Below are 57,671 nucleotides of genomic sequence, written 5' to 3'. Positions count from 1 at the left end.
GCCGGGCTGCTCCTGCTCGCCCTCAAGCCCGCCCTGCCCAAGGGCATGTGGTGGTGGCGCAGTCTCGTGGTGGGCGCCCTGAACATCGGGTTCTTCTTCGGGCTCCTGTTCGTCTCGGCGCAGCGGCTGTCCAGTGGCGTCTCCGCCACCATCGGCGCCCTGTCCACGCTCTTCGCCATCGGCTTCGCCGTTCCGGTGCTCAGGGAACGGATCCGGCCCGTGCAGTACGTGGCCGCGGTCATCGGCGTCTGCGGTGTCGCCCTGCTGGTGTTCCGCGGGGACAGCAGTCTCGACGCCCTCGGTGTCGTGGCCGGTCTCGGCTCGGCCCTCAGCCTCGGGCTCGGCAGTGTCCTCTCCCGTCGCTGGGGACGGCCCGAAGGGATCGGCGGTATCACCTTCGCCTCCTGGACCCTGCTCGGCGGCAGCGCCGTCCTGCTGCCCATCGCGCTCCTCGCCGAGGGCGCGCCGCCCTCCATCACCCTGTCGCAGCTCGGCGGTCTCGCCTGGGTCGCGTTCGGCTGCTCGGCGCTCGCCTACTACCTGCTGCTCTCCGGCCTTCAGGCGCTTCCCATCTCCCTGTCGGCTCCCCTGCCTCTGCTGGGCCCCGTCAGCGCGGGCTTCTTCGGCTGGCTCATCGCCGGCGAGACACTCGCCCCGCTCCAGCTGCTCGGCGGTGCGATCGTCCTCGGTTCGGTCCTCGGAGCCACCTGGCCCCGGAAACCCAAGGCCACCGTGGAAGCCGTGCCGGACGCCCCCTTGCCCACCACCGAAGCGGAGCCGCCGGCCCCGCTGGCCGGCCGGCGCTGAGGCCGACCCGTTCCGAGAGAAGTAGCGATTTCATGCCCCCTCAGGAAACCGACGTCCTCGTGGTCGGCGCGGGCCCGACCGGCCTCGCCCTGGCCCTGGTACTGCGCCAGGCAGGGCTGCGGGTACTCGTCGTGGAGCGGAGCACCAGCCGCGACCGGCGGACGCGGGCCATCACCCTGCATGCGCCCACCCTGGAGTTCCTCGACGCGCTCGGCCTGCTGACCGAGGTGCGGGAGAAGGGCCTGGCGCTGGAGCGCATCTCCTTCCACACCCACCAGGGGTCCTACCACGGCCCGTTGACCGGCCTGGACAGCACCGTCGACGGCTATCTCAATCTGCCGCAGCCTGCCTACGAGGAGCTTCTGGAGGAAGCGGCCCGCGACAGCGGCGTCCTCTTCCACCATGGCACCACGTACCTGGGGCACTCCGGCGGAGGCCAGTCGCCGGACGAGTCACCGGACGAGCCGCTGACAGTGCGGCTCGACGGGGCCGGCGGGCCGTCCCTGGTGCGGTGCCGGTATCTGATCGGGTGTGACGGCGCGGGCAGCCAGGTACGCGCGCGGCTCGGCTCATCCCTGGAAGGCCGCCACGCGCCCGCCAGTTACCTCCTCGTCGAAGGCACCCCTCTCCTGCCGGCGACCGAGCCGGAGACGGGCATCTACGTGGGCCACGCCGGGATGGTCACCCTCGCTCCCCTGCCCTCGGGGCAGGTACGCGTCGCGGGTCCGGCCGACATGATGCTCGCCCTGGACAAGGACGCCCAGGTCACCGCGGACCAGGTCGCCACCCTTGTGGACGCCCTCGGCTTCGGTGACAGGCTGCGGCTTAAGCAGGTGGCGCGGGTGGCCCAGTACACCGTGCAGGAACGCATCGCCTCACGCATGGCCGAAGGCCGTGTCGCCCTGGCCGGGGACGCCGCCCACCTCAACGCCCCGGCCGGAGGCCAGGGCCTCAACCTGGGCATCGGTGACGTGCTCGACCTGGCCTGGCGCATCGTGTACGCGATACGCCACGACACCGCCGCCGACATGGCGGGCTACGAGTCCGAACGGCGGGAAGCCGCGGCCGAGGCGATCGCGGCCGCCGACGTCCTGCCCCTGGTCCAGCGGATGCGCACCGCCGCCGGCACGGCGGACGAGGAGACGCTGCGGCAGGCGCTGACCAGGCATGCTCCCCGCTGGAGCCAGCTCTACCCGCACCATCCCGCCCCCGACGCCCCGGACCTGCCCGACGCCTACCGGCTGGGGAAGGGCACCCGCGTGCCCACCGCCGTACGGGAGACCACCGGGCCGGTCGATCTGCTGCCCGCCGGCACGGACGCCACGCTCAGCACACTGCTCGTCGCTCACCCGTCCTTCCTCGCACGGGCGCGCGACCTCGCCGGCGGCCACACGGAGCTGCTCGGATGCCCGCCCGTCGGCATGCTCGACACCGTGCCCCTGGATGAACACCATCCGCGGGTCCGGGCGATGTGGCCGCAGGGCGCGGCCGCCTTGCTGGTCCGCCCCGACCGGCGCGTCGCCGCGGTCCTCACCGCTGACGCCCTGGCCGGCGGTGCGCGCCGGCTCGCCCTGTCCACCACCTGAGACCTGCCGACCTCGTCGTCGGCATGCGGCGACCGCCGCCTCTTCCCCATTGATCCAGGACCGATTCAGGAGTGCACCACCCATGACGTTCCCCGCCATGCCCAAGGCCGTCCACCAGTTCTACGCCGGCTCCCAGGCCGCGGACGCCGACCTGTGGGCCGAGGCCTTCGCCGAGGACGGGATCTTCCACGACCCGGTCGGCAGCGAGCCGATCCGGGGCCGCGAGGCCATCCGGACCAAGCTCCGCAACGTGATCCCGCGCTTCGACCCCTTCCTCGGCATCACGCCGATCGACGCCTACACCACCGGCGGCCAGACCGCCGTCTCGTGGCGCGGCGCGGTCGTCAGCACCGAAGGAAAGCCCGTCAACTGGGCGGGCATCCATGTATACCGTCTCAACGAGCAGGGCTTGATCGCCGAGCTGTGGGCCTACTTCCACCACGGCGTCTTCGCGGCCCAGCTCGCCGACGACCACTGAGTCCTTCCCGTCCCGCGGCGAAGCCGCCGCGGGACGGGGCGGCCGACGAAACACCTTCTCGCCGGGGGCGAGGAGCCACACAGGGGGAAAATTTCATGCAGAGTACAGCTACATCGGACATTCTCCGCATCAGCTCCGCGGACGATGAGCTGGGAAACCGTGAGGGACGCTTCTTCGGGGAGGGCTTCAAGCGCGTCACTCAGGCACTCACCGACATCACCATCCGGGACGCCACGCACGAAGCACCCGGACGCATCGACGCCACGGCCGCGATCGGCATACCCGGCACGTGGTCCCGCAAAGGCGACACCCACCAGCGGCCACACCTGTCGACCATCGACGCCATGGTCCTCGCCGCCCAGCTCACCGGCCTCTACGCCGCCCACGTCTTCGAACTGCCGCCCACCGGACCGTTCCTGATCCGGTCCCTGGCCATCAAGGCGGGCGGCACACCGGACGAGGAGAACCTCGGTTCCTTCGCCGTCCGCGCGGTCCACCACTCCACGAACGACATCGCCGCCCTGCGCCGCCGCCTGACCGCCATGGACTGCACCATCGGCTCGATGACCGTGCGCGTGGTGGTCGAACACGCCGTGACCGCGCCCACCTCGCGGACCGAGGGCTTCTACGCCCGTCCGGAAGATCTCCCCGGCCCCTGGAACGACGCCCCCTACGGTGCGTCCCACCTCGGCCGCCACCAGTTCCTCACCGGCATCGAGGCCGACGTCGAGGCGCACACGGCGAGCGCGGAGCTCAGCATCACCACCGACCCCGGCGGCACGCGCCGTGCCGCCCTCCCGGCGACGATGATCGACCTGTTCACCTCCGCGCTCCAGCTCGGCCAGATCCTTCTGTACCGGCTGGACGGCCTGGACCGTGCCACGTCCAACACCTTGTGGATGCGCAGCACCACCATCACCCCGGCGCCCGGGGCCGGGACCGACGACGGGCGCTTCCACGCAGAGCTGGCCAGAACGACCAAACTGCCCACTCCGCAGGGCGTCTGGCGCACAGGGCAGATCGCCGCGACGGCCGCAGGGATGCGTTTGACCTGCAACGTCGCTCACCTTCTCCCCTGACCACCGCTGCACCTCGGAGGTAACGAGCACATGGCGCACCACCAGCAACCGGCCGCCGCCGTCATCGGCCTGGGCAGCCACCTGCCGCCCCGCCGCATCACCAACGACGAACTGGCCGCCCGCCTGGACACCGACGACGAATGGATCACCACCCGGACGGGCATCCGGGCCCGTCACTGGGCCTCGCCCGGCACTTCCACCGGCGATCTGGCCGTCGAGGCCGGGCTCCGGGCACTGAAGTCCGCCGGGCTGCGGCCCGAGCCGGGCGCGGTGGACGCGGTGGTCCTCGCGACGACCACCCCGGACCACCCCTGCCCGGCCACCGCTCCCGCGGTCGCCGCCCGCCTCCAGCTGGGCACCGCCGCCGCCTACGACATCGCGGGCGTGTGCTCGGGATTCCTGTACGCGCTGGCCACGGCATCCGCACAGATCATCGCCGGCCAGGCCGAACGCGTCCTGGTCATCGGCGCCGAGACCTACTCGACGATCCTCAACCCCACCGACCGCACGACCTCCGTCATCTTCGGCGACGGGGCCGGCGCCGTCGTCCTGGCGGCGACCCGCGACGCGGAGCGGCCCGGTGTCCTGCTCGGCGTGGACCTCGGGGCCGATGGAAGCCAGGCGGACCTCATCCGCATCCCCGCGGGAGGCTCCCGGCAGCGGGCCAACCCCGACGACCCGGAGCTGGGCGACCCCTACTTCACGATGCAGGGCAAGAAGGTGTTCACGGCCGCCGTGACCCGGATGCAGCACTCGGCCACCTCGCTGCTCGACCGGATCGGCTGGAGCACCGACCAGGTCGACCACCTGGTCGGCCACCAGGCCAACGTACGCATCCTCAAAGCGCTCGCCCGCCAGCTCGACATCCCCGAGGACCGGGCCGTCATCAACATCGACCAGGTCGGGAACACCTCGGCCGCCTCCATCCCGCTCGCCCTGGCCGACGCGACGGCCGCCAGCCGGCTCACCCCGGGCTCACGCGTTCTGCTCACCGCCTTCGGCGGCGGACTGACCTGGGGTTCGGTGGCACTGACCTGGCCGGACGGTCTCACCGTCGGCTGAGGCGAGCCACACAGCGGCCCACTCCTCACGTACTCACAGATCCTCACGTACTCGCAGAGCCTTACGTACTCACAGATCGGCGACACGACATGACCACGCAGACGCAGCCCCTGTCCGACCAGCTCCTCGACCTCCTGGCGGCCGGATACGAAGCCCCCGAGGGCACCACCAGTGACACCCGGTTCGACCTTCTCGGCTTCGACTCCCTCGTCCTCGTGGAAGTCGCCGTCGACCTCACCCGGCGCTACGGCGTCCAGGTCACCGACGAGGAACTCCAGGAGGCCGGCACGGTCGCCGGGACCGTAGAGCTCCTCCGCTCCAAGGGCGTCGACGCCTGAGAGCAGGCGGAGGAGAGGGAGACGGCGGCCGGACACGACCCCCGGCGTCGGCCGCCGTCCCCCCACACCGCCGAAGTCCGTGTCCGAAGCCCCTGCTGCTGCCGAGAGCCTGATGAGACACACCCGGATCGCGTTCTTCGATGTCGACGGCACTCTGACGACCGACACGACACTGTTCCGTTTCCTGCGCCACTACCTGACGGCCCAAGGCCACGCACCACATGTGTACGAGCAGCGTCGTCGGCGCCTGAAAGCGATGACCGCCATCGGCGTGCCCCGGGAGGAGACCAACCGGGCGTACTTCGAGAACTTCCGGGGTGCGAGCGCCGCCACGGTGTCACGCCTGGCACGGGAGTGGTTCGCAGCCGAGCTGCGCCACGGCGGTTTCTTCAACGAGCACGCGCTCGCCGCACTGCGCCGCCACCAGTCGGACGGCGACGTAGTGGTGTTGGTCTCCGGTTCCTTTCCCGCCTGCCTCGAACCCATCGCCGCGTACCTCGGCACCGACGAAACGTGGTGCACCCCACCGGAGATCACCCGGGGCCGCTACACCGGCGGGCTCATCCGGCCCCCGATGATCGGCCGGGCCAAGGCGGAAGCCGTGCGGCTGGTCACGAGCGCGTACCGCACCTCCCCGGGCCACTGCGTCGCCTACGGCGATCACGTCTCCGACGTGCCCATGCTGAGCAGCACCGGCTCGGCCGCGGTCGTCGGCGGGGACGAGGAGCTGCGTGACCTGGCCCGCGCGCGTTCCTGGCTGCTGCTGCCGGGGGCGCCCGCGCCGCTCCGGAGTGCCGCCGGGGCCGCTTCCCCGGTCCGCGAGAGCGCCCCGTAAGGGTCGATCGCGGGGACCGCCGCACCCCCGGGTCTCCCCAGGGGGCGGGACGACGGCGGTCCCCGCGAGGGACGCGCACCGGGTCAGGGCCAGGCCGCGTCCAGGCGTCCGTGGAGGTCCGGGAGCCGCTCCGGAGTTCCTGACGCCGACAACCACCACTGTGCCGGGGCAGTGTTAAGCGGGTGCTGCGCCGACATGTCGCACGCGTACCACTTCCGCGAAGTCCGGCCGACGGCGGTCGCCCACCGCGGCCTGCTGCCCCTGCTGCTCCGCTACTGCCCCTGCTGCTCCGCGAGGAACGCCAGCAGGTCCTGGCGGCTGACGACGCCCGTCGGCTTGCCCTCGACCAGGACGATCGCCGCGTCCGCGCCGCCGAGCACCGACATCAGGTCGGCCACCGGCTCACCGGAGCCGACCTGCGGCAGCGGGTCCGACATGTGCTTCTCCAGCGGGTCGCCGAGCGAGGCGCGCTGCGTGAACAGGGCGTCGAGCAGCTCGCGTTCGACGACGGAGCCGATGACCTCGGCGGCCATCACGTCGGGGTGACCGGCGCCCGGCTTCACGATCGGCATCTGCGAGACGCCGTACTCACGCAGCACCTCGATGGCCTCGCCGACGGTCTCCTCGGGGTGCATGTGCACCAGCGAGGGCAGCGCGCCGCCTTCCTTGCGGCGCAGCACGTCGCCGACGCGCGGCGCGTCCCCGGCCTGCTCCAGGAAGCCGTAGTCGTTCATCCACTCGTCGCTGAAGATCTTGCTCATGTAGCCGCGCCCGGAGTCGGGCAGCAGCACGACGACGACGTCGTCCGGGCCGAGCCGCTCCGCGACCCGCAGCGCCGCCACCACGGCCATGCCGCACGAACCCCCGACGAGCAGCCCCTCCTCCTTGGCGAGCCGCCGGGTCATCTGGAAGGAGTCCTTGTCGGACACGGCGATGATCTCGTCGGTGACATTCCGGTCGTACGCCGTCGGCCAGAAGTCCTCACCGACGCCCTCGACGAGGTAGGGCCGCCCGGAGCCGCCGGAGTACACGGACCCCTCGGGGTCGGCGCCGACGACCTTCACCCGGCCGCCGGAGACCTCCTTGAGGTAGTTGCCCGTGCCGGAGATGGTGCCGCCGGTCCCGATGCCCGTGACGAAGTGGGTGATCTTCCCTTCCGTCTGCTCCCACAGCTCGGGGCCGGTGGAGTGGTAGTGGGAGAGGGGGTTGTTCGGGTTGCTGTACTGGTCGGGCTTCCAGGCGCCGGGCGTCTCGCGTACGAGGCGGTCGGAGACGTTGTAGTACGAATCCGGGTGCTCGGGGTCGACGGCGGTCGGGCAGACCACCACATCGGCGCCGTACGCGCGCAGCACGTTGATCTTGTCGAGGGACACCTTGTCCGGGCAGACGAAGATGCACTTGTAGCCCTTCTGCTGGGCCACGATGGCGAGTCCGACGCCGGTGTTGCCGGACGTCGGCTCGACGATGGTCCCGCCGGGCTTCAGCTCCCCGCTCTGCTCGGCCGCCTCGATCATGCGCAGGGCGATGCGGTCCTTCACGGACCCGCCGGGGTTGAAGTACTCGACCTTGGCCAGGACGGTCGCCTGGATCCCCGCGGTCACGTTGTTGAGCCTCACGAGCGGGGTGTTGCCGACGAGGCTGATCATCGAGTCGTGGAATTGCACCGTTGTCTCCGGGCTGCGATGTAGTGCGACGAATTGGTGCGGTCAGCCTAAGGCTCCGCCTCATCCGTTCACCTCCGCTCGCGATTGGCCGACCGTGCTTACGGGGCAATGACTGGATGTACGGCTGTACGGCGATTCGGCTGGAGGAGGTGGCTGCGGGGCATGTCGCGGGCGAGGGTGGCACGGCGGATCGCCGCGGGGGCGGCGTACGGCGGCGGAGGCATCGGGCTGATCGGGGCCGCGACGATCGGCGTGGTCCTTGCCGAGGTGCAGCTGGCGAAGCGGACCGTGGGCGGCGGGGCGCATACGGCCCCGCCCCGGGCCGACGGCCGCTACGGCAGGTCGTACGCGGAGAACTCCAGCCGTTCCGACTGGTCCGAACCGGTACGGTTCGCGATGCTCGGCGACTCCACGGCGGCGGGGCAGGGCGTGCACCGGGCCAGGCAGACACCCGGGGCGCTGCTCGCCGCCGGGCTCGCGGCGGTGGCGGAGCGGCCCGTCGACCTGCGGAACGTGGCGCTGCCCGGCGCCCAGTCGGACGACCTGGACCGGCAGGTGACGCTGGTCCTCTCCGACCCGTCGTGGCTGCCGGACGTCTGCGTCATCATGATCGGCGCGAATGACGTGACGCACCGGATGCCGCCGACGCGGTCGGTGCGGCATCTCTCCTCGGCGGTGCGGCGGCTGCGGACCGCGGGGGCGGAGGTGGTGGTCGGTACGTGCCCCGATCTCGGCACGGTGGAGAACGTCTACCAGCCCCTTCGGTGGCTGGCCCGCCGGGTCTCGCGGCAGCTGGCCGCGGCGCAGACGATCGGGGTGGTCGAGCAGGGCGGGCGGACGGTGTCACTGGGTGATCTGCTCGGCCCGGAGTTCGCGGCGAACCCCCGGGAGCTGTTCGGTCCCGACAACTACCACCCCTCGGCGGAGGGGTACGCGACAGCGGCCATGGCGGTGCTTCCCACGCTCTGCGCGGCGCTCGGCCTGTGGCCCGAGGAGGAGCGTCCCGACATCTCGCGGCGCGAGGGATTCCTGCCGGTGGCCCGGGCGGCGGCCCAGGCGGCGGCGGAGGGCGGCACGGAGGTCACGGCGGCGATGCCGGCGGGCCCCCGGGGGCCGTGGGCCCTCCTCAAGCGCCGCCGCCGTCGCCGCATCCATGCCCCGGAGCCGTCTCCGCTGCCTCACTAAGCGGCGTCCACTTCTGCGGGCCGTGGGGGCTGGCCGCGCAGTTCCCCGCGCCCCTTACGGGGCGCCACTGAGGGACGGCGCGAGGCGTGCCCCTTCAGGGGCGCGGGGAACTGCGCGAGGCGTGCCCCTTCAGGGGCGCGGGGAACCGCGCGAGCAACCACAACCCACCCGCACCAACAAACGCAGCTTCACGCCCCCTGCAAGGGGCGCGGGGAACTGCGCGCCCAGCCACAACCCACCCGCACCAAAAAAGCGCACCCCCCACCGCCCAAGCCCCGCAGGGCTGAGCGCTCGCTTAGAAATGCGGCCCGAGTCACATCCCCCACCCCCTGCCGCCCACCCCTACGTGCAGGTAACTTCCCAGAGAGTCCCGCCCGCCCGCCGCCAAGGCACCCGCCGCCAAGGCGCGCCCCCGCCCCAGGAGCCCGTGATGCCCGAAGCCGTGATCGTCTCCACCGCCCGCACCCCGATCGGCCGCGCCTTCAAGGGCTCACTGAAGGATCTGCGCCCGGACGACCTGACCGCCACGATCATCGAGGCCGCCCTCGCCAAGGTCCCCGAGCTGGACCCGAAGGACATCGACGACCTGATGCTCGGCTGCGGCCTCCCCGGCGGCGAGCAGGGCCACAACCTCGGCCGCATCGTCGCCGTGCAGATGGGCATGGACCACCTGCCCGGCTGCACCGTCACCCGTTACTGCTCGTCCTCCCTCCAGACGAGTCGCATGGCCCTGCACGCCATCAAGGCGGGCGAGGGCGACGTCTTCATCTCGGCGGGCGTGGAAATGGTGTCGCGCAGCGTCAAGGGCACCAGCGACGGCCTTCCCGACACCCACAACCCCCTCTTCGCCGACGCCGAGGCCCGCACCGCGGCCCGCGCCGAGCAGACCGGCACCGACTGGCACGACCCGCGCGAGGACGGCCTGATCCCGGACGCGTACATCGCGATGGGCCAGACCGCCGAGAACCTCGCCCGCGCCAAGGGCGTCACCCGCCAGGACATGGACGAGTTCGGCGTCCGCTCGCAGAACCTCGCCGAAGAGGCCATCAAGAACGGCTTCTGGGAGCGGGAGATCACCCCGGTCACCACCCCCGACGGCACGGTCGTCAGCAAGGACGACGGCCCGCGCGCCGGCGTCACGTACGAGGGCGTCCAGGGCCTCAAGCCCGCCTTCCGCCCCGACGGCATGGTCACCGCCGCCAACTGCTGCCCCCTGAACGACGGCGCCGCCGCCCTGGTGATCATGAGCGACACCAAGGCCCGCGAGCTGGGCCTGACCCCGCTCGCCCGCATCGTCTCCACCGGCGTCACCGGCCTCTCCCCCGAGATCATGGGCCTCGGCCCGGTCGAGGCGTCGAAGCAGGCCCTGCGCCGCGCCGGACTCACCATCGACGACATCGACCTCGTCGAGATCAACGAGGCCTTCGCCGCCCAGGTGATCCCGAGCTACCGCGACCTGAACATCCCGCTCGACAAGCTGAACGTCAACGGCGGCGCCATCGCGGTCGGCCACCCCTTCGGCATGACGGGCGCCCGCATCACCGGCACGCTCATCAACTCCCTCCAGTTCCACGACAAGCAGTTCGGCCTGGAGACGATGTGCGTCGGCGGCGGCCAGGGCATGGCGATGGTCATCGAGCGCCTCAGCTGACCCTGAGAGCGCCCGAATCACTGACGGAGAGTTCGCGCCCCTGACGCTCCGTTCCTGCATCATTCCGTGACCCAATCTCCCCCAGGATGTGACCTATCTCCTGGGGGAGACGCATATGCCCAGGTCACAGGAGATCCATCCACCCCACCAGGCCCAAAGACCTGTCCATTACGTGACGTTATGCACTGACAGGTGGATCGTGCAGGCTTCAAGCTGATGTAGGAAGTCGGGGGTCGACTTGAAACCGGGAGTACGTCAGTGAGCGCCATGCCTCTTGCCTTGCTGCTCTCCACGGCCGCTGCCACGGCCGTGGGCGCCGCCGCCCTGCACGCCGTGCGCGGCCTGCGCAAGCAGCTCGCCGAGCTCGCCGAGCTAATCGTCCTGCGCACCGAGCCGGCCGACAGCCGTGCCGCCGACCGCCCGCACCCCACGGTGCCGGGCGCCCGCACCGCCGTGGACACCGACGAGATACGCGCGGCGGTGGCCGAGGCGCTCGCCGAGGAGCGGGAGCGGGAACTCGCCGAGGCCCGTGCCTTCTGGGCCGCCCAGGAGGCACGTGAGGACTCGGACGCGCCGACCCTGCTGCACGGCCTGCCGGGCATTCCCGACGGCATCGCCGAGGAGCTGTTCCTGCCGCGCCAGGCCGACTTCACGGGCCTTGAGGCGGACAGCCTGGAGCCGGTGATCGAGCCCTTCGCCGACCCGTCCGCCGACGAATTCGCCGGGGACTCGCCGGAGTTGGCGGCGGCCCGCCGCCGGCACCCCTCGCACCCGGACTTCGTGCCGGTGCAGACGCCCGCCGCCGAGGGGTACGGCGACCACGAGCGCACCGTGGCCCGCCTCGAAGAGCTGGCCGGTGCCCGCACCGCCCTCGCCGACGTCCGCCCCGGCCCGCTGGGCACCCTGGACGTGTACGTCTTCGCGGACGGCACCACGCTCTGCATGACCCCGGGCCACCGCGAGACGGCGGAGCAGCTCGCGGGCGCCCTGCGCGAGGGCCACGCCCCCGTCCTGCTCGGCGGCTCCGGCATCTCGGGCGCCTACGCCCTGACCTTCGAATGCGGCACCGAGAACGTCTACATCCTCGCCGACCGCGTCATCGCCTCCGTCTGACGCGCTCCGCGCCGAGCCGGGGTTCTGCTAGGGCCTGTCTGACAATTCCCGCCTGCCTCGCGGCGACGACGCGAATTGTCAGACAGGCCCTAGACCCCGGCCCGCTTCTGCGCCTCCTCCACGAGTTCGAGCACCCGCGCCAGCTCGGCCGGATCCTCCAGTACGAGGGCCAGATCCCGCCCCGCGACGGTGATCTGGTCGGCGGCGGCGAACATCCCCGCGTCCGGCATCTCACGCGGCGGGGCGCCGGGCTCCTCGATGGCCTGCGCGCGCGCCGCCAGTTCCCTGGCCAGAGCCAGCGCTTCGGTCGCCGCGCCGCGCTGCAGCCGGCTCTGCGGCGCGGCCCGCAGGCGGTCGGCGAAATGGTCCACTGCGGCCGTCAAAGGCGTCGTATCGAGCACCCCGCGACCTTATGTGCCTTTCCGGGACTGTTGCCAACGCCGACGGCCTCAGGCACGGTGGCGTGAAGGACGGAACACATCGCGACGCGTCCGGAGGCGCCGATGTCACAAGTCTTCTCCGAGGAGACCCACCGCAATCTGATCGCCCGCATCCCCGAGTGCACCGGTCGTGAGATCTCCGACTGGCTGCGCGCCGTGGACGAGGGCCCTTCCCTCTTCCGCTTCGAGGAGAAGGTCAGCTGGCTGCGTGCCGAGCACAACCTCGCGTACGGCCATGCGAAAGCGATCATCCACGAGTACGACCTGAGGCGGGCCGCCCGCAAGCTCCGCTGACCCCCAGCACCTTCGAACCCCCGACCCGAGCCCCCGACCACGCGACATACGGCGAAGGGCCCGCGGACCGGTTCCGGTCCGCGGGCCCTTCGGGCGTTGTTCAGCTGTCCGACCGCTGAGCGGCCTGCGTCAGTCGTTGCCCTGAAGGATCGCGATCAGGCGCAGGAACTCGAGGTAGATCCAGACGAGCGTCATCGTCAGGCCGAACGCCGCGAGCCAGGCCTCTTCCTTCGGCGCGCCGTACGCGATGCCGTCCTCGACCTGCTTGAAGTCCAGGGCGAGGAAGCAGGCGCCGAGCAGGATGCCGACGATGCCGAAGACGATGCCGAGGCCGCCGCTGCGGAAGCCGAGGCCGTCACCGCCGCCGAAGACGGCGAACAGCAGGTTCACGGCGGTCAGCAGCAGGAAGCCCATCGCCGCGGCCATCACGAAGCCGTAGAAGCGACGGTTGACACGGATCCAGCCCGCCTTGTACGCCACCAGGACGCCGACGAAGACCGCCATCGTGCCGAGCACGGCCTGCATGGCCGCGCCGTCCGCGATGCGGTTGTCGACGACGCTGGAGATGACGCCGAGGAAGACGCCTTCCAGCGCGGCGTACGTCAGGATCAGCGCGGGCGATGCCTTGCGCTTGAAGGCCTGCACAAGGCCGAGCACCATCGCGACGAGGCCGGCGCCGATCGCGATGCCGTACGACTTGCCGATGTTGGCGTCGTCGACCGGCAGCAGCGCCCAGGCGAGCGCCGCCGTGACCAGCAGCGTGCCGAGCGTGGTGGCGGTGCGCATGACGACGTCGTCCATCGTCATGCGGCCCGTGGTGCTTACGGGCGCCTGGGGGGCGCCGTACTGCACGTCCTGCTGGGCGTACGGATTGGTGGCGTAGGGGTTGCCCTGCGCGTACGGGTTGCCCTGGGTCTGGGTCGCGGCTGCGGGTCCCCCGGCCTGCGGCTGCGCGCCGAAGCCGGCGTAGCCGTTGTCGCGGCTGAACCCCCGTCGCGAGAAGACCGGGTTGCTGCTCCTCATTTCACTCCTCCATGGCCACCGTGCGTGGCTTTGCCCTCAAGAGTAATGCGTAGGCAAAAGGATGGTCCTAGTGCTTGGGGAGGATCTTTCCCCCTCTGTGACCGAGAACGCGCGGAGTGGCCCGCACTGTTCCCGGATCGGAATCGTTCCGCCGCACGAGTGGCACCAGCGAGATGGCCGCCGCGCCGAGGACGGCGGCGACCGCGAAGGTGGTGAAGCCGAGCGAGGCGTTGCCGCCCGCGACCACCGCGCCGCCGAGCCACGGCCCGACGACCGCGCCGGTGCGTCCGACGCCGGTGACCCAGCCCAGCCCGGTGGCGCGCTGCGCGGGGCCGTAGACCGGGGGGGTCGCCGCGTAGACCATGACCTGCGCGGAGAAGAGCCAGATGCCGGTGACGAAGACGACGGCGTAGGCGACGCCCAGCGGCAGCTGGGCCTTGAGCAGGAAGGCGCCGCACGCGGTGAGCAGGAACCAGATCGCGGAGACCTTGAAGGCCCCGAAGCGGTCGGCGGTGCGCCCGGCGACGAGCATGCCGACGATGCCGCCCGCGTTGATCACCATCAGGAAGGCGACGGAGGAGGAGAGGGAGTAGCCGGAGGCCCGCATCAGCTCCGGGAGCCAGGTGGAGACGCCGTAGACGAGGAGGAGCCCGGCGAAGGAGGCGGTCCACAGCAGCGGGGTGGCCAGGCGCCGGCCGGGCGCGAAGAGCGCGGCGACGGCGGCGAAGCGGCCCCTCGCCCCGGCCTCGGGGGCTTCGGCGAGGGTCGGGGACGGCAGGCGGTAGCGGGCGGCGACCGCCTCGGCCTCGGCCGCGCGGCCCTTGGCGAGGAGCACCCCGGGTGACTCGGGCAGCCATTTGACGACGAGCGGGACGGCGACGAGCGCGGGGATCACGCCGGTCCAGAAGACGACGCGCCAGCCGTGGTCCGGCCCGAGCGCGAGCCCGAGGCCCGTCGCCGCCATGCCGCCCGCGTGATACGAGGTCATCATCAGGCCGGTGGCGAGCGCGGCCCTGCGCGGCGGCGCGAACTCGGCGACGATCGCGAGCCCGATCGGCATCAGCCCGCCGAGGCCGAGCCCGGAGACGAAGCGTCCGGCACCGAAGAAGGCGGCGCTCGGCGCGAGCGCGCACAGCGCGGAGCCCAGCGAGAAGAGGACGACGCTGCCGGTCACCATGGGCTTGCGTCCTGCCCAGTCGGTGAGGGTGCCGCAGCCGAGGGCGCCGATCAGCATGCCGAAGGTGGTCCAGGAGCCGATGGTCCCGGCGGTGGACGTGCTGAAGCCGAAGCCCTCGTCGTCGAGGAGGTGCGGCATGACGGCGCCGTAGATGTTGACGTCCATGCCGTCGAAGAAGACGACGAGCCAGCACAGGGCGAGGACGGGTGCGACGGATCTGAAGGTGCGTTCGGGGGCGGGAGGGGTCACGTTGCGCCTCTCTTCCTACTGTGGCTCGTCGAACTGCTGCGGCTCGTCGAACTGCTGCGGCTCGTCGAACGGGAATCCGGTGTAGGCCTCCGCCAGGTCGGTCTCGGCGGAGCGCGTCGTGGTGATCCGGTCGAGCGCGGCGAGCTGGACGCGGTCGTCGAAGGGGGTGGCGTCGGGAGCGCGGTGCAGCAGCGTCGTCATCGCGTACGAGAAGCGCTCGGCCTGCCAGACGCGGCGCAGGCAGGTCTCGGAGTACGCGTCGAGACGGCTCGGGTCGCCCTTCTCGCGGAGCAGGACCAGGGCGCGGGCGAACGTGACGACGTCCCCGACCGCGAGGTTGAGGCCCTTCGCGCCGGTCGGCGGGACGATGTGCGCGGCGTCCCCGGCGAGGAAGAGCCGGCCGTGGCGCATCGGCTCGTGGACGAAGCTGCGCATGGGCGTGACGGACTTGGCGGTGACGGGGCCACGGCGCAGGATCCAGGCGGGGTCGTCGGTCTCCAGGCGGCGGTCCAGCTCGTCCCAGATCTCCTCGTCGGCCCAGTCGGCGGCGTCCGTGCCGTCGGGGACCTGGAGGTACGCGCGCGTGACGGTCGGCGAGCGCATGGAGAGCAGAGCGAAGCCGCGGTCGTGGCGGGCGTACACCAGTTCGTCGTGCGAGGGCGGCACGTCGGCGAGGATGCCGAGCCAGCCGAAGGGGTACGTGCGCTCGAAGACACGGGAGAGCGTCTCGGGCACCGCCTCGCGGGCCACGCCCCAGAAGCCGTCGCAGCCCACCACGTAGTCGCACTCCAGGACGGACTCGCGGCCCTGGTGGCGGTAGCGGATCCGGGGGCTGTCCGTCTCCGCGCCCTCCACGGCCAGCGCCTCCGCCTCGAAGAGCAGGGGGCCGCCCTCGGCGAGCCGGAGCGCGATGAGGTCCTTGCAGACTTCGGTCTGGGCGTAGACGGTGACGGACTTGCCGCCGGTCAGCGCGGGGAAGTCGACGCGGTGCCTGCGGCGGTCGAAGCGCAGCTCGATGCCGTCGTGCGGGAGGCCCTCGCGGTCCATGCGGGCCCCGGCGCCCGCCTCGCGCAGCACGTCGACGGTGCCCTGCTCCAGGATCCCGGCGCGTTGGCGCCGCTCCACGTAGGCGCGGTCGCGGCTCTCCAGGACGACGGAGGCGATGCCCGCGTTGTGCAGGAGACGGGCGAGCAGCAGCCCGGCCGGTCCGGCCCCGATGATTCCGACGGTGGTGCGCATCCCTGGCCCCTCATCAGCTTGTTCGCCTGGTGAACTTTCGTTCATAATGTGCTGACGGGAGTCTCGGGCCGTGTCCGTGCGCTGTCAACGGTTGTGCGAGGAGCAGTGATGCCGGAAGAGTCCGTACGCCCCCTGGAGCGCGGTCTGGCCGTCCTGCGCGCGCTCGCGGCGGCGGAGCCGGGACAGCTGCGGGCCGGCGACCTGGCCCGCGCCACCGGCCTGGCCCGCGCCACGGTCGACCGGGTGGTGACGACCCTGGCCCGGCTCGGGTACGTACGCCCGCGCGGCCAGGAGCTCCACCTCACCCCGCGCCTCATGGAGCTCGGCAACGCCTACCTCGCGGCCAGCGGCCTGACCGGTGAGGTCGCCGCGCGCACCGCCCGGCTCGCGGACGAGCTCGACGAGTCGGTGTCGCTCGCGGTGCCCGACGGCGACGGGGTGCGCTTCGTGACGCAGGCCGCGCGGCGCCGCGCCATGTCGGTGGCCTTCCGCATCGGTGACCTGCTGCCGCCCGATCGCTGCGCCCCCGGCGCGCTCTTCGCGGACGCGTGGGACGAGGAGCGGTGGGCCGCCTGGCGGGCGCGCGCGGCCGCCGGCCCCGCCCACGAGGCTTATCCCGCGCTGCCGCCCGGCCCGGCGCCCGCCGGCGTCCCGGAACTCGCGGACCGCGTGGCGCACGCCCGCCGGAGCGGCTGGGCCCTGGACGACCAGCTGATCGAGCCGGGCCTGATCGCCGTGGCGGTCCCGGTGCGCGACGCCGCGGGGCGGGTGCGGTACGCCCTGTCGGCGGTGAGCCATACCAGCAGGCACACGGCACAGGGCCTGGCGGCGGCGGTGCTGCCGCGGCTGCGCGAGGAGGCCGAGCGGCTGGCGGGCCTGTCGGGCACGGACGCGCCACCGGACGCCGACGGCCGGGCGCCCGCCCGCGAAGCCGCCGACCCCGCCGCCACCGGCCCCGCCGCCGCCAAGGAGGAGCTCGGCCCCGGCTTCCTCCAGTCCCTGGCCCGCGGCCTCGCCGTCCTGCGCGCCCTCGGCGGAGCCCGCGGCGAAGGGCTGCCGCTCACCGCGCTCGCCGAGGCCACGGGTCTGCCGAGGGCCACCGCGCGGCGCTGTCTGCACACCCTGGAGCAGGCGGGGTACGCGGCTCACGACGGCCGCCTGTTCCGCCCGCTCCCCCGCATCCTGGAGCTCGGCCACGCGGCCCTGTCCGGACTCACCTTCGCCGAGCTGGCCGAGCCGCACCTGCGCGAGCTGGCCGACCGGGTGCGACAGTCGGCCTCGGCGACGGTCCTGGACGGCACGGACATCCGCTACGTCGCGCGGGCGGCCACCGTGCGCGTCATGAGCGTCCACATCACGGTCGGCACCCGCTTTCCCGCGTACGCCACCGCCATGGGCCGGGTACTGCTCGCCGGGCTCCCCGGGGACGAGCGCGAGCGCCTGCTGACGGCCGCGCCGCCCCGCGCCCTGACCCCGCGCACCGTGACCGACCCCGGCGAGCTGGCCCGCGTCCTCGACCGCGCCGCCGCCGAGGGCCACGCCACCGCAGACCAGGAGCTGGAGGACGGGCTGCGCTCGGTGGCCGTGCCGGTCAGGGACGCGGCGGGGCGGGTGGTCGCCGCCGTGAACATCGCGCAGCACGCGGGCACGGACCCGCTCTCCCGCACCCGCGACGCCCTGCTGCCCGCGCTGCGCGCGACGGCGGCGGCGATCGAGACGGATCTGCACATCGCCGCCCGCTTCAACACGGTGCGAATGTCTTGATCACGTAGGGAACTTGACGTTGCATCAGGCACTTGCCGCACGCCCGCCGGGCGCCCCGCCCTCGCGAGATGGCGGAGGTGCCCGGAGCCGGACTCGAACCGGCACGCCCCCGAGGGGCAGCGAGGTTTAAGCTCGCCGTGTCTGCATTCCACCATCCGGGCAGGCCGTGGGCCCCGCATCAAGGATTCGACCCTATCGGGAGGCATCCCCCGAACAGCGGAGGGACGGCTCGATGTTGTCTTATTTTATTGACGTCTGAGGGAGCATCAGCCGCCGGTACGGTCCATTGGTACTTGCCGGAGGCCTTTCCATGTCTCCGGCCGGTCTCATGGGCCTCTGCACGGAATGACGGAATTTAGCCTCCCGCCCGTTCCCGTCCCGGGTCGCGGATCTCAGGGACGCCCCTCATCCCCAGGTATGACAAGAGGCTCCCGGGTCCGACTGGAGAGGGCCCCTGGAACCGGAACAGCGGCTGACTCCAAGGCGCCGATCGGCCGCGACGATGGAGTACGTCCCCACTCGTCGTCCCGACAGGAGCACCGTCCCGTGACCACCACCCCCTTCGCCACCCGCGCCACCGCAGTGGCCGCGCGCGCCACGGACCTCTCCAAGGTGTACGGACAGGGTGAGACCCAGGTGGTCGCCCTGGACCACGTCTCCGTCGACTTCGGGCAGGGCGAGTTCACCGCGATCATGGGTCCCTCCGGCTCCGGCAAGTCGACGCTGATGCACTGCGTCGCGGGCCTGGACAGCTTCAGCTCCGGTTCGGTGCGCCTCGGTGAGACGGAGCTGTCCACGCTCAAGGACAAGCAGCTCACGAAGCTCCGCCGCGACAAGATCGGCTTCATCTTCCAGGCGTTCAACCTGCTGCCGACGCTGACCGCCCTGGAGAACATCACGCTCCCCATGGACATCGCGGGCCGCAAGCCCGACAAGGCGTGGCTGGAGCAGGTCATCGAGATGGTCGGCCTCTCCGGACGGCTCAGCCACCGGCCCACCGAGCTCTCCGGCGGCCAGCAGCAGCGCGTGGCCGTGGCCCGTGCGCTCGCCTCGCAGCCCGAGATCATCTTCGGTGACGAGCCGACCGGAAACCTCGACTCGCGCTCGGGCGCGGAGGTCCTCGGCTTCCTGCGCAACTCCGTGCGGGACCTCGGCCAGACCGTCGTGATGGTCACCCACGACCCGGTGGCCGCGTCGTACGCGGACCGCGTGATCTTCCTCGCGGACGGGCGGGTCGTGGACGAGATGCACCGGCCCACGGCGGACGGGGTGCTGGACCGGATGAAGCACTTCGACGCCAAGGGGCGCACCAGCTAGGCGTCCCTTCGCCTCGTCCTTCGTCTGCGGGCCGCATGTGGCTGGTCGCGCAGTTCCTCGCGCCCCTTCGGGCACTCCCCTCACCTGGACTCACACCCATGTTCCGTACCGCCCTGCGCAACGTGCTCGCGCACAAGGCCAGGCTGCTCATGACCGTGCTCGCCGTCATGCTCGGCGTCGCCTTCGTCTCCGGCACCCTGGTCTTCACCGACACCTTCGGCAACGCCTACAAGAACAAGTCGGCGAAGAGCTTCGACCACGTCTCCGTCGCCATCACCTCCAACAGCAGCTACTCCGGCGACAGTCAGGGGGGCCCGAAGCAGAAGCCCGAGCTGACCGAAGCCCTCCTGAAGAAGGCCGGGGAGCTGCCCGGCGCCGACTCCGCGATCGGCTCCGTCTCCGGCTTCACCGCCCTCGCCGACAAGGACGGCAAGCTGGTGGGCGGCGAGTGGGGCACCACCGGCGCCAACTACTTCCCGGGCAAGGGCGGCAAGGACCCGCGCTACGACTTCACCGAGGGCGCCGCCCCGAAGTCCGCCGGTCAGATCGCCCTCGACTCCCGCACCGCGGGACGCACCGGCTACACGGTGGGCGACACCGTCCGCCTCTCCACCGACGGCCCGGTGCGCACCGCGAAGGTCAGCGGCGTCTTCGACACCGACGAGGGCAGTGTCGTCGCGGGCGGCAGCCTGGTCCTGTTCGACAACAAGACCGCGTTCAAGGCGCTCAACAAGAACCAGTACGACGAGATCGACGTGAAGGCGGCCGCGGGCGCCTCCGAGGCGGCCCTGGAGAGCGCGGTCGAGAAGATCCTGCCCAAGGAGTCCTCGACGATGACGGGCGGTGAGCTCAAGGCGCAGCAGGACAGCATGATCGAGGAGCAGACCAGCTCGATGAGCCAGGTCCTGCTGATCTTCGCCGGTATCGCGCTCTTCGTCGGCATCTTCATCATCGCCAACACCTTCACCATGCTGGTCGCCCAGCGCACCAAGGAGCTCGCGCTGATGCGGGCCGTCGGCGCCTCGCGCCGCCAGGTGACGCGCTCCGTGCTGATCGAGGCCTTCCTGGTCGGCGTGATCGCCGCCGTCACCGGATTCGCGCTCGGCATCGGCGTGGCGGTCGGCCTGGAGTCGCTGATGAACTCCGCCGGTGCCTCGCTGCCCGACGGGCCGCTCGTCATCGCCCCGACCACGATCCTCGTGGCGCTGCTCATCGGTGTCGTCGTGACCATGCTGGCCGCCTGGCTGCCGGGCCGCCGCGCCGCGAAGATCCCGCCGGTCGCCGCGATGAACAGCGTCCACGCGACGCCGACCATGCGCGGCCTGGTGGTCCGCAACACCATCGGCTCGGTCATCGTCGCGCTCGGCGCGGTGATGCTCTTCATGAAGGACAACTACGTGAAGTCGGGCGGCGCGGGCGTCATGCTCGTCGGCGTCATCGTCCTCACGCCGCTGCTGTCCCGCCCGTTCATCGCCGCCTCGGCCCCGCTCCTGAAGCCGTTCGGTGTCACCGGCAAGCTCTCGCGCCTCAACTCGCTGCGCAACCCGCGCCGTACGGCGTCCACGGCCGCGGCCCTGATGATCGGTCTGACCCTCATCACGGCGATGACCGTGGTCGCCACCTCCATGAGCAGCGCCATCAACAAGATGGCCGCCGGTTCCATGAAGGCCGACTACAGCGTCTCCATGGCGAACTTCCAGCCGCTGACCCCCGAGGTCCGCGAGAAGCTCGACAAGCTCCCCGACGTCGAGGCGACCAGCCCGCTGCGCAGCACCTACGGCAAGACCGGCGGCACCTACTCCACCGTCTCCGGCGTCGACCCGAAGACCTTCGACCGGTTGGTGGGGCTTGACTTCACCGGCGGTTCGGCGGCCGGCCTGAAGACCGGCGGCGCGCTCATCGACACCGACATCGCCAAGGAGCAGGGCCTCAAGGCGGGTGACACCTTCCCGCTGGAGTTCGACGACGACGGCAAGAAGGTCCGGCTGAAGGTCTCCGGTGTCTACGAGGGCAACGAGATGCTCGGCGGCGTCTTCGCCCCCACCTCCGTCGTCGACCCGCACCTGACCAAGGTCGTCGACAAGCAGGTCCTCGTGAAGATGAAGGGCGGCGCCTCCGACAAGGCCGAGGACGCCATCGTCAAGGCCCTCGGCGAGAACCCCGCCATCACCGTCCAGGACAAGGACGCGATCAGCAACGCGGTGGCCGGTGCCATCAACATGATGCTGAACATGCTCTACGGCCTGCTGGCCATGGCCGTCCTGATCGCCGTGCTCGGCGTCATCAACACCCTCGCGATGTCGGTCTTCGAGCGGAAGCACGAGATCGGCATGTTGCGGGCCATCGGCCTGGACCGCGCGAAGGTCAAGCAGATGGTGCGTCTGGAGGCGGTCATCATCTCCCTGTTCGGCGCGGTGCTCGGCATCGGTCTCGGCCTCTTCATGGGCTGGGTCGCGGGCGGCACCATCTCGAACAGCGTCTCCACGTACTCCATGGAGATCCCGCTCGGCCGGATCGTGATCTTCCTCGGGATCGCGGCCCTGGTCGGTGTCCTCGCGGCGATGTGGCCGGCCCGCAGCGCGGCCAAGCTGAACCCGCTGATGGCCATCAAGGCCGAGTAGCGGCGGCACGCGGAAAGGGGGCCCCGGCGGATCACCGCCGGGGCCCCCTTTCACGTACGTACACGCAGCTACGACGCGCGCCACTCCCGGGCCCGCAGCGGCATCCCCGATGCGCCGATCTCAGGCGTCCTCACCGCGAGGACCTGGTTGACGCCGATGCGGTTGTGCTCGAAGGCGAGCGCGGAGGCGGCCATGTAGAGCCGCCAGACGCGGGCACGGCCGGGCGAGGTGAGGCGCTGGGCCTCGGGCCACCGCGCCTCCAGGTTGGCGACCCAGCGGCGCAGGGTCAGCGCGTAGTGCTCGCGGATGGCCTCCACGTCGCGCACCTCGAACCCGGCCCGCTCCAGGAGCCCCACGGTGGTCCCGACCGGCGCGAGCTCCCCGTCGGGGAAGACGTAAGCGTCGATGAACTCGTCCACCGAGTACGCCGATTCGTCGGCCCGCGGCCGGCGCGCGATCTGGTGGTTGAGCAGCCGTGCGCCCGGCTTCAGCAGGGCGTACAGGGTGTGCGCGTACTCCAGGTAGCGCTCGGAGCCGACGTGTTCGGCCATGCCGATGGAGGAGATGGCGTCGTACGGTCCGTCGCGCACGTCCCGGTAGTCCTGGACGCGGATCTCGATCCGGTCGGTGAGGCCCTCCTCGGCGATGCGCTTCCTGGCGTACGCGGCCTGCTCCTGGGAGAGCGTGACGCCGACGACGGTGACGCCGTGCTCGCGGGCCGCGTGGATCGCCATGGAACCCCAGCCGCAGCCGACGTCCAGCAGGCGCATGCCGGGCCGCAGCGCCAGCTTCCGGCAGATGAGTTCGAGCTTGTCGCGCTGGGCGTCCTCCAGGGTGGAGTCGGGCGAGGCCCAGTAGGCGCAGGAGTAGACCATCGAGGGGCCGAGGACGAGCTCGTAGAAGTCGTTGCCCACGTCGTAGTGGTGGCTGATGGCGCGCCGGTCGCTGCCCTTGGTGTGCAGATGGAGACGGCCGTGTCTGCGCATCTCCTCCGGCGGCGGCGCGGGCGGCAGGAAGGGCGCCGAGAGGGCGAACAGCGAGCGGGCGGCGGAGCGGACCCGCGGGTCGCGCAGCGCCTGCCGCAGGCCCGGCGCGTCCTCGCCGCGCTCCCAGATGAACTCCGCCACCTTGTCCAGCGTCTCGTAGAGATCCCCGTCGACGTCCAGGTCACCGGCCACCCAGGCGCGGGCGAGGCCCAGTTCGCCCGGCTTCCACAGGAGGTGGCGCAGCGCGCGGCGGTTGCGTACGACGAGGGTGGGGGCGCCCGGAGGCCCGGCCTCCGAACCGTCCCAGCCGCGGATCCGTACCGGCAGCGGGGCTCCCATCAGCTGCTCGGCGAGACTCTTCAGCCGCAGTGCGGCGTTCTGCATGGCGCACACCTCCATGACGACGACCCGGGATCGGTCCGACACCACGTAAACACCGAAGAACCCCGTGCGCAGTCCCCTCGCCGTGTCATGGAACGGCAAAATAGATGCCACAGGCACCTATCTCGGCCCGGATCTGCGCCACCCGGTGTCCGGGTACGCCGAAGGGGGCCGCCCGCACCACGGATGGCGGGCGGCCCCCTTCAGGGTGGATCAGTGACGCGAGGTCAGGAGGCCTTGGCCTTCTCCTCGGCCTTGACCGCCGGGGCGGGTTCGGCCGCGACCTGCGGCTTCGGGGCAGGCTTGGCGGCCTCGTAGAACTCCTCACGAGGCGCTTCCAGAGCACCGAGGGAGACGACCTCGCGCTTGAGGAACATACCGAGCGTCCAGTCCGCGAAGACGCGGATCTTGCGGTTGAACGTCGGCATCGCCATGCCGTGGTACGCGCGGTGCATGTACCAGGCGAGACGGCCCTTGAGCTTGATCTTCATCTTGCCCATGACGATCATCGCGACGCCCTTGTGCAGGCCGAGACCGGCGACCGCACCCTTGTTGGCGTGGCTGTACTCCTTCTGCGGGAAGCCCCGCATGCCGGAGATCACGTTGTCGCCGAGGACCTTCGCCTGACGCAGCGCGTGCTGGGCGTTCGGCGGGCACCAGGCGTTCTCGTTGCCCGCCTTGCGGCCGACGAGGTCCGGCACCTGGGCGTTGTCGCCCGCGGCCCAGATGTAGTCCGTGCCCTGCACCTGGAGCGTGGTCTGGGTGTCCACGTGGCCGCGCGGGCCGAGCGGCAGACCGAAGCGGGTCAGCGCCGGGTTCGGCTTGACGCCCGCGGTCCACACGATCGTGCTGGAGTCGACCTCCAGGCCGTTCTTCAGGACCACGTGGCCGTCCACGCAGGAGTCCATCGACGTCGAGAGGTAGACCTCGACGCCGCGGCTCTCCAGGTGCTCCTTGCCGTACTGGCCGAGCTTGGGGCCGACCTCGGGGAGGATCTTGTCGGCGGCGTCGACCAGCACGAAGCGCATGTCCTCGCGCTTCACGTTGTTGTAGTACTTGGCCGCGTCGCGGGCCATGTCCTCGACCTCGCCGATGGTCTCCGCACCCGCGAAGCCACCGCCGACGAAGACGAAGGTCAGCGCCTTGCGACGGACCTCCTCATCCGTCGTGGAGTCAGCCTTGTCCAGCTGCTCGAGGACGTGGTTGCGCAGGCCGATGGCCTCCTCGATGCCCTTCATGCCGATGCCCTGCTCGGCGAGGCCGGGGATCGGGAAGGTGCGGGAGACCGCGCCCATCGCGATGACGAGGTAGTCGAAAGGCAGCTCGTACGCCTCACCCACGAGGGGGGCGATCGTGGCGACCTTGCGGTCCTGGTCGATGGTGGTGACCCGGCCGGTGAGAACCTCTGCCTTGGGCAGCACGCGTCGCAGCGGGACGACTACGTGCCGCGGCGAGATGCTGCCGGCGGCGGCTTCGGGGAGGAAGGGCTGGTAGGTCATGTACGACCGGGGGTCGACGACCGTGACGGTCGCCTCTCCGTAGCGCATCTTCTTGAGGATGCGCCGAGCTGCGTACAGGCCTACGTACCCACCGCCTACTACGAGGATCCTGGGACGCTCCGTGGTGCTCATGCCATCGAGTATCCACCCGTCCGGCGGGGGTCGCTCGTGCGCCCCTTCACAAGCATGCCGGGGGGCTCTGCTACACTTCGCCGCCCACGTGACCGAGGTCATGGCGTTCCAGGGGAACCACCGCACCACGCGAGTCGTTGTCCACCCCTTGTGAGCTGCCGGTCCGGGCCCGTCGCCGGGGTGGACCAGTCGCCCGCGTCACCCGCGGGCCACCCGCCCGACACACGCGGGCCACCCGGCCGGGAGCCCGGGAATGACCTTTTCGGCGGCTCGGTGGCCCCGAACCTCGCCCGCAGGTGGCCAATTCCTTGTGAAGAACTTCACGAACTTTTCCGACAGCCCGTCGCCGAGAGGCGGGCCGCCGGATGGCCGCTGATCAGATGCGGTCGCGGGGGATGCCCGGGTGAATGGATGTCAGGGGGAGTCCATCCGTTCGCAAAGGAGCCTCATGCGCATCCGCACCGCACTCGTCACGGCGACGTTCGTCGCCGCGGCCACCCTCGGCAGCGCGGGCACGGCCGCCGCCGAGCACCACACGCCCGCGAACACGCCGGCGGGCACCGCACAGCCCCACGCCGACGACCCCGAACCGCTCGGCAACGACACCCTCGGCAACGACAACCTGGGCAACGGCACTCTCGGCAACGACACCCTGGGCAACGGCACCTCGGGCGACGACCCCCTCGGCGACGGCATGCTCGACAACGACATGCTCGGCAACCACACACGTGACGACGACCCGCGTGACGACAACCCGCGTGACGACGACCGACGTGACGACGACCGACGTGACGACGACATGCTCGGCAACCACACCCTGCCCAAGAACAACAACGAACAGCCCACCAACCAGCTCCCCGTCCTCGGCGGCCTGCTCGGCACCCTCGGCGGCCTGCTCGGCGGCCTGCTCGGCGGCGGCAGCGCGGCCTAGTGGGCGGACCCCACCGCCCACGGCGGGGCGGCCGACGCACATCGTCCGCCCGGAGACACGGCGCGCCCCCAGCCTCGTCAGAGACCGGGGGCGCGCCGATGCCGCGGGTACGGGGCTCAGGCCCGGCCGGGAGCGCCCCGCCGCTGCTCCTCGACCTCTTCCGCCACCTTGTAGGCGATGCCGTCGAGGATGTCGTGTTCGCTCACGACGACCTCCTCGGCGCCGGTCCTGTCCATGATCGCGAGCAGTACGAGGGCGCCCGACGCGATGACGTCGACGCGGCCCGCGTGCATCGCCGGGATCGCCGCGCGCTCGGCGTGCGTGGCCGTCATCAGGCGCTCCGTGATGGCGGCCACCCGCTCGTACGGGAGCCGGGTGTGGTGGATCGCGCGGCCGTCGTAGGTGTCGAGGCCGAGCTCGATCGCGGCGAGGGTGGTGACCGAGCCCGCGAGACCGACGAGGGTGCGCGCGTCCTTGAGCGGCACCGCGCGCTCGGCGAGGTCCAGGGCCGCCTCGATGTCCGCGCGGACGGCGGCGAACTGCTCGCGGGTCGGCGGGTCCGCGACGACGCCGTCGTGCACGAGGTGGCGCTCGGTCATGCGGACGCAGCCGACGTCCACCGAGTGGGCGGCGAGGACCTCGTCCGTGCCGACCACGAACTCCGTGGAGCCGCCGCCGATGTCCACGACCAGATATGGCTTGGCCAGGTCGTCGCGGCCCGCCAGCTCCTTGGTCGCGCCGGTGAAGGAGAACTCCGCCTCCTGCGCGCCGGTGATCACCTCCGGCTCCACGCCCAGGATGTCCAGGATTCCCTGGACGAACACGTCGCGGTTCTCCGCGTCACGGGAGGCGGAGGTGGCGACGAAGCGGACGCGCTCGGCGCCGTGCGCCTTGATGGCCTCGGCGTACTCGCGGCAGGCCGCGAAGGTGCGCTCAAGGGCCTCGGGGGCGAGGCGGCCGGTCCTGTCCACGCCCTGGCCGAGGCGGACGATCGTCATCCGCCGGTCCAGGTCGACGAGCGCGCCCGTGGCCGGGTCGGCGTCCGCCACCAGGAGACGGATCGAGTTCGTGCCGCAGTCGACGGCGGCGACGCGGGTCACCCGTCCCCCTCGGGCGCGCACGGCGTGACGCAGGGCCCCTTGGCCCACCACTCGGGCAGCATCGCGATGGCCTCGTCGCCGAGCGGGTTCACGCCGGGCCCGGCGGCCAGGGAGTGGCCGACCAGGACGTGCAGGCACTTCACGCGGTCCGGCATGCCGCCCGCGCTCGGGAAGCCCTCCAGGACCTCGATGGCGTCGCGGCGCGCGATGTAGTCCTCGTGGGCCGCGCGGTAGGCGGCGGCCAGCTCGGGGTCGTTCGTGAGCCGCTCCGACATCTCCTTCATGACGCCGTTGGCCTCAAGGGTGCCGATCGCGGACGCGGCCCTCGGGCACGTCAGGTAGTACGTGGTCGGGAACGGCGTCCCGTCCGGGAGGCGCGGCGCCGTCTCGACGACGTCCGGCTGACCGCAGGGGCAGCGGTGCGCGATGGCCCGCAGGCCGCGCGGCGGGCGGCCGAGCTGCTGCTTGAAGGCCTCGACGTCGGCGTCGGTCGGCTCGGTGCGCTCAGTGGTCGGCGGGGGCGTGTCCATGCCTGTCTTTCCATCAGTGGGTCAGTCGTCGGAACGGTCGGTCTCACGGGGCCCTGTCGGCCCCGTCAGCCCTGTCGGCCTTGTCGGCCTTGTCGGCCCTGTCAGCTTTGTCGACGCGTTCCCAGACGTTCGAGTACCAGGGGCGTGCGACCGCCCCCTGGTCCGCGCGCCGGCTCCTGGCCGCCGCGGGGTCGATCACCGTGAACCCGGTCTCGCCCGGCAGCACATAGTGCAGGCGGTCGCGGATCTGCTGCTGCGCGTACGCGTCGTCCTGCCAGCGGGCTTTCTCGTCGCGCAGCTTCTCGACGTCGGCCCGGTGCTCGGCCTGCTGCCGGCGCAGGTCGTCGATCTCGGCGCGCTGCGAGACGTACTGCCTTATCGGGTACGCGAGGGCGACGACCAGGGAGCAGAGCACGAGCGCGAGGAGCGCCGCGCGGCCGGTGAGCCGGGAGCGGCGCGCCTGGCGCTTGGTCTGGGAGCGGTAGACCCGCTCCGCGGTCTGCTCGCCGAGCAGCCGCAGGCGGGTAGCGGTGGAGAACCGGTCCTTGGTCCCGGCCTTGGCCATGGTTCGGTCTCCCCAGAGCTTGCGCCTGCACGTACGTACGTCCCCGCACACGGTACGGGACCGGCTGCGGGGACGTACGCAACTACGTGGCTACGCGAGCTTCGGACAGCTCGGCCTTGCTGTGCTCGGGTCAGGCGGAGCGGAAGCGCGGGAAGGCGCTGCGGCCGGCGTAGACCGCGGCGTCGTCGAGGATCTCCTCGATGCGCAGGAGCTGGTTGTACTTGGCGACGCGCTCGGAGCGGGCCGGGGCGCCGGTCTTGATCTGGCCGCAGTTGGTGGCGACGGCGAGGTCGGCGATGGTGACGTCCTCGGTCTCACCGGAGCGGTGCGACATCATGCACTTGAAGCCGTTGCGCTGGGCCATCTCGACGGCGTCCAGGGTCTCGGTCAGCGAACCGATCTGGTTGACCTTGACGAGCAGGGCGTTGGCGGAGTTCTCCTCGATGCCGCGGGCCAGGCGCTCGGGGTTGGTGACGAACAGGTCGTCACCCACCAGCTGCACCTTGTCGCCGAGCTTCTCGGTGATGGCGTTCCAGCCGGCCCAGTCGTCCTCGAACAGCGGGTCCTCGATGGAGACGAGCGGGTACGAGGCGACGAGCTCCTCGTAGTACTCGGTCATCTCGGCGGCCGTGCGGGACTTGCCCTCGAACTGGTAGGTGCCGTCCTTGTAGAACTCGGACGCGGCGACGTCGAGCGCGAGCGCGATCTGCTCGCCGGGGACGTAGCCGGCCTCCTTGATGGCCTCCAGGATGAGGTCCAGGGCGGCGCGGTTGGAGTCGAGGTTCGGGGCGAAGCCGCCCTCGTCGCCGAGGCCGGTGGCCAGGCCCTTGCTCTTCAGGACCTTCTTCAGCGTGTGGTAGACCTCGGTGCCCCAGCGCAGCGCCTCGGAGAACGACTCGGCGCCGATCGGCGCGATCATGAACTCCTGGATGTCGACGTTGGAGTCGGCGTGCGACCCGCCGTTGAGGATGTTCATCATCGGCACGGGCAGCAGGTGCGCGTTCGGGCCGCCGAGGTAGCGGAACAGCGGCAGGTCGCTGGCCTCGGAGGCGGCGTGCGCGACGGCGAGCGAGACGCCGAGGATGGCGTTGGCGCCGAGGGAGCCCTTGTTGTCGGTGGCGTCCAGGTCGAACATCGCCTGGTCGATCAGGCGCTGCTCGGTGGCGTCGTAGCCGACGAGCTCCGGGCCGATCTGCTCGATGACGGCGAGGACGGCCTTCTCGACACCCTTGCCCTGGTAACGGTTGGGGTCACCGTCACGGAGTTCGATGGCCTCGAAGGCACCGGTGGAGGCACCGGACGGGACGGCGGCACGACCGGTGCTGCCGTCGTCGAGGCCGACCTCGACCTCGACCGTGGGGTTGCCTCGGGAGTCCAGGATTTCCCGGGCTACGACGACGTCGATGGACGGCACGAGCATCTCCTTCTGGGATGTGACGCGTTTACGCGGGCCGATTCGGCCCGCGTCTCCTGAGCCTAACCGGCTCCGGGCCTCAGGCCAGCCGACCGCCCGTCCCGTGGGACGGGGGAAGGCTCAAATGGCCGGGAAACGGGATGGAAGCCCGCGTTTCTACTGGCCGGTAGCTCGCTAGGAGCGAACAGCGGACATGGCCCCGCCCCGGTGCGTACGGGGGATACGCGCACCGGGGCGGGGAGCCCGTGGGGACGGGGTGGGACGGCCGTGCGTCCGCCGAGGCACGGCCGCGACCGGATCCGTCAGCTGAGGTGCAGCTGCTGGCCGGGGTAGATGAAGTCGGCGTTGTCGATGATGTCGCCGTTCAGCTTGTAGACCTTCTGCCAGCCGCCCTTGACGTCGTGCGCCTCGGCGATCTTGGACAGCGTGTCGCCGGTCTTGACCTTGTACTCGCCGTCGCCCTTCTCGACCTTCTTGCCGGTCGGGGTCTCGACGGTCTTCTTGGACTCGGTCTGCGGCGCGGGCTGCGGCTTCGGGGCCTGCTGCGGGGCGGCCTGCTGCTGCGGGGCGGCCTGCTGCTGCGTCTTCTGCGGCTGCGGCTTGGCCTGCTGCTGCGGGGCCTGCTGCTGCGCGCCGCCGCCGTTGTACGCGGCGCCCGAGAGGCCGACGCCGCAGTGCGGCCAGGCACCCTTGCCCTGGCCGGCGAGGACCTTCTCGGCGATCTCGATCTGCTGGGCCTTGGAGGCCTTGTCAGCGGTCGGGGCGTACTTCGTACCGCCGTACGCGGCCCAGGTGGAGGGCGAGAACTGGAGGCCGCCCTGGTAGCCGTTGCCGGTGTTGATCGACCAGTTGCCGCCGGACTCGCACTGCGCGACGGCGTCCCACTCCTGGCCGGTGGCGGCGGAGGCCGAACCGGCGGCCATCAGCGGGGCGGCCACGGCGGCACCGGTGACACCGGCGAGCGTGACGACACGAGTGGCCTTGGACGGACGGCGGTGCTTGCCCTTGCTGGAAAACAGCATGAGTTGATCCCCTCACCGACGCCTGCGAGGTGAGCTGTCGGGTTCGGGCCAGTGAAGTTGCCCGGCCGCACCACGTGAGTGCGACTTCACCCCTAGCCGGTCCCGTACGTCCCGCTCCTCCTCGGAGCTCGACGTGCGGACCCGGCGGCTTACCTTGGGTCCCCCGCTCCTGCCTACGGCGCTCGAAGCGACGATTGTTCCCGTCCGGCCGTTGGCAGGATTCGGCGTACCGACCGGCGGGGCCCACCAGTGGCGGGCGTTGACGACGGTAGTCACGCGATCCACGGAATTTCAAAGGCGATCAGGGCTTCTGAGACCCATCTCTCACTTACGCCAATACCGACATTCGGCGCGAAGTGCCCCGTGGACGGTTCGTCAACTACCCCTACTTTTCGCCCAAATCGAGGCTCTGACCGGGGAGAATGAGGTCCGGGTCGGCCCCGACGGTCTTCTTGTTCTCGGTGTACAGCTCGTGCCAGCCGCCCTTGACGTCCAAGTCGTCCGCGATGGCCGACAGGTTGTCACCGGAGCGGACCGTGTACGTCCCGTCGGCGGCCTTCTCGGTGCGCTCGCCGCCGCGCGAGGCGTGCCGGCCCGGACGGTCGCCGCCGCTGCCGCTCTCGCTGCCGGAGGCGGGGCTCTCGTCCGCGCGGTCGCCACGGTGGCGGCCGGAGGTGGAGTCGTCGGAGGGGGCGGCCGGGTCCTTCGACCCGGGGGTGCCGGCCGAAGGGGCTTCGTCGCGCCCGGACTTGCCGTCCGTCGGGCCCTTGTCGCCGTTGCCGCTGTTGCCGCTGTTGCCCTGCTTGTCGCCCTTTTCGTGATTCTTGTCTCGGGAGGCGTCGCCCGAACCGGGCGTGTCGCCGGCCTCGTCGGCGGAGCCGGGGCCTTCTGACGCGTCGTCGGAGGCCTTGTCCGACGACTTGTCGGCGGCCTTGCCCTTGGAGTCCTTGGAGTCCCCCGAGCCGTCGGAGCCCTCGGAGTCCTTGGAGCCCTTGGAGCCCTTCGACTTCTCCGACCCCGTCGAACCGGTCGAGTCGCTCGCGTCGTTCCTGTCCGACGAGTCGGTGGGCTCCGGGGGGATCGGATCGCCCGGGTCCACGTCGGCCGCCGCGCCGCCGTCGGTGAGTCCGGCGATCGGGGCGCAGCTCGGCCAGGCCTCGGGGCCCTGCCCGTCGAGGATTCTCTCGGCCACGGCGATCTGCTGGGACTTGGAGGCCTGGTCGGCGCTCGGCGCGTAGTCGAGGCCGCCGTGCTTCTCCCACATGTCCTCGGAGAGCTGGAGCCCTCCGTAGTAACCGTTCCCGGGGTTGGCGCTCCACGCGCCGCCGCTCTCGCACTCGGCGAGCTTGTCCCACGTCACCGTCTCGGCGGCGCTCGCGCTGGTGGCTCCGAGCAGCGGGATGGCGATGGCGGATCCGGTGACTCCTGCCGCGACGATGAGGGCCGGGGCCTGGCGGGGGCGTCGGTGACGACCATTGCCGGAGAGCATGCGGTTGCCTTTCAGGAGACTGTTACGGCGACTTGGGCACCGGGTGCCCGAGTCGACGTGAACGTAGCCGCACTCGAACGCTTGTCACAAGTCGATGCAGCGGAGATCACGTCAACATCACAGTTGTGATGGGCCGTCAGAAACCGGTCGTTCCGGTGCCGTTTTCTGTGCGTCTGTGAACTTCACCGGCAGCGTGCGCAGTCCCCGCATGATCAGTCCGCCACGCCACCGCAAATCGGCCGGGTCGGCGGCGAGTTGCAGATCGGGCAGGCGCCTGAGCAGCGTCGCGAGCGCGGTCTGGCCCTCCAGGCGGGCAAGCGGGGCGCCGAGGCAGTAGTGGATTCCGTGGCCGTACCCGAGGTGCTGGTTGTCGCGGCGCGCGAGGTCGAGGGTGTCGGGCCGGTCGAACCGCTCGGGGTCGCGGTCGGCGGCGGCGAGCACCACGAGGACGGGGTCTCCGGCCGCGATCTCCTGCCCGCCGAGGGTCAGCGCCTCGGTGGCGAACCGCCAGGTGGCCAGCTCCACGGGTCCGTCGAAGCGGAGCAGTTCCTCGACGCCGGTCTCCAGCAGGCCGGTGTCGCCCTCCGCCAGGGCCTTCTGGAGCCGTGCGCGCTGCTCGGGGTGGGTGAGGAGGGCGTACATGCCGTTGCCGATGAGGTTGACGGTGGTCTCGAACCCGGCGAACAGGAGGATGAAGGCCATGGCGGCGGCCTCGTTCTCCGTGAGGTGCTCGCCGTGGTCGGAGGCGCGGATGAGGCCGGAGATGAGGTCGTCGCCGGGGTCGAGGCGTTTGCGGTGGATCAGCTCGGCGAGGTAGCCGCGCATCTTCTTCACGGAGCGCGCGACGCCGCCGCGTGGGCCTCCGCCGTGCCGGATCATCATGCCCGCCCAGTCGCGGAAGTCGTCCTGGTCCTCGCGGGGGACGCCGAGCAGGTCGCAGATGGCGTAGATGGGGAGCGGGAAGGCGAACTCGTGGATGAGGTCGGCCTCGCCCTTCGCCACGAAGGCGTCGATCAGGTGATCGGTCAGCTCCCGCACGCGCGGTGCGAACTCGGCGACGCGGCGCGGGGTGAACGCCTTCGAGACGAGGCGCCGCAGGCGGGTGTGGTCCGGCGGGTCGATGTTGAGCAGATGCGTCATCAGCTCGGCCTTGCGCTCGCCGGGGATGCCGGTCTTGCCCTTGGCGTGGGCGGGCTCGTCGTGGTGGGCCGGATTCTTGCTGAGCCGCTGGTCGGCGAGCGCCTGGCGCGCGTCCGCGTACCGGGTGACCAGCCAGGCCTCGACCCCGCTGGGCAGCGTGGTCCTGTGCACCGGGGAGTTCTCGCGCAGCCAGGCGTAGGCGGGGTAAGGATCGGTGGCGAACTCCCAGGTGAAGAGCTCGGGCTGCGGGGTCGCCCCGTGGGCGGGCGTGGCTCCTGCGGGGCAGGTCGCGGGCGGCTGGTCGTGCATGCGGTGACCGTATCTCCCGGGGGATGCGTGACTCCTCCTTGGCCGGGGGCTGGGCCGGGGCGGCAGCGGTCGTGCCGCCGGGCACGGGACGGAAGCCGCTAGTCCAGGGCTAGTCCAGGTGTGGGTCCTGGGCGTGGTCGCACGGGCGGCCCGTCGGGCGGAGCAGTCCCTTCAGGCGACGCGTCGCCGAGATGTCGCCCTCGGCCTCGGCGATGCGGAAGTAGTGGACCGCGAGGTGCTGGTGGACCTGTCCGAGGAGGGCGGCGGCCCCGGCCTCGCCCGCGTCGGCGGCGGCCGTGAGGTAGGGGATCGCTTCCCCGTACGCGACGCGGGTGGCGAGGAGGTGGCCCAGCCGGCAGGCGGCGCGGGAGCTTCCGTGGTCCGCCGCCTGCCGGAACCAGCCCTCCGCGGTCGCCGTGTCCCCCGCGTGCTCCGCAAGCAGGCCGAGCCACGTCATGGCGTGGGCGTCCCCGCCCTCGGCGCGCGGCTCCAGGGCCGAACGGAAGGCGGCCACCAGGCCGTCCAGCTCGGCGGCGTCGTGCGGCTCCAGACCCTCGTACGCACGGATCCACACACGGTCCGGCACCGGCGGTTCCGAGCGGTCCGCGTCCGCGATCAGCGAGCCGTACGGCCGCCAGGTGCCGGGCCACTCACCCGGTACGAGCAGGCCGGTCACGCCGTGCCGGGGCGCGGTGGCCCAGGCGAGCGCCTCGTCGAAGGTCTCGTCGGACGTGATGGCCACCGCCTGGCCGTACTCCTCCTTGACCTGGCTCAGCAGCTTCGCCGTGACCCCCCGGGTGAGCCCGCACCGCGCGAGGTCGATCGCGGCGCGCACCAGGAGGTGACCGAGCAGGCGGCTCCCCGCGCGCCGCGCCCTGCGCCACTCCTCCCACAGGTCCGGGCCGAGGGCGAGGAACTCCGCGACGCCGAGGCTCCCGCGCCAGCGGACGGCGTCCGAGAGGCGCGGGTCGTCGGCCGCCGCGAGCCGCGCCAGCTCCGCCTCGCTCCACTCGGCGGGGACCTCGACGGTCTGGGCGATACCGAGGACGCGGGCGGCGGGGTGGTGTCCGAAGCGGTGTCTGTCGTACGCCTCGTCCCGCATCGTCGCCAGGACGACGACGCGGTCATGGGTGAGCCGGGCGAGGAGACCAGGGACGCCGGGCTCCTCGAGATGGGCGTCCAGGTCGTCCAGCCACACCACGTGGGTGCCCGTGGCGTCGCGGCCACGGAGCTGGTCCGGGAGATCGCGCAGGTCCGCTCCGCCGCCCGCGACGAAGACCCGGGAGTCCCCCGCCACACTCGCCCGCAGGGCCGCCCAAGCCGTCGAGGTCTTTCCGGACAGGGGCCCGCCCGTGACGATGACGAGGCCGCCGTAGTGCGCGGCCTGCCTCACGAGGACGGACAGCTCGTCGTCACAGTCCCTGGCGACGTAGGGAGGCAGCGCCGTCGCGCCGAGGAGCCTGCGGGTGGGGCGCACGCCGAGGCCGAGGCGGCGGAGCCGGTCGGCGCGCGGCCAGCCGTCGGCGGCCGGCCGCGCGGGCGAGGAGGCCGGTGCCTGGACCGTGACGGCGCCGATGTGCCCCGCCTGGACGACGCTCCCCGCCGACCCGCCCGAGACGGCGTTGTGGACGGCACCGAGGCGTTCCTCCACCACCGGCGGCTCGAACTCGGCCAACAGGGCCCTGAGTTCGGCGGCGAACGGCGCGTCGATGCGCAGCAGGAGGCGCAGCCGGTGGCGCCACCCCGACACGTCGTCCCCGTAAAGCGCGAACGCCCGCTTCCAGGCGTGCCAGTGCTCCGCCGTGCCGCTCTCCCTGACGCGGTGCTTGGAGCGGTGGACCAGCTCCTGGAGCCGGGCCGGAAGCCCGTCCGGTGTCCCGGAGTCCAGGGCGTTCACCACGGCCGCCGTGGCCTCGGCCGCCAGCTTCTCCCGTTCCGGTTCCACGTACGCCCCCACGCGTCAAGCCGTCCTTGGCGCGCAACGGTACTAAGCCCCCGCCCCCTCGGCCGCCCGCACCGCGTCGCGGTAGGCCCGCGCGGCGGCCCGCAGCGCCGCCTCCGGATCGACGCCCTCCGCTTCGGCCCGCAGCGCCAGGGCGAGGAGTTCGTACCCCACGCCCTTCCCCGACGGCACCGCCACGTCGAGGCCCGCCGTGCGGACGCGCGAGGCCAGCTTCGCGGCCAGGGCGAGGCCGGGCTGGCCGAGGGGGATGCCCTCCGTCACCGACGAGCGCTGCTTCTCCACCGCCTTCGTGCGCAGCCAGTGCGCCTTCACGTCCTCCGGGGTGTCCGCCGAGTCGTCGCCGAACACGTGCGGGTGGCGGTGGATGAGCTTGTCGACGATGCCGCCCGCGACATCGTCGATGGAGAAGGGTCCGTCGTCCTCGCCGGGGCCGCCCTCCTCGGCGATCCGCGCGTGGAAGACGACCTGGAGCAGTACGTCGCCCAGCTCCTCGCGCAGCTCCTCCCGGTCGCCGTCCTCGATCGCCTCGACCAGTTCGTACGCCTCCTCGATCGCGTACTTGGCCAGGCCCTTGTGCGTCTGCTGCGAGGACCACGGGCAGGCGACGCGGATCTGGTCCATGACCTGCACCAGGTCGAGCAGGCGCGCGCCCGGCAGGTCGTAGGAGGCCGGGAGCAGTTCCAGGTCCGGCATCGCGACGCGGCCCGAGCCGGCGAGGCGGGCCAGGCCGTCGGTGAGGGGGCGGTCGCCCTCCGCGGTGGCGACGACCACGACCGTGCGGCCGCCCGCGCAGGCGTCCACCAGTTCCTCGGCGGTCGGCGACGCGTGCGTCACGGTCACGCCCGCCTCGCGCAGATACGGCAGCTGCGGGTGGCCGGCGTCGGCACACAGGACCTCGTCGGCGCTGTGCAGGGCCTGCCAGGCGGGCCAGGAAAGCAGGCCGGGCGCGACGCGGTGGCTGGTGGTCAGCAGGATGACGCGGCCGGTGGACGCGTCGGCCGGGGGCGGGGTATCGGTGTCGTTCACGTCTCGAACGTAACCCAGCCCGCTGTCCCGGCCGCTGCCCCGGCCCGCGGCTACGCCTGCGGTGCCTCCGGGGAGCCGGAGCCCGTGGCGCCCCCGGCCTCGGTGACCTGGCGCAGCCACGGTGTCTTCGCGTCCACCCGCTTGTTCTTGTCGACGTCCCAGCTGCCGTATCGCGGGTTGAGGTCGACGTCGAGCTTCTTGGAGGCCGCGGTGAGGGCCTTCCAGAAGACCGCCTGGCCCTCGGGCGACTGCATGTCCGCGTCCAGCTTCTTCGCGAGCTTCTGCGCCTCGATCTCCGTGCGCAGGCTGTCGTCGAGGCGGGCCGGGGCGACGCCGTACTGCTGGAGCCACCCCTGCTCCAGGGCCTTGCGGCCACCCGCCTGCTGCTCCAGGCCCGCCCGCATCCGCTGGATGTCGCGGCGCGTCACGCTCACCCCGGCGTCGGTGGCCGCGCGGTGCAGGACCTTGTCGAGCACCATCGTGTGCAGCGTGCTGCGGGTGAGGCCGCCGGACTTGGCGATGGCCTGCTCGTACTGCGTGTCGTCGGTGACGGCGGCCCGCTGCGCGTCTCGCACCTCGTTCACCCGGCTCTCCAGCTGCGCGACCGTGATGCGGTCGCCGCCGACCACGGCCGCGGCGCCGGGATGCGCCTCGCTGCCGCAGGCGGTGAGGAGGGGGGCCGCGACGAGCGCGGCGGTGGAGAGGACGAGCGCGGTGCGACGGCTGGTGCGGCGGTGCAAGGTGGGGCCTCCCTGCTACGAGTTTGTGCGTGGGCGCACAAAGTCCGGCAGTGATCGATGGTAGGCAGTGGCCGTCTTGTCGGCCAGCTATTCGACAGCTATTCGACCAACGATTTCCCGGGAGTTGGGGCACCCTCCGCCCCGCCGTTCGGACCTAACCGCGCACCTGTCCGAGCCACTGCAAGGTCCGCCGGATCTCCGCGGGGAACGGGTGGCCGGGTCCGTGCAGCAGCTCCGCGTCGTGCAGGAGGCGCGCGAGGGTGTCGTGCGCGGCGGGCCGGTCACCGAGGGCGAGCAGCAGGTGGCCGATGCGGCGGCGGATCTCCAGGGACTGGCGGCGGTCGTCCGTCGCGTAGTGGTTCTCGTAATAGGGGAGCAGCGCGCGGTACTCGGCGAGGGCCGCGGCCGGTTCGCCGAGCTGCTCCAGGCACTGCGCGGCCTCGTACCGGAACTGGAGGGAGTGCGGGTCGGCGTGGCCGGACTCGGCGGCCCGCTCGTCGGCGAGGCGCCGCAGCTCGGGCAGGGCGCGGCGGTACTGCCCGTCGTCCATGAGCGTGGCGGCGTACTGCTTGCGCAGGGTGCGGACGACGGGTGAGTGCTCACCGTGCTCGGCGGCGGCGGCCGGCAGGATCGCGCCGAGGATGTCCACGGCCTGGGTGATGCGGCCCTCGCCGAGGAGGCGCCGGACGTCCTCGACGGCCCGGGCGACGTCCTGCCCGGGCGGCGAACCGGGCGGCCTCGGCGGCATGTCGGGGGCGGGCGCGGGGGTCGCGGCGCGGTCCGGCCAGGGCGCGAGCGGGCGCAGGAAGGGCCGGGTGGGGTCGAGCGGGCGGCCCGAGGGGGTGCCGCGGGCGGGCAGCAGCGGCGCCAGTTCCTCGTAGACGTGCTGGGCGCTGGCGGGACGGTGCTGGGGGTCCTTGGCGAGCAGGCGCAGGACCAGGGACTCCAGGGCCTCGGGCACCTCGGGGCGCAGCCGGCGGACCGGCAGCGGCGGCTCGTAGAGGTGGCGGTGCAGGACGCCGAGGGCGGTGGAGCCGGAGAACGGCACGTCGCCGCTGAGCAGTTCGTGCATCAGCACGCCGAGGGCGTAGAGGTCGGTGTACGGGCCGACGGCGCCGCCCATCGCCTGCTCCGGGGCCATGTACGCGGGGCTGCCGATCGGGGAGCCGGTGTGGGTGAGGCGGGTGGTGTCGGTGTCCATCACGGAGGCGATGCCGAGGTCGAGGACGCTGATCGTGCCGTCCTGCTTGACCATCACGTTCCGCGGCTTGAGGTCGCGGTGGACGATCGGCACGGCGTGCACCGCGGAGAGCACGGCGCACAGCTGTGCGGCGACGGCGACGGTCCACTGCCAGGGGTAGGGGTCGTGTTCGGCGAGGTGGTCGCCGAGGTCGGCACCGTCGACGTACTGCATGACGAGGAAGAGGGCGCCGTCCTCGGTGGGCTCGCTGCCCGCGTCGTGGACGGTGACCAGGCCGGGGTGGTCGACCTGCGCGGTGACGCGGCACTCGCGCACGAAGCGGCGGCGCAGCTCCTCGGCCTCGGCGCCCGCGACCCGGTCGGGGCGCAGCAGCTTGACGGCGACGCGGCGGTCCAGGCGCTGGTCGTACGCCGTCCAGACCTGGCCCATGCCGCCCTGGCCGATGAGAGTGGAGAGTTCATAGCGGCCTGCGACGACCCGGCTGCCCCGGCCGCCGGTCCCGGTGCCCTGTGCCACGGTCAGTTGCCGCCCTGCTGCTTGCGCAGGTAGTCGCTCAGCTCGTCGAGCTCGGCGCGGACCTGGTGGATGCGGGCGGGCGCGGGGGGCGCGGGCGGGGTCTCCTGGACGGGCGGTGGCGCTGCCGGGTAGCCGTAGTAGGCGGGCGGCGCCGGGGGCGGTGCGTAGGCGGTGAACGCCGGCTGCCGCAGGCGGCTGAAGTGGCGTATGTCCGCGAAGAGGTAGTAGGCGACGGCGGCCATCAGCGTGCACAGCAGGACGATCATGCCCGCGTTGCCCGGGCCCTGGAACTCCTCCTCGCCGGGGTCCACCCCGATCAGCACGAGCCCGGTGACGTCGAGCGCCGTCACGACGGCGAAGACGACCCAGTCGTACGCCTTGCGGGTCACGATCGCCAGCCGCAGCAGCGGCGCCCACGCGAGCAGGCCGCAGGTCACGACGGCGAGCACTACGAACATCACGCGCAGCGTCACCGGTGAGCCCCCGGCGGGGGGCGGCGGTTGCTGCGGCGCGTAGCCGTGGCCGGACATGGCTGCTCCTGGTACCTGAAGGACGAACGAACGCGGACCGAGCGTATAGGCCGACACCGGGGAGCGGTCCCGGGTTGTACCGAACCGTTGTCGTACTGGTCACGGCGGTGCGGCGGGGAGCGCCTCACTCCGGCGGAAGCGTGCCCTCCGTCAGTCCGTCGTGCATGCCGCGCACCAGCCGTTCGCCGAGCCGGCCCGCGAGGCGCACGGCGTCCTCGAACGCGGCCAGTTCCCGGAACCGCTCGCTGTAGCCGCGCTGTCCGGCGAGCGGCAGGCGCGGCAGCTGGAGGCGGCGGACGTCGAGCCGGGCGGCGGTGGAGGCGTAGCTGCTGGCCCGGCGGTGGTTGGCGGTGCCGCGCAGGAAGCCCGCGAGGAACCACGGGTCGAGCACGGCCGGGTCGGGGCGCAGCAGCGTGAGGCCCCGGCCGAGCGCGGCGCCCGCGGCGGCCTCGTCGACGACGCGGGCCGCGGCTCCGCCGCCGAAGACGGGGACGACGACGTCGCCGGGCTCGGTGCGCACCATCGTGTCGTCCGGGGCGCCCTCGTGGGGGGCTCCGGAGGGCGCGCTCCCGGTCAGGACGTCGTGGTCGGTGAGGACGGGGACGCCCGCGCCCCCGGCGCCGGTCCCGGTGTGCAGGGTCAGGGCGCCGGCCCGGGCCAGTTCGCCGACGGTGGTCAGGGGCGGGCGGGCCGCACCGAGGGGCCCCTCCGGGGGCAGCGGCGGGGTGAGGTCCGCGGCCCGTCGCAGCGCCTCGCCGAGGCTCTTGCGCACGGTCGCGAGTTCGGTGGTGCCGCCGCCCGCGGCCGGGGGCGGCAGCCGGCGGGCCGGGGCCAGGTCGACCTCGTCGTCGAGGAGTTCGAGCACCGGCACCGAGCGGGCGAGGCCGGGGCGCTCCGCGACCGTGCCGTGCCGGTCGAAGCGATGCCAGGCGTCGAGCACGGCGTCCTGCACGGCGGGCCAGAGCTGCTTGTCGCGGCCGTCGGTGTCCGGCACCCCGGCCGCCTCCACGAGGAGCAGCTCGGGGGCGGGCGGCACGGCAGGGCCCGGCCTGCGCAACACCCAGACGTGCAGCGGGAGGTTGTAGGGCGGCGCCGCTCCGGCCGGCAGCGCGATGACGGCGCGCAGGGCGCCGCGCCGCAGCAGGTCGGCGCGGATGCGGCGGCCCGAGCGGCGCGACGCGGCGGCCGGCGGCATCAGCAGGACGGCGGTGCCGCCGTCGACGAGGCGGGCCAACGCGTGCTGCACCCAGGCCAGTTCGGACTCGGCGCGGGCCGGGAAGCCGTACTCCCAGCGGGTGTCGTAGGCCAGTTCGTCGTGGCCCCAGTTGCGTTCGTTGAACGGCGGGTGGCAGAGCACGACATCGGCCGTGCGCTCGTCGTAGGCGTCGGCGCGCAGGGTGTCGGCGGCCATCGTGCGTACGGTCGCGTCGGAGTGCAGGGCGAGGCGCAGCGCGGTGAGGGCGGCCAGTTCGGGCGCGCTGTCCTGGCCGTACAGGCACTGGTCGGGGCGGGGCGCGACGGCGCGCAGCAGGGCGCCGGTGCCGCAGGCGGGGTCGAGGACGGTGCGGGCGGGGGCCGTGCTCGTGGCGAGTTCGGCCATGAGGGCGGCGGGTCCCGCCGGGGTCAGCGTGTACTGGCGGGGGTTGGCGTCGGTCTGCCGGCCGAGCAGGAACTCGTACGCGCCCCGGGCGCCGAGCTCGGCCGCCAGCTCGGCGACGCCGCGCAACAGCGGGACGGACGGGAGGAGTTCGGCGGGTTCGGGGACGCGTACGGCCCTTCCGCGCCGCCTCCCGAACCGCTGGGTGACGACGTCTTCGAGCTCGGCGGGCAGGAGCTGGGCCAGCCGTTCGTCCGACACGGCGCCGAGCGCGAGCCAGGCCGGCGGCCGGTCGCGGACCAGGAGCAGGGCGCAGCCCGCGTGCAGCAGGGCGGTGACGGGTCCCGCGGGGTGCCCGGCGAGTTGCTGCCAGACGCGTTCACGCAGCGGCACCTCGACGAGCTTGCCCTGGGCGCGCAGCCAGCGCTCGACGTCGGCGAGCGCGAAGGAGGGGCTGGTCTCCGTGCCGCCCACGGGCTTGGGGAAGTCCTCGTGCCTGCGGCGCCAGTTGCTGACGGCGGCGCGTCCCACTCCGGCCAGCCGGGCGATTCCGGCGGCGGTCACCTCGGTCGCGTCGTCCCGCGGCTTCATCCAGCAGCTCCCCTCGTCGCGCGGGGTCAGTCGCGCGCGGTCGAGCATACCCAGACGATCATCCGCACGGCAGGCTTCACGACTGTTGACCGATGGTCCACATGTACTCGTGTTGACTCGGTTCACAAGCATCTGCTGTGATGTCCCCACCGAACGACTTCCCTTGGGGGGATCCATGCGTCACCACCTGCGCCTGCGCCGCACCGCCATCGCCGCCGTCTGCCTCGCCACCGCCGCGACGGCCGGACTCACGGCCTGCGGCAGTGAGAACGACAAGGCCGACAAGGCCGGCGCGGCCGAGAAGGGGCCCTTCGCGGGCATGTCCGGCGGCGAGATCGCCGAGAAGGCCGTCGACGCGACCTCGGGCGCCAAGTCCCTGAGCGTCAAGGGCGACGTCACGGACGAGGCGTCCGGGCTGATCTCGCTCGACATGGCCATGGACACCAAGGGCAAGTGCGCGGGCACCATGGGCATGAACAATGAGGGTTCGATCGAGCTGATCGTCCCGGGCAAGACCGTCTACATGAAGTACGACGAGAAGTTGCTGCGCGCCCAGACCAAGGGGGAGCCCAAGGCCGACGTACAGGCCGCGGTGGACATGATGGCCGACCGCTGGGTGAAGACGAAGGCGACGAGCGCCGACGCCAAGGAGATCGCCGGGTTCTGCGACCTCGACGTCCTGCTCGCCGACTTCGAGGGCACCAAGTCCGCGGCCCGCAGGGGCGGTACGACCACGGTCGACGGCGCCCCCGCGATCAAGCTGACGGAGAGCGACGGCAAGACGAAGTACACCCTCTACGTCGCCACGGAGGGCAAGCCGTACCTGCTGAAGGTCGACACGAAGAAGGGCGGCAAGACCGAGTCCCTGACGTTCGGCGACTACGAGAAGCCGGTGAAGACGACGCCGCCGACCGGCGACGTCCTCGACCTCGACAAGCTGTGAGTCACAGCGTGTGCCGGACCCACACGTTCGGTTCGACGTACACGCCGTAGCCGCGCTCCGGCTCGCAGTGCACCGGCACCAGCGCGCCCGGTACCTCGACGGGCCCCTCCTCGTCGAAGGGCAGCCCGGTCCACTCGCGCCACTGCGCGGTCGCCCCGGACACCGTCATGGAGGCGTGCGCGACCTTCTCGATGACGCCGCCCGCGCGGACGTGCACCCGCAGCCACGGGTCGTGGGGCAGGCCGTCCTCGCGCGTGCGGTGGGCGTACTCGTCGATGGGCGTCGCCGGTTCGAGGTGCTTGGCGTTGGGGCGTACGGGCGCGACGACCTCGCGGAAGCCGCGGGCGCGGGCGTTGTCCCGCATCGCGGCGAGCATCCGGGCGGATACGCCCTTGCCGCGCGCCGCCTCGTCGACGGTTATCTCGATGGCGCTGACGGTGTCCGGCTCCTTGCCGTGCCGCAGGTCCGAGAAGGCCCACAGCAGGACCTGGTCCCAGCCGCCGTCGGGCAGCGCGGGCTCCCCGCGGGAGCGCAGGGCGAGCGGCACGCTGAAGGCGCGGGCCACGACGCTGCTCTCACCGTTCCTCCTGTCGCTGTCCTCGTCCGTGGCGACGAGGACGTACTCGGGGAGGTCCGCCACGATGCGGCCGATCAGTGACCAGCCGACCGGGTCATGGAGGATGAACTCCGGCCAGTCCTCGGCCATGCTCCAGAGTGGGCCCGCGAGTTCGGGGCGCTCGGCGAGGGTGGTGATCTTGAGGTCCATGCGCCGCACGGTACGCGTCCCGCGGGGTGAGCGGTAACGAGTATTCGGGGGCTTCGGGTGGCGTCTGCCGGGGGCTCTCCGGTGCGGTCCGCGGGTCTCGTCGTGGTTGCTCGCGCCGTTCCCCGCGCCCCCTCGGGGGCGCGCCCGCGAGGGATCCGGCCGATCGCCGGCCGCGGGTCTCGTCGTGGTTGCTCGCGCCGTTCCCCGCGCCCCTTTCAGGGGCGCGCCCGCGGGGGATCCGGTCGATCGCCGGCCGCGGGATCGTCGTGGTTGCTCGGGATCCGGTCGATCGCCGGCCGCGGGATCGTCGTGGTTGCTCGCGCCGTTCCCCGCGCCCCTTCGGGGGCGCGCCCGCGGGGGATCCGGCCGATCGCCGGCCCCGGGATCGTCGTGGTTGCTCGCGCCGTTCCCCGCGCCCCTTTCAGGGCCCCTTCGGGGCCACTTCATAAACCGGCTCGGGGTTAGCGGGCGTGGAAGCGCGGTGGTGCGGTCGTCGGGGCGGTGCCGGTGGGGAGGTTTTCGGCCGGGCAGGTCGACAGGACCTTCTTCATCGCGTCCCGTTCGGCCGCGGTCACCCACACCCCGTACTTCTTCTTCACCGCCACCTGCCCGGCCACATACGTACAGCGGTAACCCTTGTTCGGCGGCAGCCAGGTCGCCGTGTCGCCGTCGCCCTTGCTGCGGTTGGGGCCGGCGTCCACTGCCACGAGGTTGAGCGGATCGTTGGCGAAGGCGATGCGCTTGCCCGGCGCCCACCGGGCGGCGCCCTTCTGCCAGGCGTCCGAGAGCGCGACGAGATGGTCGATGTCGACCTGGCTGCGGCCGCGCCGGAACGTCACGTCCCTGCCGGTGTAGGGGTCGGGGGCGAGCCTGCCCGAGGCGACCCGGCACTCCCCGTCCTGACGGGAGCGCTGATACGTGACGTCCGTCAGGTCCCGCTTCAGTATGTCGTCCCGGGTGGGGCAGCCGTTGGAGTCCGTGTCGGCCCAGGCACTGCCGAACCGGCCCCGGTCATAACCCGTCTTGGGCGCGCGGCCCTTGACCGTGAGCGTGTCGACGGCCGCCAGCGCGGAGCCCGCCTTGGCGCCGGCCCCCGCGGCGCCGCCCTCCGCCGTGTCCCCGGTGCCGAGGCCGCAGCCGGTGAGCAGCGCGGGGACGGCGGCCAGCGCGAGCAGGGCCGAGGTGGTGCGCCGGTTCACCGGACGGCCACCGTGTCGCCGAGGGCGAGCGGCGCGGGCGTCACGACGTCCGTGTGGATGCCGATACACATGTCGCGCGCGGTGGTGAGCGTCTTGAGGACGCGGTTGTCCACGGGGAGGCCGGGCTGGGCCTGGGTGACCATGACGCAGCGCGTGACGCGCTTGATGCCACGCAGCCGCAGCGGTTCCGTGCCCCGGCCGCCGCCGAGGACGATCTCGCGGCCGACCCAGCTCTCCTCGATCCAGGGTTCGTCGGTCTCCACGACGATGTTCTTGCGCAGCCGCCGTACGTCGACGGGGTCGGCGTCACCGAGCAGGTCACCGAGGGCGCGGAGCGAGGCCGTGCCGATGAGGGACACGGCGGAGGCGTCCTTGTGGCTCTCCGGGCCCTTCTCGCCCTCGCGGACCAGCTCGACGCCGTCGCCGAAGCGCTCGGGGATGCGCGGATCACCGGGGCGCAGCGTCGCGCCGTCCGGTGCGGTGATGACGGGCAGGCCATCATCGTCGTACGCCGCGTAGTGCTCCAGGAGCCCCGGGACACGGCGGAAGCGCCGGGTGTTCTTCCCGCTGCCCAGCCTGCCGTCGGCGTGACGCAGGGCCCACCGCCGGTCGCCGACCGCGCCTCCCGCGTCGAACTCCAGCCGGTCGTGCTCCTCACCCAGCATCGATTTCACCGGGAACCGGCTCAGCCCCACAACCTTGAGCGTCACTGCGCTCTCCCCTCCCCTGGGCGGACTTGGCGGCCTCCACGGTAGCTGCCGGGCGGTGCGGACCGTGTCTGCCTCCGCCGCCCGGAGCGGCGGGACGGAAGCCGTAATATCTGCTGATCAATCACGTTTCAGGAGATGCATGCACCAGCGCCTGCCCCAGCTCGCCCTCTTGCTCGCCGCCCTCGCCGTCGGCGCCACGGCCTGCGGCTCGTCCGACACCTCCTCCGCACCGTCCGCGAACGCATCGACGACGGCGGGCAGTTCGGCGGCAGCGGGCGCGCCGACGGCGCCGAGTGCCTCCGCCAGTCCTCGGGGAAGGGGCCTGAAGGGCCCGGCGGCCGCCTTCTACCTGAAGACGCTGCGCAAGCACTACCCGGACCTCGACCACATCGCCGACGACGCGCTCGTCGCGGAGGGCGACGCGCTGTGCACCATCCGGGGCGCCGCCCTCGGCGAGCAGTTCACGAAGTCCACGCGCCGGCTCGGCACGACCAAGAAGCAGACCTCCCGCATCATGGGCGTCGCCCACGGCCTGTGCCGGGACGAGGACGAGCAGCTGTACAAGGACTGAGGCGGCTCCCGGGAGCGGGCCCGCAGGGGGTTACCTCCGCGGTAATCGACCGTTCCCCCGCCTCCCCGGCAGGATCAGGCCATCAGCCCGATCCGGAGCCGAGGAGAACCCCATGACCGCCGAGCACGCCGCCACCACCGCCCCGACTCCCGCCGCAGGCACCGCCGCGCACACCCGCGCCGTCGTGGCGGAGTTCCTCGCGGCCCGCCTGGCCGGGGACACCGGGCGGATGGTGGAGCTCTTCGCCGACGACGTCGACTGGATGCTGGCCGAGAACCCCGGCGTGCCGTGGATACGGCCGCGCTCCACCGGCGCCGAGTGCGCCGCCCAGTCCGCGGAGCTGGCCGCGCACACCGTCGCCGAGGACGCCCGCGCCTCCCTCGACACCTTCCTGGTGGACGGCGCCGACGCCGTCCTGATGGGCCACCTGTCCGGCACCGTACGGGCCACGGGCAAGTCCTTCGAGGGGCCCTTCGCGCTGCGGCTCACCGTGGAGGACGGCCGGATCACCCGGCACCACCTCTACGAGAACAGCCGGTCGATAGCCGAGGCGTGCGCCGCCTGACGGCAGCGCACGCCTCCGGCCGCTACGACCCGAGGATCGAGGCGAGGAACTCCCCCACCCAGCCAAGCAGTTCGCGGCCGACCAGCGGCTTGCCGCCGACCTTCGCGGTCTTGGGGCGCGGCACCAGGATCTGCTGGGCGTTCGCCTTGATGACCGTCCCGGGGTAGAGCCGCTTGAGCCGCAGCTCCTGCGACTCGCGCAGATCCACCGGCGCGAAGCGGATGTTGGTGCCCTGGAGGACGATCTCGCCGACGCCGCACGCGCGCGCGAGCATCCGCAGCCCGGCCACCAGCAGGAGGTTCTCCACCGGTTCCGGCAACTTGCCGTAGCGGTCGGTGAGTTCCTCGCGTACGGCCCTGACGTCCTCCTCCGTGTTGGCGGAGGCGATGGCGCGGTAGGCCTGGAGGCGCAGCCGCTCGCCGGGGGCGTAGTCGTGGGGGACGTGCGCGTCCACCGGGAGTTCGATCTTGACCTCCAGGGGCGGCTCCTCCTCCACGCCGCCCTCCAGCGAGGCGCGGTAGTCGGCCACGGCCTCGCCGACCATCCGTACGTACAGGTCGAAGCCGACGCCCGCGATGTGCCCGGACTGCTCGCCGCCCAGCAGGTTTCCGGCGCCGCGGATCTCCAGGTCCTTCATCGCCACGTACATGCCCGCGCCCATCTCGGTGTGCTGGGCGATGGTCGCGAGCCGCTCGTGGGCGGTCTCCGTGAGCGGCTTCTCCGGCGGGTAGAGGAAGTAGGCGTAGCCTCGCTCGCGGCCACGGCCGACACGGCCGCGCAGCTGGTGGAGCTGGGAGAGGCCGAAGTTGTCGCCGCGCTCCACGATCAGGGTGTTGGCGTTGGAGATGTCGATGCCGGACTCGACGATGGTCGTCGAGACGAGCACGTCGAACTTCTTCTCCCAGAAGTCCACCACGACCTGTTCGAGGGCCTGTTCGGACATCTGGCCGTGCGCGGTGGCGATGCGGGCCTCGGGCACGATCTCGCGCAGCCTGGCCGCCGCGCGGTCGATGGACTCGACGCGGTTGTGGATGTAGAAGACCTGGCCCTCGCGCAGCAGTTCACGGCGGACCGCCGCGCCGATCTGCTTCTCCTCGTACGGACCGACGAAGGTCAGGACCGGGTGGCGCTCCTCGGGCGGGGTGGTGATCGTGGACATCTCGCGGATGCCGGTGACCGCCATTTCGAGCGTACGGGGGATGGGGGTCGCGGACATGGTGAGCACGTCCACGTTGGCCCGGAGCTTCTTCAGCTGCTCCTTGTGCTCGACGCCGAAGCGCTGCTCCTCGTCGACGATGACGAGGCCGAGGTCCTTGAATTTGGTCTCGGATGAGAACAGGCGGTGCGTGCCGATGACGATGTCGACCGAGCCGTCCCGCAAGCCTTCGAGCGTCGCCTTGGACTCGGTCTCCGTCTGGAAGCGGCTGAGCGCCCGCACGTTGACCGGGAACTGGGAGTACCGCTCGGAGAACGTGCCGAAGTGCTGCTGGACCAGGAGCGTCGTGGGCACCAGGACCGCGACCTGCTTGCCGTCCTGCACCGCCTTGAAGGCCGCGCGGACCGCGATCTCCGTCTTGCCGTAGCCGACGTCGCCGCAGATCAGGCGGTCCATCGGGACCGTCTTCTCCATGTCCTCCTTGACCTCGGCGATCGTGGTGAGCTGGTCGGGCGTCTCCATGTACGGGAAGGCGTCCTCCAGCTCGCGCTGCCAGGGCGTGTCGGGGGCGAAGGCGTGGCCGGGCGCGGCCATGCGGGCGGAGTAGAGCTTGATGAGGTCGGCGGCGATCTCCTTGACCGCCTTCTTCGCGCGCGCCTTCGTCTTGGTCCAGTCGGCGCCGCCGAGGCGGTGCAGGGTCGGGGCCTCGCCGCCGACGTACTTGGTGATCTGCTCCAGCTGGTCGGTGGGGATGTAGAGCCGGTCGCCGGGCTGGCCGCGCTTGGCGGGGGCGTACTCCACGACGAGGTACTCGCGGGTGGCGCCCTGGACGGTGCGCTGCACCATCTCGATGTAGCGGCCGACGCCGTGCTGCTCGTGGACGATGTAGTCGCCGGCCTCCAGTGTCAGCGGGTCGATCGTCTTGCGGCGGCGGGCCGGCATGCGCTGGCCGTCCTTGCCCGCCGCCTTCTGGCCGGAGAGATCGGTCTCCGTGAGGACGGCGAGCTTCAGCGCGGGGTCGACGAAGCCGTAGTCGATCGAGCCGCAGGAGACGTGCACCAGCGACGGCGTCAGCTCGGTGAGGTCGCCGTCCAGGCGGGCCGCGATGCCTTCGCCGCCGAGGACCTCCACCGTGCGGGCGGCGGGGCCGTGGCCCTCGGTGACGTAGACGGTGCGCCAGCCGTCGGCGAGCCAGCCCTTGGTGTCGGCGAGCGCCTTCGCGGTGTCGCCGCGGTAGGTCTCCGGGGCGTGCATGCCGAGCTTCAGGGTCTGGTCGTCCAGCTCCTCGTCGGCGGCGAAGGGACTCACCGACCACCACATCATGCCGAGGTCGCGCGCGTGGTCACGGACGTCCGCGATGCCCCACAGGGAGGCCGCGCCCACGTCGATCGGCGCCTCGCCGCCCCCGGCCGTCGCCGCCCAGCTGGCCTGGAGGAACTCCTGCGAGGTGGCCACCAGGTCGGCCGCGCGGGTGCGCACCCGCTCCGGGTCGCAGACCACCGCCATGCTGTTCTTCGGCATGACGTCGAGCAGCAGCTCCATGTCGTCCACCAGGACCGGGGCGAGGGACTCCATGCCCTCGACCGCGATGCCCTCGGCGATCTTGCCGAGCAGTTCGCCCAGCTCCGGGTGTCGCTCCGCGAGGGCCGCCGCCCGCTGCCGTACGTCGTCGGTGAGCAGCAGCTCGCGGCAGGGCGGCGCCCACAGGCCGTGCTCGGCGACCTCCAGGGAGCGCTGGTCGGCGATCTTGAAGTAGCGGATCTCCTCGACGTCGTCGCCCCAGAACTCCACGCGCAGCGGGTGCTCCTCGGTCGGCGGGAACACGTCGAGGATGCCGCCGCGGACGGCGAACTCACCGCGCTTCTCGACCAGTTCCACCCGGGAGTACGCGGCTGCCGCGAGCGCCTCGACGACCGCGTTCAGGTCGGTGGTCTCACCGGAGCGCAACGCCACGGGCTCCAGGTCGCCGAGGCCCTTGACCTGCGGCTGGAGCACCGAGCGGACCGGCGCGACGACGACGGAGACCGGGCCGGTCTCGGGGTCGTCGGGGCGGGGGTGCGCGAGGCGCCGCAGGACCGCGAGGCGCCGGCCGACCGTGTCGGAGCGGGGCGAGAGGCGCTCGTGCGGGAGGGTCTCCCAGGACGGGTAGTCCACGACGCCGTCCGGCGGCAGGATCGTGCGGAGCGCCGCGGCGAGGTCCTCCGCCTCGCGGCCCGTGGCCGTCACGGCGAGGACGGGGCGGCCGGACTCGCGGGCCAGCGCCGCCACCACGAACGGGCGCGCGGCGGGCGGGCCGACCAGGTCGACGTGCGTGCGGTTGCCGTCGGTGGCGGCCTTGACCGCCTCGGCGAGTGCCGCGTCCTTGACGACAGCGTCGAGCAGACCGTGCAGGCTCATGGGAGGCTTTCCGTCCAGGTACCGGGGTGAGCCGGAGTGGGTGGGCAACGCGAACCGCCCGGCACGTCGCACGGGCCGGGGGCCTCCAGCGTACGACTCCGGGGCGGGCGGCGCGGCCCGCTCCGCGCGGGGCGGCGCCCGGCACGGGGGTCGCCGGGTGAGCCGGGGCCCGCGCTGGCGCACAATGACACGGAAACGGTCCCGCGGCCCCCGACACGGGGCTCCGCCCCCCGGACCCCGCTCCTCGAACGCCGGAGGGGCCGGTTGCCCGCCCCTCGCCGACCAGAAAGCCACCCCATGCCCGGAGCCAAGCCCGACGCCCCCGCCCTGGAGCGCGGCGACGAGCTCATACCGCCGCGGGACCAGGCCCCGCCCGCCCCCCGCCCGGGGCGCCACGGCGTCTGGGACCGCGTCCCGTATCTCCTCGCGGCGGCGTTGTTCCTCGCCTACGCCGTGGTGTCCGTCAGCCGGTACCGCCGGATGGAGAGCCGCTCCTGGGACCTCGGGATCTTCGAGCAGGCCGTGCGGGCCTACGCGCACCTCCAGGTGCCGGTCGCCGACCTCAAGGGGCCGGGCGCCAACATCCTCGGCGACCACTTCAGCCCCGTCACGGCGCTCCTCGCGCCCGCCTACCGCCTCTTCCCCTCCCCCGTCACGCTGCTCGTAGCGCAGGCCCTGCTGTTCGCCGTCTCCGCGATCCCCGTCACGCGCGCCGCGACCCGGCTCCTCGGCCGCGCCTCGGGACTGGCGGTGGGGGTCGCGTACGGCCTGTCCTGGGGCATCCAGCGCGCCGCCGACTTCGACTTCCACGAGATCTGCTTCGCCGTACCACTGATCGCGTTCTCCCTGGAGGCCCTGCTGCGGCAGCGGTGGCGGGGCGCGCTGCTGTGGGCGCTGCCGCTGGTCCTCGTCAAGGAGGACCTCGGGGTGACGCTCGCCGCCATCGCGCTGGTGGTGGCGGTCCGGGCCCGCCGCGTCCAGCCGAAGGCCGTGCCCTACGCCCTGGGCGTCGCCGCCTTCGGGGCCGTCGCCGCCGTCGTCACGCTCACCCTGATCATCCCGGCCTTCAACTCGGTGGGCGCGTACGACTACTGGGACAAGGTCGGGGAGGGTGGCGCGTCGGCCGGGGCGTTCGGCGGTCTCGACACCAAGCTGCGGACCCTGGCCTGGCTGCTGATCCCCACCACCGGGCTGCTCGCCCTGCGTTCGCCGCTGCTGCTGGTCGCGCTGCCCACCCTCGGCTGGCGCTTCCTGTCCGGCGACGACCACTACTGGGGCACCGACTGGCACTACAGCGCCGTCCTGATGCCGGTGGTCATGCTCGCCCTCGTGGACGCCGTCGACATCTTCCGCCGCGGCGGGCGGCGGTGGCTGCGCGAGTACGCCGACCGGCTGCCGGCCTGCGCGGCCGCCGCCGCGCTGGCCCTGACGACGTCGCTGCCGCTCGCGGGCCTCACCGAGGCGAAGACGTACGAGAAGAGCGGGCAGGTCGCGGCGGTGGAGCGGATGCTGGAGCGGGTCCCGGACGGCGCCACAGTCGAGGCCAACATAGGGCCCATCAGCAGGCTCACCTCCCGCGCCCGCGTCTTCTGGGTCGGCTCGGCCCGCCCGGTCGTCCCCCGGTACATCGCGCTCGACGTCCGCTCCGGCTGGACGAAGGACCCGGTCGCGTACGCCGAGAAGCTGCACCCCGGCACCCGGTACGTCGCCGAGGACACCGCCTACGGCTACGTGCTGCTGCGCAGGGCCTGAGACGGCGGACGGCCCCGGGGGACACATGTCCCCCGGGGCCGGCTTCCCCCGCACCCCCGTAGCGGTGGCTACTCGGTCGCGATCGCGTTCAGGACGTTCATGCGGCCCGCCCGGAAGGCCGGGACCAGCGCCGCGAAGAGGCCCACGAACGCCGATCCGACGAAGACCGCGATGATCGTCGGCCACGGGATCTCCAGGACCTTCAGGCCTTCGAGGGCGAGCAGCTGCTGGGCCGTCGCCCCCCAGCCCATCCCGAGGCCGAGGCCGAGCAGCGCGCCGAAGACGGCGATGACCACCGACTCCAGGCGGATCATGCGGCGCAGCTGGCGGCGCGAGAGGCCGATGGCGCGCATCAGGCCGATCTCGCGGGTGCGCTCGACCACCGAGAGGGCGAGGGTGTTCACCACCCCGAGGATCGCCACGATGATCGCGAGGCCGAGCAGGCCGTAGACCATGTTCAGCATCTGGCCGACCTGGTCCTTCAGGGTCTGCTTGAAGTCGGTCTGGTCCATGACCTTGTACTGCGGGTACGCCTTGAGTGAGTCCTTCAGGGACTGGTACGCGGCGTCCTGCTGCCCCTTGGCGGCCGTGGCGAACATGATGTCGTTCTGCGGCCTCCGGTCCGCCGGGACGTACTTCTCCAGGGTGGTGATGTTCGTGTACATCGCGCCCTTGTCGACGGAGCTGTCGTCCGAGGTGATCGCCGCGAGCCGCAGCTCGGCCGTCTTCCCGTGCTCGAAGGCGACCTTCAGCTCGTCGCCGACCTTCAGGCCGTACTTCTTCGCGAAGTCGTCGCCGACCGACATGGCGTTCTTCCCGTACGCGGCGGACAACTCACCGGCGACCGTCTCGCGGCGCAGGTCCTTGGCGTACGTCGGGTCGGCGGCGCTCAGGCCGACGCCGTCCGCGGTCTTGCCGCCAGGGGTCGTCAGGTCCGCCCTGATCTGCTGGTAGCGGGTGATGTGGCCGATGTGGTCGGCCTTCTCCAGGGCCTCGGCGGCCTTCGGGGTGATGAAGCCGCCGGGCTGGGTGGACTGGACGATGAAGTCCGCGCCGACCGACTTGTCCAGCTCGTCCGTGGCGGAGGCGACCATCGAGGAGCCGACCACGGAGAGGCAGGCGACCAGCGCGAGGCCGATCATCAGGGCCGCGCCGGTGGCGCCGGTGCGGCGCGGGTTGCGCAGGGCGTTGCGCTCGGCCATCCGCCCGACCGGGCCGAACGCCCGCAGCAGGACCGCGCTGAGGACGCGGACGACACCGGAGGCGAGCACCGGGCCGATGACGACGAACCCGACGAGGGTCAGGACGATGCCGCCGCCGAGGAGGAGCGAGCCCTCCTTGGCCTTGTCGGCCTGCCCGGCGGCGTAGAGACCGAGGCCGCCGGCGCCGGTGAGGACCAGGCCGATGACGGCGCGCAGGACACCGGCCCGGCCGTCGGCCGGGGTGCCCGCGTCGCGCAGCGCGGCCATCGGGGAGACCTTGCCGGCCCGTCGTGCGGGGAGGTAGGCGGCGAGGACGGTGACGACGATGCCGAGGGCCATGCCGACCACGGGTGTCGTCCAGGCGACGGTGAGGTCGCCGGTGGACAGTTCCATGCCCATGCCGGACATCAGCTTCATCAGGCCGACGGCGAGGCCGATGCCCGCGCCGACGCCGAGGACGGAGCCGAACACGCCGAGCAGCAGCGCCTCGACGAGCACGGAGCGGTTGACCTGGCTCCGGCTGGAGCCGATGGCGCGCATCAGGCCGATCTCGCGGGTGCGCTGGGCGACCAGCATCGAGAAGGTGTTGATGATGAGGAAGATGCCGACGAGGAAGGCGATCCCGGCGAAGCCGAGCATCGCGTACTTCATGACGTCGAGGAAGCTGCCGACGTCCTTGCGGTTCTCGTCCGCGGTCTCCTTCTGCGTCCTGATGTCGTACGCGGTCCTGTCGAGGGCGGTCGCGACCTTCGCCTTCAGCGCGGTGTCGCTGACGCCCGCTTCCGCGGTGAGGTTGACGTGCGTGAACCGGCCGGTGGCGCCGAGGAGTTCGCGCTGGGCGGTGGCGGTGTCGAAGTAGACGATCGCGGCGCCGGGGTTGGTCACCTTGAAGGTGGCGATGCCGGAGATCTTCGCGGTGTGGTCGCCGGTGGCGGTGATGGTCCGCAGCTCGTCGCCGATCTTCAGGCCGTGCTTGTCGGCGGTGTCGGCGTCGACCACCACCTCGGTGGGCCCGCGCGGGGAGTGACCGGAGGTGATGTCCATCGAACGCAGGTCGTTGCGCGTCCAGTTGCCCGCGATGGTCGGGCCGCCGTTGCTGGGGCTCAGGTTCTTGTTGTCGGAGTCGACGACGGTCACGCTCTGGCTGCTGACGGCGCCCTCGGCGGCCTTGGCGCCCTCGACCCTCCCGGCCTTCTCGACCACGGAGGCGGGCATCGACTCGGGCTTGCCGGTGCGGGGCGCGTCGTCGGCGTCCCCGGCGGACTTGGGGGTGACCGTGACATCGGCGGAGGTCGCCGCGAAGAGCTTGTCGAAGGTGGTGCTCATCGTGTCGGAGAAGACGAGCGTGCCGCACACGAACGCCACCGACAGGACGACGGCCACGGCGGAGAGCGCCATGCGGCCCTTGTGCGCGAAGAAGTTGCGCATCGAGGTCTTGAGGACGGTCATGACGTGCGCCCCCGCGCGTCGAAGGACTTCATGCGGTCGAGGACCTGGTCGGCGGTCGGGTGGTACATCTCGTCGACGATCCGGCCGTCGGCGAGATACAGCACCCGGTCCGCGTACGAGGCGGCGACCGGGTCGTGCGTGACCATCACGATGGTCTGGCCGAGGTCGGTCACGGACCGGCGCAGGAAGCCCAGCACCTCCGCGCCGGCCCGGGAGTCGAGGTTTCCGGTCGGCTCGTCGCCGAAGATGATGTCCGGCCGCGAGGCGAGCGCGCGGGCCACGGCGACGCGCTGCTGCTGGCCGCCGGACAGCTCGGTCGGGCGGTGCTTGAGGCGTCCGGCGAGACCGACGGTCTCCACGACCTGGTCGAGCCAGGCGCGGTCGGGCTTGCGGCCCGCTATGTCCATCGGGAGCGTGATGTTCTCCAGGGCGTTGAGCGTCGGGAGCAGGTTGAACGCCTGGAAGATGAAGCCGATCCGGTCCCGGCGCAACCGCGTGAGCTTCTTGTCCTTGAGCCCGGTGATCTCGGTGTCGTCGAGGAAGATCTGCCCCGATGTCACCGTGTCGAGGCCCGCGAGGCAGTGCATCAGGGTGGACTTGCCGGAGCCGGAGGGGCCCATGATCGCGGTGAACTGCCCGCGGGCGATGTCCACGTCGATCCCGTCGAGCGCGACGACGCGGGTCTCCCCGGAGCCGTACGCCTTCACTACGTCGCGCGCCCGTGCCGCCACGGCCGTACGCCCTCCAGTGCCCCCGTGCCTGGGTGTGGTCACAGCCGTTGTCACGGTAAATCTCCTATGTCGGTCATGGGAAGAACAGGTGTGTTCGCCGTGCGAACAAGTCTGGTGTGCCGATGGGTTCCGGCGCGATGGTGCTCAGCGCAGTCCCTTCCGGGGGAAAACCCCACCCCCACCCGTGCGGTGCGCCGTAAAGCCAATCTAAAGACCGGTCAGGGCCCGCTCATCCTCCAGCGGTACGAACCCTCCCCAGTCCGAAGTACGGAGGTTCCCCTAGGGGATCTCCACCCACCGGTGGAGATCGCCTCAGGGTCGGCGCCACCCTGCCGCCCACCCCCCGGCGGGTGAGAAAGTGGCCCGCAGCAACCGGTGCAGGGGGAAGGAATCGCCGTGGGGACGCAGGACGCGATACCGGGCCGGGGCGCGGTACGGGGGCGGGGCGCGGTCGTCGCCGCGCTGATGCTCGCCATGGCGCTGACCGCCGTCGACTCCACGATCGTGTCGACCGCCGTCCCGCAGATCGTGGGCTCGCTCGGCGGCTTCCCGATCTTCTCCTGGCTCTTCTCCGGCTACCTCCTCGCGGCCACGGTCACCCTGCCCGTCTACGGCAAGCTCTCCGACACCTTCGGCCGCAAGCCCGTGCTCATCGCGGGCAGCGTGCTGTTCCTGCTCGGCTCGGCGCTGTGCGCCCTCGCCTGGAACATGGAGTCGCTCATCGCCTTCCGCGTCGTCCAGGGCCTGGGCGGCGGCGCCATCCAGGGCACCGTGCAGACCCTCGCCGCCGACCTCTACCCGCTCAAGGAACGCCCCAGGATCCAGGCGAAGCTCTCCACCGTGTGGGCCACCTCCGCGGTCGCGGGTCCCGCCATCGGCGGCCTCATCGCCTCGTACGCGGACTGGCGGTGGATCTTCCTCATCAATCTGCCGATCGGCGCGGTCGCACTCTGGCTGATCGTGCGTCACCTGCACGAACCGGCCCGCGAGACGCTCGCGCGGGGCCGCGTCGACTGGCCCGGCGCGCTCGCCGTCTTCGCCTGTGGCGGCGTCCTGCTGACCGCGCTCGTCCAGGGCGGCGTCGCCTGGGGCTGGCTCTCCGCGCCCTCCCTCGCCCTCTTCGCCACCGGCCTCACGCTGGTGGGCGCCGTCGTCCTCATCGAGCGGCGGGCCGCGGAGCCGATCATCCCCGGCTGGGTGTGGCACAGGCGCACCATCGCCGCGGTGAACCTCGCCCTCGGCGCGCTCGGCCTGCTGATGGTCGCCCCCACGGTCTTCCTGCCGACCTACGCCCAGTCCGTGCTCGGCCTCGCGCCGATCGCCGCCGGGTTCGTGCTCTCCGTGATGATCCTGAGCTGGCCGGTCACCGCCGCGCTCAGCCAGCACGTCTACCGCAGGATCGGCTTCCGGAACACCGCGGCCGTCGGCATCTCGGCGGCGGCCGTGATCCTGCTCGCCTTCCCCCTGCTGCCCTACCCCGGAGCGGCCTGGCAGCCGGCCCTGATCATGCTGCTCCTCGGCGCGGCGCTCGGCCTCTTCCAACTGCCGCTGATCGTCGGCGTGCAGTCCACCGTCGGCTGGGCCGAGCGCGGCACGGCGACCGCGTCCATCCTCTTCTGCCGCCAGATCGGCCAGACGCTGGGCGCCGCCCTCTTCGGCGCGGTGGCCAACGGCGTGCTGAGCGCGCGGCTCGGCGGCTCCGGATCGCTCGACTCGGTGGCGCGCGTCCTGGACGACCCCGGCTCGGTGGCGGACCCGGAACGGCTGCGGCGGGCGGTGGACACGGCGGTCGACGCGGTCTACGTGGGCGCCGGGTGCGCCGCCGTACTGGCCCTGCTGGTCCTGCTCTTCGTGGCACCGCGCCGCTTCCCGGTCCTCCAGGAACCGCAAGAACCACAAGAACCAGAACAACCACAACAACCACAACAACCGGGCCCCGAGCCCGACCGGTTGTCCCCTACACGGCAAAAGCCCGACGGAGCGCCCTAGGGGATCTCCTCCGCCGGCGCCCGCCCCGTGAGCGCCGCGAGGCTGCCGCGTACGTGGTCCATGTGGGCCCGCACCTCGTCCCACTCCTCGCCGTGCTCCCGCAGGACCCGCTCCGTCTCCCGCGCGATCCGCTCCTCCCGCAGCCTCGCTCCCACGACGATCTCCGCGGCCCGCGCCTGCGCGTCCTCCTGGCCGTGCCGCGCCGCCTCCTCCACCGCGGCGAAGGCCCGTTCGACCTCGGCAAGCCGCGCCTCGGCGGCGGCGATCCGCGCCGCGTCACGCCCCTCCGACGCCGCCTCCCGCTCGGTGATCTCCCGCTCGGCCGCCTCCCACCGCTCGGCCTGCTCCTTCTCCTGCTCGGCGAGCAGCTCCTCGCACCGCCGACGCATCTCCCGCAGGGCGGCGAGCGCCTCGCCGCGCCACTCCTTCACGTCCCGCCGGGCGGAGATCCGGGCCTCGTCCGCCGTGGCGCGGTCCTTCAGCAGCCGCTGCCTGACCCATTCGTCGGTCTCCGCGCCCACCTCTTCGGCGTACGCGCGGGCGGCCTCCCGCACCTCACGTGCCGCGGCCCCGGCCTCCTCGGCGGCGGCCCGCGCCTCGGCCCGCGCCGCCTCCCGCACGGCGTCGGCCTCCTCCTCGCCGAGCGCGAGGATCTGC

47 protein-coding genes, 1 tRNA gene and 1 riboswitch (2 of these 49 cut by a window edge) are annotated in these 57,671 nt (G+C 72.1%); of the genes, 20 read left to right on the top strand and 28 right to left on the bottom strand.

Annotated features, from left to right (window positions below):
• The 7 genes from ACF062_RS35240 to ACF062_RS35210 all read left to right on the top strand — a co-directional run.
• Window positions 1-807, top strand: partial view of a DMT family transporter gene (locus ACF062_RS35240; protein WP_392143672.1) — the 3' portion only. Its footprint begins 123 nt before the window's first position; 807 of the gene's 930 nt are visible here — the last part of the coding sequence; the start codon falls outside the window, past its left edge; its stop codon occupies window positions 805-807.
• A gap of 32 nt (window positions 808-839) precedes the next feature.
• Window positions 840-2,393: an FAD-dependent monooxygenase gene (locus ACF062_RS35235; RefSeq protein ID WP_392143670.1), complete on the top strand. Its 1,554-nt coding sequence runs from the start codon at window positions 840-842 to the stop codon at window positions 2,391-2,393.
• Window positions 2,394-2,475: 82 nt separating this feature from the next.
• The gene (locus ACF062_RS35230) at window positions 2,476-2,871 is read left to right on the top strand and encodes a nuclear transport factor 2 family protein (RefSeq protein ID WP_223775032.1); all 396 of its coding nucleotides are present in this window, start codon (window positions 2,476-2,478) and stop codon (window positions 2,869-2,871) included.
• A gap of 95 nt (window positions 2,872-2,966) precedes the next feature.
• Complete coding sequence (locus ACF062_RS35225; protein WP_392143668.1) at window positions 2,967-3,950, top strand: AvrD family protein; 984 nt, start codon at window positions 2,967-2,969, stop codon at window positions 3,948-3,950.
• Window positions 3,951-3,980: 30 nt separating this feature from the next.
• Complete coding sequence (locus ACF062_RS35220; RefSeq protein ID WP_392143666.1) at window positions 3,981-5,012, top strand: beta-ketoacyl-ACP synthase III; 1,032 nt, start codon at window positions 3,981-3,983, stop codon at window positions 5,010-5,012.
• 89 nt (window positions 5,013-5,101) lie between these two features.
• Entirely contained in the window at window positions 5,102-5,350 is a 249-nt protein-coding gene (locus ACF062_RS35215) for an acyl carrier protein (protein ID WP_223775035.1), read from the top strand.
• Window positions 5,351-5,462: 112 nt separating this feature from the next.
• Window positions 5,463-6,185, top strand: coding sequence for an HAD family hydrolase (locus tag ACF062_RS35210; RefSeq protein WP_392143663.1), 723 nt, complete (start codon window positions 5,463-5,465; stop codon window positions 6,183-6,185).
• Between the two features lie 272 nt (window positions 6,186-6,457).
• On the opposite strand, the gene ACF062_RS35205 is transcribed toward ACF062_RS35210, so the two are convergent.
• On the bottom strand, window positions 6,458-7,849 hold the full coding sequence (locus tag ACF062_RS35205; protein ID WP_392143661.1) for a cystathionine beta-synthase: 1,392 nt from the start codon (window positions 7,847-7,849) through the stop codon (window positions 6,458-6,460).
• 162 nt (window positions 7,850-8,011) lie between these two features.
• On the opposite strand from ACF062_RS35205, the gene ACF062_RS35200 reads away from it, so the two are divergent.
• From ACF062_RS35200 to ACF062_RS35190, 3 genes are all read left to right on the top strand, one after another.
• Window positions 8,012-9,034 (top strand): SGNH/GDSL hydrolase family protein, encoded by a 1,023-nt coding sequence (locus tag ACF062_RS35200; protein WP_392143659.1) that lies wholly within the window; start codon window positions 8,012-8,014, stop codon window positions 9,032-9,034.
• Window positions 9,035-9,464: 430 nt separating this feature from the next.
• A complete protein-coding gene (locus ACF062_RS35195) occupies window positions 9,465-10,685 on the top strand; it encodes an acetyl-CoA C-acetyltransferase (RefSeq protein WP_356573722.1) in 1,221 nt (406 codons plus the stop codon).
• A 258-nt stretch (window positions 10,686-10,943) separates the two neighbouring features.
• A complete protein-coding gene (locus tag ACF062_RS35190; protein ID WP_392143657.1) occupies window positions 10,944-11,798 on the top strand; it encodes a hypothetical protein in 855 nt (284 codons plus the stop codon).
• A gap of 89 nt (window positions 11,799-11,887) precedes the next feature.
• Here the strand turns inward: ACF062_RS35190 and ACF062_RS35185 are convergent, their stop codons facing one another.
• Window positions 11,888-12,199, bottom strand: a complete 312-nt coding sequence (locus tag ACF062_RS35185; protein WP_320590778.1) for a hypothetical protein — start codon at window positions 12,197-12,199, stop codon at window positions 11,888-11,890.
• Window positions 12,200-12,301: 102 nt separating this feature from the next.
• Here ACF062_RS35185 and ACF062_RS35180 point away from each other — a divergent pair, with 102 nt between their 5' ends.
• Window positions 12,302-12,532 carry a DUF4287 domain-containing protein gene (locus ACF062_RS35180; protein ID WP_320590777.1) on the top strand — a complete coding sequence of 77 codons (231 nt, stop codon included), beginning with the start codon at window positions 12,302-12,304 and terminating at the stop codon, window positions 12,530-12,532.
• Window positions 12,533-12,661: 129 nt separating this feature from the next.
• Here the strand turns inward: ACF062_RS35180 and ACF062_RS35175 are convergent, their stop codons facing one another.
• The 3 genes from ACF062_RS35175 to ACF062_RS35165 form a co-directional block, all read right to left on the bottom strand.
• Window positions 12,662-13,555, bottom strand: coding sequence for a Bax inhibitor-1/YccA family protein (locus ACF062_RS35175; protein ID WP_392143655.1), 894 nt, complete (start codon window positions 13,553-13,555; stop codon window positions 12,662-12,664).
• Between the two features lie 67 nt (window positions 13,556-13,622).
• Window positions 13,623-14,981, bottom strand: coding sequence for an MFS transporter (locus ACF062_RS35170; protein WP_392143653.1), 1,359 nt, complete (start codon window positions 14,979-14,981; stop codon window positions 13,623-13,625).
• 15 nt (window positions 14,982-14,996) lie between these two features.
• On the bottom strand, window positions 14,997-16,220 hold the full coding sequence (locus ACF062_RS35165) for a 4-hydroxybenzoate 3-monooxygenase (RefSeq protein ID WP_392143651.1): 1,224 nt from the start codon (window positions 16,218-16,220) through the stop codon (window positions 14,997-14,999).
• A 108-nt stretch (window positions 16,221-16,328) separates the two neighbouring features.
• On the opposite strand from ACF062_RS35165, the gene ACF062_RS35160 reads away from it, so the two are divergent.
• The gene (locus ACF062_RS35160) at window positions 16,329-17,984 is read left to right on the top strand and encodes an IclR family transcriptional regulator C-terminal domain-containing protein (RefSeq protein ID WP_392143649.1); all 1,656 of its coding nucleotides are present in this window, start codon (window positions 16,329-16,331) and stop codon (window positions 17,982-17,984) included.
• 78 nt (window positions 17,985-18,062) lie between these two features.
• On the opposite strand, the gene ACF062_RS35155 is transcribed toward ACF062_RS35160, so the two are convergent.
• Window positions 18,063-18,145 (bottom strand) — tRNA-Leu (locus tag ACF062_RS35155).
• 385 nt (window positions 18,146-18,530) lie between these two features.
• Between ACF062_RS35155 and ACF062_RS35150 the strand changes: the two genes are divergently transcribed.
• Together ACF062_RS35150 and ACF062_RS35145 are read left to right on the top strand one after the other, a co-directional pair.
• Complete coding sequence (locus tag ACF062_RS35150) at window positions 18,531-19,301, top strand: ABC transporter ATP-binding protein (RefSeq protein WP_392143648.1); 771 nt, start codon at window positions 18,531-18,533, stop codon at window positions 19,299-19,301.
• Between the two features lie 98 nt (window positions 19,302-19,399).
• Window positions 19,400-21,922: an ABC transporter permease gene (locus ACF062_RS35145; RefSeq protein ID WP_392143646.1), complete on the top strand. Its 2,523-nt coding sequence runs from the start codon at window positions 19,400-19,402 to the stop codon at window positions 21,920-21,922.
• Window positions 21,923-21,990: 68 nt separating this feature from the next.
• Here the strand turns inward: ACF062_RS35145 and ACF062_RS35140 are convergent, their stop codons facing one another.
• Both ACF062_RS35140 and ACF062_RS35135 read right to left on the bottom strand, forming a co-directional pair.
• The gene (locus ACF062_RS35140; protein ID WP_392143644.1) at window positions 21,991-23,292 is read right to left on the bottom strand and encodes a class I SAM-dependent methyltransferase; all 1,302 of its coding nucleotides are present in this window, start codon (window positions 23,290-23,292) and stop codon (window positions 21,991-21,993) included.
• Between the two features lie 224 nt (window positions 23,293-23,516).
• Window positions 23,517-24,920, bottom strand: a complete 1,404-nt coding sequence (locus ACF062_RS35135; RefSeq protein WP_223775048.1) for an NAD(P)/FAD-dependent oxidoreductase — start codon at window positions 24,918-24,920, stop codon at window positions 23,517-23,519.
• A 448-nt stretch (window positions 24,921-25,368) separates the two neighbouring features.
• Between ACF062_RS35135 and ACF062_RS35130 the strand changes: the two genes are divergently transcribed.
• The gene (locus ACF062_RS35130; protein WP_392143642.1) at window positions 25,369-25,851 is read left to right on the top strand and encodes a hypothetical protein; all 483 of its coding nucleotides are present in this window, start codon (window positions 25,369-25,371) and stop codon (window positions 25,849-25,851) included.
• Window positions 25,852-25,967: 116 nt separating this feature from the next.
• Here ACF062_RS35130 and ACF062_RS35125 read toward each other — a convergent pair whose 3' ends face one another.
• The 13 genes from ACF062_RS35125 to ACF062_RS35065 form a co-directional block, all read right to left on the bottom strand.
• Entirely contained in the window at window positions 25,968-26,951 is a 984-nt protein-coding gene (locus tag ACF062_RS35125; protein ID WP_392143641.1) for an exopolyphosphatase, read from the bottom strand.
• A complete protein-coding gene (locus ACF062_RS35120) occupies window positions 26,948-27,481 on the bottom strand; it encodes a DUF501 domain-containing protein (protein ID WP_392143639.1) in 534 nt (177 codons plus the stop codon). Before ACF062_RS35120 ends, ACF062_RS35125 begins: the two co-directional genes overlap by 4 nt.
• A gap of 43 nt (window positions 27,482-27,524) precedes the next feature.
• The gene (locus ACF062_RS35115) at window positions 27,525-28,046 is read right to left on the bottom strand and encodes a septum formation initiator family protein (protein WP_392143637.1); all 522 of its coding nucleotides are present in this window, start codon (window positions 28,044-28,046) and stop codon (window positions 27,525-27,527) included.
• A gap of 130 nt (window positions 28,047-28,176) precedes the next feature.
• A complete protein-coding gene (gene eno, locus ACF062_RS35110) occupies window positions 28,177-29,466 on the bottom strand; it encodes a phosphopyruvate hydratase (RefSeq protein WP_127911864.1) in 1,290 nt (429 codons plus the stop codon).
• A gap of 296 nt (window positions 29,467-29,762) precedes the next feature.
• Window positions 29,763-30,482 (bottom strand): transglycosylase family protein, encoded by a 720-nt coding sequence (locus ACF062_RS35105; protein WP_392143635.1) that lies wholly within the window; start codon window positions 30,480-30,482, stop codon window positions 29,763-29,765.
• Between the two features lie 4 nt (window positions 30,483-30,486).
• A riboswitch (cyclic di-AMP (ydaO/yuaA leader) is annotated at window positions 30,487-30,673 on the bottom strand.
• Between the two features lie 194 nt (window positions 30,674-30,867).
• The gene (locus tag ACF062_RS35100) at window positions 30,868-31,971 is read right to left on the bottom strand and encodes a transglycosylase family protein (RefSeq protein WP_392143634.1); all 1,104 of its coding nucleotides are present in this window, start codon (window positions 31,969-31,971) and stop codon (window positions 30,868-30,870) included.
• Between the two features lie 117 nt (window positions 31,972-32,088).
• On the bottom strand, window positions 32,089-33,420 hold the full coding sequence (locus ACF062_RS35095; RefSeq protein ID WP_392143633.1) for a cytochrome P450: 1,332 nt from the start codon (window positions 33,418-33,420) through the stop codon (window positions 32,089-32,091).
• A gap of 109 nt (window positions 33,421-33,529) precedes the next feature.
• On the bottom strand, window positions 33,530-35,377 hold the full coding sequence (locus tag ACF062_RS35090; protein WP_392143632.1) for a sel1 repeat family protein: 1,848 nt from the start codon (window positions 35,375-35,377) through the stop codon (window positions 33,530-33,532).
• A 30-nt stretch (window positions 35,378-35,407) separates the two neighbouring features.
• Complete coding sequence (locus ACF062_RS35085; RefSeq protein WP_392143631.1) at window positions 35,408-36,409, bottom strand: nucleoside triphosphate pyrophosphohydrolase; 1,002 nt, start codon at window positions 36,407-36,409, stop codon at window positions 35,408-35,410.
• 50 nt (window positions 36,410-36,459) lie between these two features.
• Window positions 36,460-37,149, bottom strand: coding sequence for a SurA N-terminal domain-containing protein (locus tag ACF062_RS35080; RefSeq protein ID WP_392143630.1), 690 nt, complete (start codon window positions 37,147-37,149; stop codon window positions 36,460-36,462).
• Between the two features lie 154 nt (window positions 37,150-37,303).
• Entirely contained in the window at window positions 37,304-38,866 is a 1,563-nt protein-coding gene (locus tag ACF062_RS35075; protein WP_392143629.1) for a protein kinase, read from the bottom strand.
• A 2-nt stretch (window positions 38,867-38,868) separates the two neighbouring features.
• Window positions 38,869-39,396 carry a hypothetical protein gene (locus tag ACF062_RS35070; RefSeq protein WP_223775063.1) on the bottom strand — a complete coding sequence of 176 codons (528 nt, stop codon included), beginning with the start codon at window positions 39,394-39,396 and terminating at the stop codon, window positions 38,869-38,871.
• A 124-nt stretch (window positions 39,397-39,520) separates the two neighbouring features.
• Window positions 39,521-41,632 carry a class I SAM-dependent DNA methyltransferase gene (locus ACF062_RS35065; protein WP_392143628.1) on the bottom strand — a complete coding sequence of 704 codons (2,112 nt, stop codon included), beginning with the start codon at window positions 41,630-41,632 and terminating at the stop codon, window positions 39,521-39,523.
• Between the two features lie 145 nt (window positions 41,633-41,777).
• Here ACF062_RS35065 and ACF062_RS35060 point away from each other — a divergent pair, with 145 nt between their 5' ends.
• Window positions 41,778-42,527, top strand: a complete 750-nt coding sequence (locus ACF062_RS35060; protein WP_392143824.1) for a hypothetical protein — start codon at window positions 41,778-41,780, stop codon at window positions 42,525-42,527.
• 1 nt (window position 42,528) lies between these two features.
• Here ACF062_RS35060 and ACF062_RS35055 read toward each other — a convergent pair whose 3' ends face one another.
• From ACF062_RS35055 to ACF062_RS35045, 3 genes are all read right to left on the bottom strand, one after another.
• Window positions 42,529-43,293 (bottom strand): N-acetyltransferase, encoded by a 765-nt coding sequence (locus ACF062_RS35055; RefSeq protein WP_392143627.1) that lies wholly within the window; start codon window positions 43,291-43,293, stop codon window positions 42,529-42,531.
• Window positions 43,294-43,754: 461 nt separating this feature from the next.
• The gene (locus ACF062_RS35050) at window positions 43,755-44,492 is read right to left on the bottom strand and encodes an HNH endonuclease family protein (RefSeq protein WP_392143626.1); all 738 of its coding nucleotides are present in this window, start codon (window positions 44,490-44,492) and stop codon (window positions 43,755-43,757) included.
• A complete protein-coding gene (locus tag ACF062_RS35045; RefSeq protein ID WP_392143625.1) occupies window positions 44,489-45,202 on the bottom strand; it encodes an MOSC domain-containing protein in 714 nt (237 codons plus the stop codon). The genes ACF062_RS35050 and ACF062_RS35045 overlap by 4 nt, the downstream gene beginning before the upstream one ends.
• A 139-nt stretch (window positions 45,203-45,341) precedes the next feature.
• Here ACF062_RS35045 and ACF062_RS35040 point away from each other — a divergent pair, with 139 nt between their 5' ends.
• Window positions 45,342-45,773 carry a hypothetical protein gene (locus tag ACF062_RS35040; protein WP_392143624.1) on the top strand — a complete coding sequence of 144 codons (432 nt, stop codon included), beginning with the start codon at window positions 45,342-45,344 and terminating at the stop codon, window positions 45,771-45,773.
• A 112-nt stretch (window positions 45,774-45,885) separates the two neighbouring features.
• Complete coding sequence (locus tag ACF062_RS35035; protein WP_392143623.1) at window positions 45,886-46,338, top strand: nuclear transport factor 2 family protein; 453 nt, start codon at window positions 45,886-45,888, stop codon at window positions 46,336-46,338.
• A gap of 22 nt (window positions 46,339-46,360) precedes the next feature.
• Here ACF062_RS35035 and mfd read toward each other — a convergent pair whose 3' ends face one another.
• Window positions 46,361-49,891 (bottom strand): transcription-repair coupling factor, encoded by a 3,531-nt coding sequence (gene mfd / locus ACF062_RS35030; protein ID WP_392143622.1) that lies wholly within the window; start codon window positions 49,889-49,891, stop codon window positions 46,361-46,363.
• Window positions 49,892-50,188: 297 nt separating this feature from the next.
• Between mfd and ACF062_RS35025 the strand changes: the two genes are divergently transcribed.
• Window positions 50,189-51,643 (top strand): DUF2079 domain-containing protein, encoded by a 1,455-nt coding sequence (locus tag ACF062_RS35025; RefSeq protein WP_392143621.1) that lies wholly within the window; start codon window positions 50,189-50,191, stop codon window positions 51,641-51,643.
• Between the two features lie 68 nt (window positions 51,644-51,711).
• Here the strand turns inward: ACF062_RS35025 and ACF062_RS35020 are convergent, their stop codons facing one another.
• On the bottom strand, window positions 51,712-54,294 hold the full coding sequence (locus tag ACF062_RS35020) for an ABC transporter permease (protein ID WP_392143620.1): 2,583 nt from the start codon (window positions 54,292-54,294) through the stop codon (window positions 51,712-51,714).
• A complete protein-coding gene (locus ACF062_RS35015; protein WP_392143619.1) occupies window positions 54,291-55,079 on the bottom strand; it encodes an ABC transporter ATP-binding protein in 789 nt (262 codons plus the stop codon). Before ACF062_RS35015 ends, ACF062_RS35020 begins: the two co-directional genes overlap by 4 nt.
• A 411-nt stretch (window positions 55,080-55,490) precedes the next feature.
• Between ACF062_RS35015 and ACF062_RS35010 the strand changes: the two genes are divergently transcribed.
• Complete coding sequence (locus ACF062_RS35010; RefSeq protein WP_392143822.1) at window positions 55,491-57,014, top strand: MFS transporter; 1,524 nt, start codon at window positions 55,491-55,493, stop codon at window positions 57,012-57,014.
• Here the strand turns inward: ACF062_RS35010 and ACF062_RS35005 are convergent.
• On the bottom strand, window positions 57,011-57,671 hold the 3' portion of the coding sequence (locus ACF062_RS35005; RefSeq protein ID WP_392143618.1) for a cellulose-binding protein. The gene runs 242 nt beyond the window's last position; only the last 661 of its 903 coding nucleotides appear in the window; the start codon falls outside the window, past its right edge; the stop codon is at window positions 57,011-57,013. The genes ACF062_RS35010 and ACF062_RS35005 overlap by 4 nt on opposite strands.

Source organism: Streptomyces sp. NPDC015345, assembly GCF_043078805.1.
In the GTDB taxonomy this organism is placed as follows: Bacteria; Actinomycetota; Actinomycetes; order Streptomycetales; family Streptomycetaceae; genus Streptomyces.
Note: the sequence above shows the minus strand (reverse complement) of the source record. Positions and strands in the feature narration are given on the sequence as shown.

Excerpts from the sequence above, each read along its gene's own strand:
- ACF062_RS35235 (WP_392143670.1), top strand. The coding sequence starts at position 840 with ATGCCCCCTCAGGAAACCGACGTCCTCGTGGTCGGCGCGGGCCCGACC.
- ACF062_RS35230 (WP_223775032.1), top strand. The coding sequence starts at position 2,476 with ATGACGTTCCCCGCCATGCCCAAGGCCGTCCACCAGTTCTACGCCGGC.
- ACF062_RS35225 (WP_392143668.1), top strand. The coding sequence starts at position 2,967 with ATGCAGAGTACAGCTACATCGGACATTCTCCGCATCAGCTCCGCGGAC.
- ACF062_RS35220 (WP_392143666.1), top strand. The coding sequence starts at position 3,981 with ATGGCGCACCACCAGCAACCGGCCGCCGCCGTCATCGGCCTGGGCAGC.
- ACF062_RS35215 (WP_223775035.1), top strand. The coding sequence starts at position 5,102 with ATGACCACGCAGACGCAGCCCCTGTCCGACCAGCTCCTCGACCTCCTG.
- ACF062_RS35210 (WP_392143663.1), top strand. The coding sequence starts at position 5,463 with ATGAGACACACCCGGATCGCGTTCTTCGATGTCGACGGCACTCTGACG.
- ACF062_RS35200 (WP_392143659.1), top strand. The coding sequence starts at position 8,012 with ATGTCGCGGGCGAGGGTGGCACGGCGGATCGCCGCGGGGGCGGCGTAC.
- ACF062_RS35195 (WP_356573722.1), top strand. The coding sequence starts at position 9,465 with ATGCCCGAAGCCGTGATCGTCTCCACCGCCCGCACCCCGATCGGCCGC.
- ACF062_RS35180 (WP_320590777.1), top strand. The coding sequence starts at position 12,302 with ATGTCACAAGTCTTCTCCGAGGAGACCCACCGCAATCTGATCGCCCGC.
- ACF062_RS35175 (WP_392143655.1), bottom strand. The coding sequence starts at position 13,555 with ATGAGGAGCAGCAACCCGGTCTTCTCGCGACGGGGGTTCAGCCGCGAC.
- ACF062_RS35165 (WP_392143651.1), bottom strand. The coding sequence starts at position 16,220 with ATGCGCACCACCGTCGGAATCATCGGGGCCGGACCGGCCGGGCTGCTG.
- ACF062_RS35160 (WP_392143649.1), top strand. The coding sequence starts at position 16,329 with ATGCCGGAAGAGTCCGTACGCCCCCTGGAGCGCGGTCTGGCCGTCCTG.
- ACF062_RS35145 (WP_392143646.1), top strand. The coding sequence starts at position 19,400 with ATGTTCCGTACCGCCCTGCGCAACGTGCTCGCGCACAAGGCCAGGCTG.
- ACF062_RS35140 (WP_392143644.1), bottom strand. The coding sequence starts at position 23,292 with ATGCAGAACGCCGCACTGCGGCTGAAGAGTCTCGCCGAGCAGCTGATG.
- ACF062_RS35135 (WP_223775048.1), bottom strand. The coding sequence starts at position 24,920 with ATGAGCACCACGGAGCGTCCCAGGATCCTCGTAGTAGGCGGTGGGTAC.
- ACF062_RS35130 (WP_392143642.1), top strand. The coding sequence starts at position 25,369 with ATGCGCATCCGCACCGCACTCGTCACGGCGACGTTCGTCGCCGCGGCC.
- ACF062_RS35120 (WP_392143639.1), bottom strand. The coding sequence starts at position 27,481 with ATGGACACGCCCCCGCCGACCACTGAGCGCACCGAGCCGACCGACGCC.
- ACF062_RS35115 (WP_392143637.1), bottom strand. The coding sequence starts at position 28,046 with ATGGCCAAGGCCGGGACCAAGGACCGGTTCTCCACCGCTACCCGCCTG.
- eno (WP_127911864.1), bottom strand. The coding sequence starts at position 29,466 with ATGCTCGTGCCGTCCATCGACGTCGTCGTAGCCCGGGAAATCCTGGAC.
- ACF062_RS35105 (WP_392143635.1), bottom strand. The coding sequence starts at position 30,482 with ATGCTGTTTTCCAGCAAGGGCAAGCACCGCCGTCCGTCCAAGGCCACT.
- ACF062_RS35100 (WP_392143634.1), bottom strand. The coding sequence starts at position 31,971 with ATGCTCTCCGGCAATGGTCGTCACCGACGCCCCCGCCAGGCCCCGGCC.
- ACF062_RS35095 (WP_392143633.1), bottom strand. The coding sequence starts at position 33,420 with ATGCACGACCAGCCGCCCGCGACCTGCCCCGCAGGAGCCACGCCCGCC.
- ACF062_RS35070 (WP_223775063.1), bottom strand. The coding sequence starts at position 39,396 with ATGTCCGGCCACGGCTACGCGCCGCAGCAACCGCCGCCCCCCGCCGGG.
- ACF062_RS35065 (WP_392143628.1), bottom strand. The coding sequence starts at position 41,632 with ATGCTCGACCGCGCGCGACTGACCCCGCGCGACGAGGGGAGCTGCTGG.
- ACF062_RS35055 (WP_392143627.1), bottom strand. The coding sequence starts at position 43,293 with ATGGACCTCAAGATCACCACCCTCGCCGAGCGCCCCGAACTCGCGGGC.
- ACF062_RS35040 (WP_392143624.1), top strand. The coding sequence starts at position 45,342 with ATGCACCAGCGCCTGCCCCAGCTCGCCCTCTTGCTCGCCGCCCTCGCC.
- ACF062_RS35035 (WP_392143623.1), top strand. The coding sequence starts at position 45,886 with ATGACCGCCGAGCACGCCGCCACCACCGCCCCGACTCCCGCCGCAGGC.
- mfd (WP_392143622.1), bottom strand. The coding sequence starts at position 49,891 with ATGAGCCTGCACGGTCTGCTCGACGCTGTCGTCAAGGACGCGGCACTC.
- ACF062_RS35025 (WP_392143621.1), top strand. The coding sequence starts at position 50,189 with ATGCCCGGAGCCAAGCCCGACGCCCCCGCCCTGGAGCGCGGCGACGAG.
- ACF062_RS35020 (WP_392143620.1), bottom strand. The coding sequence starts at position 54,294 with ATGACCGTCCTCAAGACCTCGATGCGCAACTTCTTCGCGCACAAGGGC.
- ACF062_RS35010 (WP_392143822.1), top strand. The coding sequence starts at position 55,491 with ATGCTCGCCATGGCGCTGACCGCCGTCGACTCCACGATCGTGTCGACC.